Origin of the sequence: Aeromonas sp. 601027 (genome assembly GCF_049174455.1) — a bacterium.
GTDB lineage: Bacteria > Pseudomonadota > Gammaproteobacteria > Enterobacterales > Aeromonadaceae > Aeromonas > Aeromonas veronii_A.
The window spans coordinates 171,747-228,281 of sequence record NZ_JAAKTN010000002.1; the positions used below are offsets into that span (position 1 = coordinate 171,747).

Consider the following 56,535-nt stretch of genomic DNA (forward strand, 5'->3'; position numbering starts at 1 on the left):
AGGAGATCGAGCAGGGGATGCAACAGGAGGCCCTCGCCACTCTGGAGCAGATCCGTTTTCGCGATGGCGAGGTGCCGTCGGGCATAGTGCTGCACCGCAACGAGTGGCATCAGGGGGTGGTGGGGCTGGTGGCCTCCAAGGTGAAGGAGAAGTACTACCGCCCGGTCATTGCCTTTGCCGAGAGCAGCGAGACCGAGCTCAAGGGCTCCGGCCGCTCCATCCCCGGCGTGCACCTGCGCGATGCACTGGAACTGCTCGATACCCGCCATCCGGGGCTGATGGGCAAGTTTGGCGGCCACGCCATGGCGGCGGGGCTGACCCTGCCCAAGGCCAACATCGAGGCGTTCGGTCGGGCCTTTGAGGCAGTCATCAGCGAGCTGGTGACACCGGAGCTCTTGACCGGGGTGCTGCTCACCGATGGCGAGCTGCTGCCGGACGAGCTCACTCTCGAGCTGGCAGAGCTGATTCGCGCCTCCGGCCCCTGGGGTCAGGCCTTCCCCGAGCCGCTGTTTGACGGCGAATTCGTGCTGGTGCAGCAGCGGCTGGTGGGGGAGAAGCACCTCAAGATGATGCTGACAACCGATTCTGGTCACGCGGTGGATGCCATCGCCTTCGGCGTCGATCTCAAGCGCTGGCCCGATGCCTCGGTGAAGCGGGTGCGGCTTGTCTACCGGCTCGATGTCAACGAGTGGCGCGGCAACCGCAGCGTGCAGCTGCTGGTGGAGCATCTGGAGGCAGCCGGTCTCTGAGCTGGGAGCATCGCTGCTTTATCGCAGATAGCGCCAACAAAAACGGCCACCCTCGGGTGGCCGTTTTTGTTGGCAGATCTCTGGAAAAGGGCGTTGACCTGTCTATAGCTTTACAGTTTAAGCTCGTCTCTATCGGGTCACCTGAGGGCCCGCACCGTGAGTGATTGCCATGAAAATATCCGAACTGGCCCGCCGCTGCGGCCTCGCCCGCTCCACCCTGCTCTATTACGAGAAGCTGGGGGTGATTACCGGTACCCGGGCTGCCAACGGCTATCGCCACTATGACGAGGGGGATCTGCAGCGACTGCAGATGGTTCAGGCCCTGCAGGCAGGTGGCCTCAGCCTCAAGCAGTGCCTCGCCTGTCTGGCTGGCGAGATAGATCAGGCGGCATTGCTGGCCCGGGTCAGGGAGCTGGATGAGGAGCTGGCGCGGATGCAGCGCGCCCGGGATCTGTTGGCGGATCTGGCAGGGCTGCGCCCGCGCTCCGGTGAGGAATTCAAGGCCTGGCAGCTGCAACTGCAGCGCGAGGCACCGGAGGCCTACTTCGCTTGGGTGATGAAACAGGGTTTTAGCGAGAAAGATCGCTACCACTTGCAATGGTTGAGCAAAGACATGAATGAACATGAGCGTTACATCAAGGACTTTATCCAGCTGCTGGATGGCATGAGTTACTGGGGGCCGGGGGATCGCGCCTTCACTCAGCAGCAGTTTGCCGCCTTGCCCATCCGGCCGCGCCGTATCCTCGACATGGGCTGCGGGCGCGGTGCCTCGACCATGGCGCTGGCTCAGGTGACTGATGCCGCCATTGTGGCCATCGATCTGGAAGAGGAGGCGCTGGCCGCCGTGGCGCACTCCGCCCGTGCTGCGGGCTTTGAGCATGTCTCCACCCTCTGCGCCAACATGGCGGCACTGCCGGACGATCTGGTCCCGGCCGACCTCATCTGGGCAGAGGGGAGCGCTTACGTGATGGGGGTTGCCAATGCACTGAAGGCGTGGCGTCCACTGCTCGCGAGCCCACAGGCTTGCATCGTGCTCAGTGATGTGGTCTGGCTGACCGATAACCCGCCAGAGGCGGCGTTGGCATTCTGGCAGCAGGATTATCCCGCCATGCAGACGCTGGCGGGCCTGCTTGAGACGGTACAAGCGGCAGGCTACCGCTGCCTGTCACACACCCCCTTGCCGATGAGCGCCTGGAACAACTATCTGGCCCCTATCGAGGTCAATCTGGTGCGCTATCGAGACGAGCTGGGGGAGAGTGCCGCCTGGCAGGACTTGAGCCGGGAAGTGGCCATCCACCGCCAATATCTGGGTAGTTACGGCTATGTGATCTGCTGCCTGCAGGCGATGTGAAGAGGATGGCTATTGCCATTGAGGGTGAGCCAGGGACCGGACGGGGGAGCAGATGCTCCCCCATTTGTTTGGGTTTTTAAATGCTCAGTTCAGTGATAATTGAGTGTTTAGTGCTGATTTGAATGATTAATTGAATATCAAAATCCAATAAAGCGATTGCTTGTGATATATTTATCCCCGCATTCCTGTCATCCCTGAAGGAGCTCGAACCTTGCCTCTTGCCAGTCGCTTCACCCCAAGCCGCATACAGCACGGTGCAATGGCCTTTGCCATCGCCTGCATTCTGTGGCTCGCTGCTTTTGCCGCAGCTGGGCTGAGCGCCGTTTCGCAGGGGCCATCTGCCGGGGCGATGGCGGGGATGGCACTGCAAGACCCGCTCAACCAGCGTCTCGTCGACACGGTCGGCTTGCTGCCGGGCAACCAGTGGCGCCACGGGGTCGAGCAGGGGCGGCGGTTGGCGAAAGAGCGGGACGGCCATCTCTATCAGATGCTGCTGGCCTGGTTCCAGCACGACATCCTCGGCCTGCTCTGTGGCCTGCTGTTCTTTGTGCCGCTGATCTATGTCAGACAAGCTTGTGGCCACGTTGGCTATCTGCATAAACGGCAACTCTGCGGCCACCATCTGCAATATCGTTTCTGTCAAGGCGACTAGCTCACCCGGCTGGCGGACGCTCATCCACATTTTCACACGGCTTTTAACGCTACCGATTGACTGACGGGGCAGGCTGACACCTGCAGCCTGCGCTCTATCGTCCGGAGTTGCGTCCGCGCTTTCTGTTGTGTCGTCCATGCTGCTGGCCATCGGCCAGAGGCAGACTTTCTCTTTGCGCAAACACCTGGTGAGCACACCCTATGGACTACTACCTCAACCTGTTTATTCACTCAATCTTTGTCGAGAACCTCGCCCTGGCCTTCTTTCTGGGGATGTGCACCTTTCTTGCCGTCTCGAAGAACATCAACACTGCCTTTGGCCTTGGCATGACGATCCTGGTGGTGATGGTGATCGCCATTCCCCTCAACAACTTGATTTACCGCCATATCTTGCGGGCAGGCAGCACCTTTTTCGGGGAATTCGATCTGGGATTTCTCGATTACATCATCTACATCGGGGTGTTGGCGGCGCTGGTGCAGGTGATGGAGATGGTGCTCGACAAGTACGTTCCGGCGCTCTATCAGGCGCTCGGCATCTATCTGCCGCTGTTGACGGTGCACTGCGCCATCTTTGGCGGGGTGATGTTTATGGCGCAGCGGGATTACGATTTTGTCGAGTCGCTGGTCTACAGCGCAGGCTCGGGGCTTGGCTGGCTGCTGGCCATTGTCGCCATGGCCGGGCTGCGCCAGAAACTGAAGTACGCCGATGTTCCCGAGGGGCTGCGGGGCATTGGTATCACCTTTATCGTGGCGGGGCTGATGTCCCTCGGCTTTATGTCCTTCTCAGGCATATCGCTTTGATTGGAGATGAAAAAAACGAGGCGCCTGCGGGCGCCTCGTTGTTTATCGGGGGTTGCGGGTGGTCATTACAGTTCGCGGGCCCAGGGGTGAGCCTTGGGGCGCAGCGCCAGCGCCAGACCCAGCAGCAGTACGGTCAGACCGTAGAGAGGCCAGCTGCCAAAGCGCAGGTAGGGGGTCTCGCCGTGGGCGGGACGCACTTCGCTACGCAGCACGCCCGCTTCAAACTGCGGGATCTGGCCGATAATGCTGCCGTCAATCTCGGTGACGATAGTGATACCGGTGTTGGTGTCCCGCAGCAGCGGACGAGCCAGCTCCAGCGCGCGCATCCGGGCGATCTCCATATGCTGCCACGGACCGATGCTGGTGCCGAACCAGGCATCGTTGGAGACGGTCAGCAGGAAGTCGGTATCGGCATTGACGTTGCGGCGCACCTCCTCCGGGAAGATGATCTCGTAGCAGATGGCTGCGGCAAACTTGAGCCCCTTGGCGATCAGGTTGGGCTGCACTTCGTCACCCCGGCTGAAGGAGGACATAGGCAGGTTGAAGAAGGGGGCGATGGGGCGCAGCAGATCTTCAAACGGCACGAACTCGCCGATGGGCAGCAGGTGGTACTTGTTGTAGCGGTTGGAGTGGTTGTAGAAGTAGGACTCCTTGCCATCCGCATCCTGCACCCCCATGCCGAGCACGGTATTGTAGAAGCGCTGTTGCTGCTCGTCGTAGTGAATAATCCCAGCCAGCAGGCCGGTATCGTTCACCTTCATCGCCTTGTCCAGATTCTCCAGATAGGGGCCCATCGCCTTCTCGATGGCCGGGATCGCCGACTCCGGCCAGATGATGATGTCGGCATCCTGATTCTCGCGGCTCAAGTCCTGATAGGTGCGCACCGTGGGGGCCAGCGCCTCCGGATCCCACTTGAGGGACTGGGCGATATTGCCCTGCACCAGTGCCACCTTGACCGGTTCGCCACGGGTCACCCAGTTGAGTTGCATCAGGCCGTGAGCACCGGCAACCAGCAGGGCGGGCACCGCCAGCCAGAGCGGGGAGCGGGATTTCCACACCTGCCAGATGGCGGAGGCAGAGAGCAACAGGGCGAGGGTGATGCCCTGCACCCCAAGGATTGGGGCGAAGCCCCTGAGCGGGCCGTCGATCTGGCTGTAGCCAAACCAGAGCCAGGGGAAGCCGGTCATTACCCAGCCACGCAGCCAGTCCGCCAGCAGCCAGAGTGCCGGGAAGGCGAGCAGCCAGCGGCTCCAGTGACGGCCGCCAAAGAAGCGGGCGAAAACCCAGCAGGCGAGCGTCGGGTAGAGCGCCAGATAGGCGGAGAGCCCGGCCAGCAGTACGAAGGCCATCGGCAGCGGGATGCCGCCAAATTCAGTCATGCTGACGTGGATCCACCACAGGCCAGGTAAAAAGAGTCCCATGGCATAGCCAAAGCCACGCCAGGCGGCCTGCTTTGGCGTGGCTTTGTCCAGCAGGGCGTAGAGGCCCAGCAGGGAGGGGATCACCAGCGGCCAGTAGCCAAAGGGAGAGAAAGCCAATATAGCGATGGCACCACTGGCCAATGCACTGAGGCTTAACAGGATTTTGGACGTAACGGGGGATAATCTCACGGGCGATGGTGCTCGTCTTGGTCTGCAACTGGGTCGAATGGCCGGTATCTTAACCTGTAAGCGGGGCAACGGCGAGCCTCGATGCCGGTGGCAGAGAGCACAACGCCCCGAGGTCGGGGCGTTGTTTCACACATTGAGCGGATCTGCTTATTGCGGCTCGGATTGCGCCGCCGCGTGGTGCTCGGGGATCTTCACCTGCAACTGCTGCAGACGACGCCGGTCGGCATGCATCACCTTGAACAGGTAGCCGTCCAGCTCGATCTCCTCGCCCTTCTTGGGCAGGTGGCTGAAGGCGTGCATCACCAGACCACCCACAGTATCCACCTCTTCATCGCTGAACTGGGTGCCGAAGAAGTCGTTGAAATCCTCGATCTCGGTAAGGGCACTAACCGAGAAGACCCGTTTGCTGATGCGGCGGATCTCGTCCGGCTCATCCTCGATGTCATCGAATTCGTCATCTATCTCGCCGACGATAAGCTCGAGAATGTCTTCGATGGTCACCAGACCGGAGACGCCACCAAATTCGTCGACCACGATGGCCATGTGGTAGCGCTCTTCACGGAACTCCTTGAGCAGACGGTCAACCCGTTTGCTTTCAGGCACGATCACCGTGGGGCGCAAGATTTTCTCGAGCTGCAGCGGCTCGCTGGCGTGATGGCCGCCAAACCCGAAGGGGAGCAGATCCTTGGCGAGCAGAATGCCCTCCACATGATCCTTGTCCTCGTTGATCACCGGGAAGCGGGAGTGGCCGGACTCGATGATCACCGGCAGGATTGCATCCACCGGCTGGGACTTCTCGATGGTCACCATCTGGGAGCGGGGGATCATGATATCGCGCACGCGAAGATCGGCGATCTCCAGCACCCCCTCGATCATGTCCTTGGTGTCCTGATCGATGAGGTCGCGCTCTTCGGCATCGGCTATCACGTCTACCAAATCATTGCGGTCTTTTGGCTCGCCCTGGAAGAGTTGGCTGAGTTTGTCGAGCCAGGTTTTCTTCGGCGAGCCGGTACTAGGGTGATCGTCGGTCATTTTCTCTCTTGGTTACTCGTATGAACACACTTGAAATAGTTCGGGTTATATAAGGATGGCCATCTGCTGTTTCAAGACGATGACCATCCGGTTCTTTACTCTTCGTCGTTCAGATAAGGATCGGCAAAACCTAGCTCCTGCATGATGTCGCGTTCCAGCTGCTCCATCTCTTCGGCTTCCTCATCCTCGATATGGTCATAACCTAGCAGATGCAGACTGCCGTGCACAACCATGTGGGCCCAGTGGGCCATCAGGGGCTTGCCCTGCTCCTCGGCCTCGCGCTCTACCACCTGACGGCAGATCACCAGATCGCCGAGCAGCGGCAGCTCCAGACCGGGTGGCGCCTCGAACGGGAAGGAGAGCACGTTGGTGGGCTTGTCCTTGCCGCGATAGGTGAGATTGAGCTCGTTGCTCTCCGCCTCATCGACGATACGCACCGTCACTTCTGCCTCCTGCTGGAAGCCGAGAATGGTGCCGTCGAGCCAGCCTTGCAGCTGGGCTTCGGTGGGCAGGCCGTCAGTGCTGGCACTGGCCAGCTGCAGATCCAGGGTTACGCTCATTGCTCACTCTCTTTGCTGGCGTTTGTTTGGCCGGCCACCTTCTCGGCTGCCTGTTTGGCGTCGAACGCCTCATAGGCCTGCACGATGCGGGCCACCACCGGGTGGCGCACCACGTCTTTGGATTCGAAGAAGTTGAACGACAGACCATCGACCCCTGGCAGCACTTCCAGCGCGTGGCGCAGGCCGGATTTGGCGTTGCGCGGCAGATCTACCTGGGTGATGTCACCGGTGACCACAGCCTTGGAGTTGAAGCCGATCCGGGTCAGGAACATCTTCATCTGCTCGGTGGTGGTGTTCTGGGCCTCATCGAGAATGATAAAGGCGTCATTGAGGGTTCTTCCGCGCATATAGGCGAGCGGCGCCACTTCGATGATGTTGCGCTCCATCAGCTTCTCGACCCGCTCAAAGCCCAGCATCTCGAACAGGGCGTCGTAGAGCGGGCGCAGGTAAGGATCCACCTTCTGGGAGAGATCTCCGGGCAGGAAGCCCAGTTTCTCACCCGCTTCCACCGCCGGACGGGTCAGCAGAATGCGGCGGATCTCCTGACGCTCCAGCGCATCCACGGCTGCCGCGACCGCCAGATAGGTCTTGCCGGTACCGGCCGGGCCGATGCCGAAGCAGATGTCGTGGCGCACGATATTGGCGATGTACTGGGCCTGATTTGGGCTGCGTGGTTTGATGAGACCGCGCTTGGTCTTGACCGTCACCTCCTTGCCATAGGAGATGCTAGGCGCCGGTTCGTCATCCTGCTCCAGCACCCGCGACTCCTGAATGGCCAGATGGACCATATCGGGAGTGATATCGGTCACCTTGCCACCCTTGAGGGGCTGGGTTTCCACATAGAGGTGCTTGAGGATGACGGCGGCGGCATCCAGCTGGGCCGGTTTGCCCACCAACTGGAAGTGGCTGTCACGGTAGCTGATCTCGACGCCGAGGCGGCGCTCCAGCTGCTTGATGTTGTCATCGAAGGGGCCGCACAGGCTGGCAAGGCGCTGGTTGTCGGCGGGCTCCAGATGCAGATTCAGGGTCGAGATGTGTCGGCTCAAAATATCCTCGTCTCAAGGCGCTCCCCATCCGCCGGGCGAATGGGGAGGAGGGGATTAATGGGGAGTGAAGGCGGCCACGCCCAGCTCGTCCGGTACGTTATCCGGGCGACGGGCCAGGATTTCGCTCGGTGCGGTGGCGATCCGCAGGTTCATCTCGCTCTCGCCGCGGATGAACTTGCCGCGCAGGGAGTTGGGACGCACCTCGGTGATCTCCACGTCGGCAAAGCCGCCGATCAGGGTGTGCTGGCCTTCGAAGTTGACCACCCGGTTGTTCTCGGTGCGACCGCACAGCTGCATCGGATCGAGCTTGGAGGGCCCTTCCACCAGGATGCGCTGGGTGGTGCCCAGCATGGCGCGGCCAATCTGCATCGCCTGGTTGTTGATGACGTGCTGCAGGCGGGCCAGACGGGCTTTCTTCACTTCCATGTCGACATCGTCGGGCATGTCGGCGGCCGGGGTGCCCGGGCGCGGACTGAAGATGAAGCTGAAGCTCATGTCGAAACCCACATCCTCGATCAGCTTCATGGTGGCCTCGAAATCCTCATCGGTTTCGTTCGGGAAGCCAACGATGAAATCGGAGCTGATGGTGATGTCGGGACGGGCGGCACGCAGGCGACGGATCTTGGATTTGTACTCCAGGATGGTGTGCGGGCGCTTCATCATGGTCAGAATACGGTCGGAGCCGCTCTGCACCGGCAGGTGCAGGAAGCTGACCACTTCCGGGGTGTCTTTGTAGACTTCGATGATGTCGTCGGTGAACTCGATCGGGTGGCTGGTGGTGTAGCGAATGCGATCGATACCGTCGATGGCGGCCACCAGACGCAGCAGCTCGGCGAAGGTGCAGATGCCGCCATCAAAGGTCGGGCCGCGGTAAGCGTTGACGTTCTGACCGAGCAGGTTCACTTCGCGCACGCCCTGCTGGGCGAGCTGGGCGATTTCGTAGAGCACGTCGTCCAGCGGTCGGCTCACCTCTTCACCGCGGGTGTAGGGCACCACGCAGTAAGTACAGTATTTGGAGCAGCCTTCCATGATGGAGACGAACGCGGTAGCCCCTTCGGCGCGCGGTTCGGGCAGGCTGTCGAATTTTTCGATCTCGGGGAAGGCGATATCAACCTGGGCACCACGGCCCTCTTGCACTTCCTTGATCATGGCGGGCAGGCGATGCAAGGTCTGCGGGCCGAACACGATATCCACATAGGGAGCGCGCTGGCGAATCGCATCGCCCTCCTGAGAGGCAACGCAGCCACCCACGCCGATCACCAGACCGGGCTTTTTGGCCTTGAGCTTTTTCCAGCGTCCCAGCTGGTGGAACACCTTCTCCTGCGCTTTTTCGCGGATGGAGCAGGTATTGAGCAGCAAGACATCTGCCTCTTCGGGCTCTTCGGTAAGCGTGTAGCCATTGCTGGCATCCAACAGGTCGGCCATTTTGGACGAGTCATACTCGTTCATCTGGCAACCCCAGGTTTTAATGTGAAGTTTCTTGCTCATTGCTTCTCTTGACTTGTTTTGAAATCGGCATGGTCAAAGGACCGCGCATTTTACTCCGCAATCTGGATACTGCCTAGCTAATATCCAGCTGGCAATGGTGCTCACCCGATACCTGTTGCCAGCAAGCTCAATAAGCTTTCTCCTTGATTTGACGCAGCAATTCCCCGTTTGTCTCACTGTTTATCAGCCGCCCTTGCGCTATCATGCAGCCATCCGGTTCACGTCCGGGCGCTGTCGCCGGACGCACCCTTTCAGGAATAAATGTATGGAACAGTGTGATATCGCCATCGTCGGCGCCGGCATGGTGGGCGCCGCCACCGCCTGTCTGCTGGCGGCTCAGGGCCTCTCGGTGCGGGTCATCGAGACCCAACTGCCGGAGCATTACGCGCCGGAGCAGCCGCTGGATCTGCGGGTCTCTGCCATCAGTCAGGCCTCGGTGGCGCTGCTGGAGCAGGCCGGTGCCTGGCACCATCTGCAGCAGATGCGGCTCTGCCCCTACCGCCGACTGGAGACCTGGGAGCTGGACGGTTTTGCCACCCGCTTCAATTCCGCCGATCTCGGTCTGCCCCAGCTTGGCTACATCATCGAAAACCGGTTGGTGCAGCTCGCCCTGCTCAAGCGGATGGAAGATTTTCCCACCATCCAGACCCACACCCCGGCGGCTGTGACCAGCCTGCGCCAGAGTGCAGATGAAGCTGTGCTGACTCTGGACGACGGCACCGAGCTGGCGGCCCGCTGGGTGCTGGCTTGCGACGGCGCCGAATCCCACACCCGCAAGCTGGCGGGTATCGGCGTATCGCGCTTCGAGTACCGCCAGCACTGCATGCTGATCAATATCGGCACTGACTTTGCGCAGGAAGATATCACCTGGCAGCAGTTCACCCCGAGTGGCCCGCGCGCCTTCCTGCCGCTGCCCGGTCAGCACGGCTCCCTGGTGTGGTATGACAGCCCGGCCCGTATCCGGGCGCTGGCGGCCATGAGCAACGAAGGGCTTGCCGCCGAAGTGCGCCGCCACTTCCCGAGTCGGCTCGGCGGGTTCACCGTCACCGGCAAGGGGAGCTTCCCGCTGGTGCGCCGCCACGCCAACGACTATCACGCTGGTCGGGTGGTGCTGCTTGGCGATGCTGCCCACACCATTAACCCGCTGGCGGGGCAGGGGGTCAACCTCGGCTTCAAGGATGTGGCCTGCTGGGCTGATCTGCTACAAGGAGCTGGCGCCGACTGGCATCAACTGGCGTTGGCTGAGCGTTACGAGCGGCGCCGTCGCCCTGACAACCTGCTGATGCAGTCGGGGATGGATCTCTTCTACGGGGTGTTCAGCAACGAGATTGGCCCCCTCAAGCTGGCCCGCAATCTGGCCCTCAATCTGGCGGACAAGGCAGGCCCGTTCAAGGAGATGGCGCTGCGCTATGCACTGGGGCTGGTTTGACAGGTCGGAATCAGATAACACGGGCTGAATGCGCGAAGGAGCAAAGGTGATGAACAAGGCACTGCTGGTGATCGATTTTATCAACGACATCGCCCACCCCGACGGGCGCATCGCCGCCTCCGCAGCCCATGTGCTGGAGCAGGATGCTGTTGCGCATGCCAATCAGGCGCTGGCCCATGCCCGTGCCAACGGCTGGCTGGTAGTGCTGATCAAGGTGGGCTTTGACGGCGGCTATCAGCTGCAGCCCAAGAGGTCTCCCATGTTTGGTCGCGCTCACCAGTTGGGGGCGCTCTCTTTGGCTGACAGCGGCACCGACTTTCATCCTGATCTGGATGTGCAGCCCGGCGATCTGGTGCTGGCCAAGCCCAGAGTAAGTCCATTCTATGGTACTGCGCTGGAACCTGCCCTGCGGGCCAACCACATCGACCACCTCTATCTGTGCGGGGTGAGCACCAGCTGGGCCATTCAGGCGGCAGCGCGGGATGGTCACGATCGCGACTACGCCATCACCATTCTGGAGGATGCCTGCGCCGCCGCAGATGCCACCGAGCATCACACCTCGCTGCGCATGCTGGGTCGCATCGCCGAGATCATCAAGGTGTCCCAGCTGGCTTGATCCTTAACGCAGGCTGCGCCCGATCACCGTTTTGAGATTGACTCAGCGGCTCCCTGTCGGGCCGCAGCGCTTTTGGGCAACATGATTGTCGGGCAAGATAGTGCTCACATGGATAACAACAAGGATGGACAGATGCGTTATCAGGGACGGATCGCGAGCTGGAACGAGGCGCGCGGCTTTGGATTTATTACGCCGGAGCAAAATGGCGCCGAGCAGGCAATCAATGGAGCACGCAGTGCAGGGCTGTTTGTGCACGTTACGGCGCTGCAATCAGATGGCCGCGTGCCCGAGCCGGGGGAGCGTGTCACCTATCTGATCGGCAGTGGCCAGGATGGCAAACCGAGGGCGTTACAGGTCTTTTTCCCCGATCGCCCGCTCACGTTGGCGGATGCCGTGCCTTCGGCCGAATCATCAGCAGCAAGATCGGCCGTATCATCAGCGGCGCCATCATTTCGGGCGGCAAGTCAGCCGCCACGACCTACCTTGACCAGAGAGAGAAGTAACCCCTATCGACGTCGCAAGAGCAGCTGGAGTGGCAAATTGATCCCTCTGCTGGTGCTCGTCGGCCTCTTTTCCATCTATTCCCGTTTCTCGGCCGAGTCGATGGCGCCATTGCCGGTCTCCTCTTTCAATCAGGAGGAGGTCAGCACGCCACAGGCAACGACCTTTATTCGCCAGTGTGATGGTCGGCAACATTGCTCCCAGATGACCTCCTGTGAGGAGGCAACCTGGTTTTTACAAAACTGCCCTGGTACCAAGATGGATGGGGAAGGAGATGGCATCCCCTGTGAAGATCAGTGGTGTGTTAATTGAAATGCTTTGATTCACAAAGGCCCGATTAATTCATCTCGATTGCTGAGCGCTATCTTCTCCTGGTTCCGTCTGCGGGAGTTTTTGGCTGGGTCAGCGATCGATTGTGGCTGGGTGCGGTGCGGGATGGGGATCGAGGACCAGCTGCACGAAGCGATCGCGGATCGGGTCGGCAAAGGCGGGGTTCCACACCAGACTTATCTCCCACTCGGAACAGGGGCCAAAGAGGGGATAGAGGGTGACGTCCGGGCCCGCGATAAAGCTGACGCTGTGCGGCAGGATGGCATTACCTATGCCTGCCGCAACCAATGCCACCAGAGTCTGAATATCCTCTGCCTCTTGAACCATGCCGGTCAGCCGGTTGGCGCCGAGAAACCCGGCGATCTGCCGGGTTAGGCCGGGACAACGGTAGCCCACCATCTGCAACAGGGGTTGACTAGTCAGTGCCTGCTGGACGTCAAACGATGACGGATCTGGCTGGGTCATCCGGGTTGGCACCGCCAGTACCAGCCGGTCGGTCAGCAGCCGATGCTCCTGCAACAGCGGAGTCTCTGGCCGACGCATAAAACCAAGTTGCAACTGGCCGGAGAGCAGCTGCTCCTGCTGGATCGCGGAGGGCATATCCTGCAGATGGACCATCACGTCCGTGACCTGCTGTTTGAAGCGGGCCACCAGCGCAGGGGCCAGCGCGAAACTCGACAGGCCAAACCCAATCTTGAGCCGACCGGCCACGCCACTCGCCACTGCCAGCGCGTGACGTTCAAACTCCCTGCCGTGTTTGACCAGTGCGCTTGCCTGAGTGAGCAGCTGGGCGCCGAGCGCCGTCAGCTCGGCACCATGGCGGCCCCGCTTGAACAGGGTGCAGCCCAGCGTCTGCTCCAGCCCCTGGATCTGCTTGGTGAGGGCCGGTTGGGTAATGAAGAGGCGATTGGCCGCTTCCCGGTAGTTGGCGGTCTCGGCCAGCGTCACAAACGCCTGCAGTTGCCTCAAGTCGAATTTCATTCCAATTGGTTATCCAAAGTGGCGATTTATTGATTATAAATTATCTAATCGCCTTGTTCTAATGGCTCGGCAAGGGGGGAATCGCCCTCCTCTGAACCGGAACAAGGAGCCATATCATGTCTACCCAACGTTATCTGTTTTTGATCAAGGGCAAGCTGGTGCTGGCTCAGCCGTTGGCGGCCCCGGAGACTGGGGAGCTGCTCGCCAGCCTGTTGCAACAGGGGTTTGTGGTCGGCCCCTTGCAAGTGTGGGCTGGCAGTGCCGAGCAGGCGCTCGCCTGTTATGAGCGTGCCGCCCAGCAGCAGGCCTTTGCCGATGCGCTCTCTGGCTCTCTGCCCGAGCTGGCCGGGGTGCCTGTATGAGTGTCTGTATGAGTGCTGGCATGAACACGATCACCCTGTCGGTATCCGCCCTGCTGCTCGATATGATGGCACCCTGGTCTGCTCGATAGGCGATGTGGAGAAGGTGTGGCGGCTCTGGTGTCAGCATCATCAGCTTGCCCCCGAGCCGGTACTGGCGATGTGCCACGGTATGCGCTCACGTGAGGTGATCCGGGCGTTGGCCCCGCAGCTGGATGTGGAGCTGGAAGCGGCGCGGCTCGACGAGCTGGAGATGCTGCATACCGGCGGAGACGCCATCGCTGGGGCTGGCGAGTTGCTGCACTGTTTGCCGCCAGAGCTTTGGGCCATCGTGACCTCCGCCAGTGAGCGGGTTGCCCGTCACCGCCTGAATTGTGCCGGTTTGCCGCTGCCGGCCGTGCTGGTGGGGGCCGAAGCTGTGGTCAATGGCAAACCCGATCCCGAGCCCTATCTGCTGGGCGCTGTACGGCTTGGCGTGCCACCCGCTCGCTGTCTGGTATTTGAGGATGCCCCGGCCGGTATCGAGAGTGCCCTGCGTGCAGGTTGCACTGTGGTGCAGGTAGGGGGCGATGCGCCGCTCAATCCGGCGGTGGTGGCGGTGATCCGCGACTGGCGCGAGGTGAGAGTGGTGTCAGGGAAAGGCGAGTCCTTGCTGGTGATGCTGTCGATGCAGGGCGCCAACCAAGAATGACGGCACGAGAGCTTTGGGAGTTGAATTAGGGGGCTGAGCCTGATGGCTGGCGGTCAGTTACTCAGGCGTATGTGGCTCTTGGTCGCAAAAGTTATAGACGATCCCCACCGATTATCTTCCGGGCGCTTACCTGTAGTGGGTTCACTTTCAACCGGAGGTAAAAAACCGTCTGCAGGCGACCGGATTGATCGCCTGCAGATGGAGCTGGTTTAGCTGAACAGCAGGTAGGAGAGGGTCATGCAGCAGATGATGCCCGAGATGATGGGCACCGAGGTGCGCTTGATGATCTCGATGGGATTGCTGCCGGTGATCGAGGCGATGACGATGATCACCGCGGCGACCGGCGACATGGATCGGATCAGGTTGGCAGTGAGCTGCATCGGCAGGGCCACCGCGACACTGTTGACGCCGACCTTCTCAGTGATCTCGGGAATGATGTTGATAAAGGAGTAGAAGACTGCCAGCCCACTGCCGCTGATAAAGCCGATCAGCGCCGCCGTACCGGAGAAGAAGAACATCAAGATGGAGCCGACGCCGTCGATGTGTTTCACGCTATCGACCAGGGTATCTATGATGCCGATGGCTTTCAGTCCCTCCACCAGCATGCTGGCCGCTACTATGAGCGAGACTACCTGAGCCAGACCCGTCCCCATGCCGGTGAAGAAGATGGCGAACTCCTTGCTGGTCTCCTTGATATTGCCTTTGCGCAGCAGCTCCACCCCTATGGTGAGCAGCAGGCAGACGAAGGTGATCTCCACCAGCCCGAGGGATATATGGGTGAAACAGATGCCGAACAGCAGCACCAGCACCAGTGGTAGCACCGGGAAGAGGCCGTAGTAGGCGGGTGGCAAGCCGGTGGGCACGGCGAGCGACTCCTCTTTTTCCTCCAGTCCGCCGCGTGCCTGCTGCCGCTTGTCCATCGCCTTCTGCCAGAAGTAGTGCACCACTGCCATCAACGCCAGTGTCGGCAGCGAGATGGGGGCGTGGTAGGAGACGATGTACTCCACCAGCGGGATGCCCAGCTTCTGGGCGGCCAGCACGTTATCGGCCCCCAGCGGGCTGGGCATGATGGTGGCAGTGGTGGCAATGACGGCCCCCGCGGTGAGGGAGGACATGTTCGATGCCTTCAGTACCGGATAGAGGGTCGCCATCAGCAACACCGCCAGACTGGCAGCGCTTGGCACCACCAGCGAGAGCAGGTTGCCCAGGAGGAAAATCACCGGCACCAGCAGGTAGGGAGAGCGGATGCGGCTCAAGGGGCGGGTCAGCAGCATGACGGTGACGTCGTTGGCGCCGATGTGGCTCATGTAGCTGGAGAAGCCGAACAGCACCATGATGGTGAGGCCGACATTGCCCATCTGGCTGATGAAGATCTGCTTGATCTGGACGAAGGGATCAAGCCAGCTGAGGCCGCTGCTCTGCGCCGCAGGCAGCAGCGGGTGGCCCAGTCCGACGGCGGCAAACATCAGCAGCAGTCCGGCGCCAAACAGCACTATCTTGGCATCGTAGTTTTTGGCGATGAGATAGCCGCAGATGACCAGGATCAGGGTGCTGACAATTATTTCCAGCATGTTTCCAACACTCTCTTCTTGATGTGAATGGGCCAGCGAGCTGGCGGTTCGGGATCAGATGGCGCGGGCAAGGGTCTCCATGCACCAGGCCCTGAATCCGGGCACGTCGATATCGAGACACACCTCGGCGTTGGGCGGGCGTTTGAGCCGGTTGTTGATATCCACCGAGGTGGTGCCGAGGGTGTGCTCACCCCGGGTCTCGATGGCCACATGGCAGGCCCGGGTGATAAAGAGATCGGGGCGCACCAGATAGGCAATGGCGCAGAGATCGTGCATCTTGAGCCCGGTCTGCATACTGCCGCCGCGATAGTGGCCGAACAGGGCGTGGAGCATGGCGCCGGTGCGGTTGAGGGCGGGCAGCGCCGCAATCATCTCGCCGGTCAGGGTGGCCCGGCTGGTGATATCGAGTCCGCACATCACGATGGGCAGACCGCTGCTGAAGACGATGTGAGCCGCCTCCGGATCCACGTAGATATTGAACTCGGCATTGGGGGTGTGGTTGCCCCGACCGGCCGAGCCGCCCATCAACACGATCCGCGCGATCTTCTCCCGACACTCGGGGTGCAGGGTGAGCAGCAGGGCGATATTGGTCAGCGGCCCGATGGGCACCAGCGTCATGGATTGTTCGCTGGCGAGCAGGGTGGCCTTCATGGCTTCGACGGCATGCTCCGGTATCGGCTGTTGCCCGGGTTCGGCAAACTCGTAACCATCGAGGCCGGAGTGGCCGTGGATATGGCTGGCATTGTCGAGGGGGCGCACGAGGGGCTGGCTGGCCCCCTGTGCCACCGGCACCTCTTGGCCGAAAAAGTGCAGCAGGCGCAGGGCGTTGCGGGTGGTCTTGCTGACATCGACGTTGCCGGCGACCGTGGTGATGAGCGCCAGCTCGATCCCGGGGTGAAACAGGGCGGCGGCGATGGCAACGGCATCGTCGATGCCGGGGTCGGTATCCAGAATAATGGCGACAGGGTTCACGCTGTTCTCCTCGAGGTTAATCGGCTTGGCTGGCATCGTGGGGCCAGCAGCAGATAAAGGGGTCGACAATCTCGCGGGTCAGGCCATCGGTGAGGCCGAGATCGGTCAGATGGGGCCCCGCATTGCAGGCAAGGCAGGTTCCCTCGATGGCCTTGAAGACACGGTAGGGGGGCTCCCACTCCACCACCTTGCCGCTCACTTCGCGCAGAGCGTGGAAGCTGGCGGCCAGCTCGCTGGCCGGCAGGTCGGAGAGCATGCCGGCGATGGGCATGGCAACGTGGGCCAGCACCTCACCCTGCTGGACGACCGCCATGCCGCCCCCGCTGGTGATCAGAGTGTTGGCGGCCAGCATCATCTCTTGCGGGTCGCGCCCCAGCACCACCAGATTGTGGGAGTCGTGGGAGTAGCTGGTGGCGATGGCCCCTTGCAGCTCGCCCCACCCCTCCAGCAGCGCCAGCCGGGTGCCCGCCTGATGGCGGCCATGGCGGTGTTGCACCGAGATGAGGCTAAATCCCGCAGGCACGATGACCCGACCATCCCGAACCTCAACCTCGGTTTCACTCCACTGGGTGAAGCGAGCCCCCTTGATGGTCTTGAAGCGGGCCCGACCCGCAGTCAGCCCGGGTACCCGGATGATGAACTCCTCCTGCGTGCGCAGGGGGATCTGCATGGTATCGCGCGGCGCCTGACAACCGGCGACATGCTCGGAGGGTTTGAGAATGGCGCCATGGCGGGCGACCCGCTGACCACCGCTGTAGACCCAGAGCGGGTTGAGATCGGTGAGGTTGTCGAACACCACCAGGTCGGCGCAGCGGCCGGCAGCAACCAGCCCCAGATCGTTGCGCTGCAGCCGGATGGCGGCATTGAGGGTGGCCATCCGCAGCACGTCGGGCACCGCCAGCCCCAGCTCTGCCAGCAGCTTGACCAGCGCAATCATGCCCCCTTTCTCCAGCAGCATGTCGGGCGGCACATCGTCGGTACAGAGGGTGATTTGGGAGGAGAGGTGGGGCAGCTGTTTCAGCGCAGCGACGATCTCCGGCAGCAGGTAGGGGTGGGAGCCGCGCAGCTGGAGGGTGAGCCCGGCCCGCAGCTTCTCCAGCGCATCGGCAGCCGAGGTGAGTTCGTGATCCGAGCTGACCCCGGCGGCCAGATAGGCTTGCAGCCGGTGACCAGTGAGGCCCCGGGCATGTCCCTCAATCAGGGCATTGCGCTGCAAACCGGCGTGCAGGATGCCGGTCATCCGCTCGCTGCCGCCCAGCACCCCCTGCATGTCCATCACCTCGGCGATCCCCGCCACCTCTGGCCACTCCAGCATGGTGGCCATCTCAGGGCCGTGGAAGTCGGCGCCCGACATCTCGAGACCCGGCGTCGAGGGAACGCTGGAGGGGGCGGCGCAGATGACCCGCAGCGGCAGATTGCGGCTGGCGTCGATGGCATAGCGTACCCCCGCCAGCCCGAGCACATTGGCCAGCTCGTGGGGATCCCAGAAGATGGTGGTGGTGCCCTGCGCGACCACCACATCGGCGTAGCGCTCCGGCGTCAGGTGGGAGCTCTCCACATGGACATGGCTGTCGATAAGACCGGGCGAGAGATAGGCGCCGGCCAGATCGTGGGTCTCGCGTGCCTGCTGGAAGGTGCCGACCGGATGGACGCTGGCGATCAGCGGGCCGACCAACCCCACGTCGACGGGGCGGATCTCGCCGGTCACCATGTCGATCAGGTTGGCGTTGGTCAGCAGCAGATCGAAGGGGGCTTCGCCGAGGGCTGCCTGCACGGCGCGGCGGCGCAAGTTGAGGGATGCATCTTGTTCACACATGAAGGAGATGGCCTGACAAGGGGAATAATGGGCCCACTTTAAGGAGGGGATTGGCCCGTGCATAGCGCAAAGAATTTATAACTGGATAAGAAAGGGTTATGCTGCTGCAAACGTTTTTCTCCGGTTGTCGATTTCATGTCCGAACCCTGGCGCCGTCTGCCTGCGCTCTCTCTCAAGCAGATCCAGTATTTTGTCACGCTGGCCCAGCTGCGCCACTTCACCGAAACGGCCAATCAGATGGCCATCAGCCAGCCCGCCCTGAGCAGTGCCCTGCGCCAGATTGAATCTGTGCTTGGCGGTAAACTGTTTCACCGTACCGCGCAGGCGGTTACCCTGACCGAACAGGGGGAGGCGATCCTGCCCCACGCCAAAGGGCTGCTCAATGTAGCCCACGCCGCTTTTTCCGATATGCAGCAGGTGATGGTCGAAGGGGGCGATGGCACCCTGCGCATCGGTCTGATCCCGTCGGCCTGCACCCTGATGTTTCCGCTGGCGGCCGCCCGTCTGCAGCAGCAATTTCCGGGCTTGCGGGTCGAGTTTCAGGATCACACCAACGACGGTCTGTTGCAGGCGCTGGCCGAGGGGGCTCTGGATGCGGGAATTGGCGTGCTGGATGGCGAGTTGCCCGACTCGCTGGAGGTGACGCCGCTGCTGGACGATGCGCTGGTGGCGGTGATCAACCAGCAGGATCCGCTGGCAGGGGAAGAGGCCATCAGCTGGCATGAGCTGACCCGCCGCGACATCGCCCTTTTTGCCAGAGGCAACGTCAGCCGGCAGGTCAACGGACTGGCCCAGAGCCAGTTGCCCGGGCTCAAGCCCAGATACACCACAGATTATGTCGAGACGCTTTACGGCTTGGTGCGCTCAGGGTTGGCAGTTGCTATCCTGCCCGGACTCTATGCCGCGAACCTGCGCGATCCCCAGCTGAAAGTCGTGGCGCTGCACGAGCCAGTGCTGAGTCGAACCCTGGCGCTGATGTGGGCGAAAGGACTCTCCCGATCAACTCGCATCGACGAAGGGCGAGCCCTGCTGCGCGCCACCATTATCGAACAGCTAAGTAGTCAGCACGGCTGAGGCTGGCACGAGGTGAAGGTGGAACCTGGAGAGACATCCCTGCTGGTGACGCTGCCCGCCTGAGCTGTGGTGCGAGTGCGTGACGACCGCAGATTGCGGTATGAACCATCGCTATCCGAACTCTTGATGTCGCAATAAAAACGCCCCCGAGATGCGGGGGCGTTTTGCTATCTGGCCGTTATTTGAAAACGCGGAAACGGGTGGCATCGTCGATGAAGGTCTTGTCGCCGGCCGGTTGCTGGATGCTGCCAAAGGGCATCTGGGCACGCAGCAGCCAGCTGGCTGGCAGGTTCCACTCCTTGCGTACCGCCTCGTCGATGAGGGGGTTGTAGTGTTGCAGGGAGGCGCCGATCTTCTCCTGGGCCAGGGTGGTCCAGACCGCAAACTGGGCGATGCCGGTGGCATGTTCCGACCAGATGGGGAAGTTGTCTGCATAGAGGGCAAACTTTTGCTGCAGATCCTTGATGACCTCGGTGTCTTCGAAGAACAGCACAGTGCCGAAACCTGCGCGGAAGCTGCCATCCACCTTGGCCTCACTCTGGGCGTAGGCCTCCGGCGGCACGATCTTTTTCAGCTCGGCTTTGACGATATCCCACAGCTTATGGTGCTGGGCGCCAAACAGGATGACGGCGCGGGAGCTCTGGGAATTGAAGGAGGAGGGGCTGTGCCTGATGGCATCCTGGATCAGGGCCGTCAGTTGTTCCGGTGTATGGGACACCTGGCTGCCCAGGGCATAGATGGTACGACGTGCTTTGATCTGTTCGATAAACGGACTGCTCATAACATCTCCTTGTTCTGCTTGGCGTTGCAGCCGGTGATGGACGGTGTGTCCAGCGCCGGCCGCGTCAGGTATAGACTATAACACCCGCAATGCAGAGCGGGGTTAACCCGGGGTAACTAGCGTTTTTCCTGTCAGTTGATATTCGTTTGCGAACCTTGATGTTTTGTTAGTATTGGAAATGTCATTAAAGGGGCGTTGAAGTGATATTAATCAATGATTCACTCTCCTTTCTCTCGCACAATCCCGCTATGTTTTCCCCTGTTCGGATGTCATGTGAGCCGCTCGTATCTCAACAAGCGTTACTATGTGCTGGCCCCCCTCTCCGCACTGCTTGGCTTGTTGATCCTGATCGTGACTATCATCATGGCCATTGCCAGCTATCTGCGGGATATCGACATGACGGTATCCGGCTTCGGTCACATGGCTTCCTCCGTTGAGGCGTCCTTGATCCACGAGATGGTGAAGGTCAATGAGCGGCAACTGGCAGTGCTGGAGGGCTCCCTAGACAAGGAGAAGATAGCCCGCGGCGAGCCGGCCGACTCTCCCATCTGGGCTATTGCCCATCAGATCAAGCCCGGCAACCACTATATCTACTTTTACAACCTGAAAACGGATCGCATCGACAGTTACCCGGAGTGGCTCGCGCCCCCAGGTTATAAGGCAGCGCTGCGCCCCTGGTATCAGGTGACCGCCATGCCGGGCGACGAGCCCGTCTGGTTTGGCCCCTACCCTGAATACAATACTCAGGAGCTGATTCTCAGCCTGATCAAACGGGTGAGGGACGAGCAGGGGCAGTTGCTGGGTCTGCTGATGGTTGACATGTCATTCGACTCGCTGCAGCAGGCGCTGCAGCGCACGGTCGGTAGTAATCAGGCGGCACTCTATCTGACCTTGCGTGACACTGATCAGCTGGTAGTGGGCAGCAATATGGATCTGCTGGCGACCAACACCATCAAGCAGCATCAGAGTCAGCAGTGGCTCGGCCTGGATGTGCTGTGGCATGGGACTTATATCAAGCGTGAGCTGGCGGATATTGGTTGGGATCTCAACATCTATCTGCCGCCAGTACTGTTTCGTGACAGCCTCTACGATGCGTTGCAGATGGTGGTTTTTCCACTGCTCTCTCTGTTTGCCATCTGGTGTTGCAGCCTGAGTCTGCTGGTGCGGATCTTCCGCCAGGAGCAGGAGCTGGTGTCGGGCTCATTGACCGGCATCGTGCGCGATCTGGAGCGTTCAGCGCCTGTCAGTGAGCCCAAGACCTGGTTCGTGCGGCGTAGCCTGAACGAGATCGATCAGGTCAGGGCCAGTTTTCTCAAGGGGCAGGATGCGCTGTTGCGGGATCCCCTGACCGGTATCATGAACCGACGAGCCTTCGAGCAGCACAAGGCGGCACTGGAGCAGAGGGGGGCGTGCTTCTGGCTGCTGCTGTTTGATGTCGATCACTTCAAGGGGATCAACGACAGCCAGGGCCATGCCTTCGGCGATCAGGTGCTGTGTCGGGTGGCCAACTGTCTTGCTGATGTGCTGGGGGTGAGTACGGTTTACCGGATAGGTGGGGATGAATTTGCCGCTCTGCTGCAACAGCCACAGGATGAGTTGGCGGAGAAACTCGGTTGTCTGCTTGAACTGGTGCGTCAGCAACAGTGGCGTGAACACCATGGGCCGATCACCCTGAGTGCCGGCGGCGCCTGCCATTCTCCTGCCGCCGGCCCTATCTTCGAGCGGGCTGATGCTGCCCTCTACCGCAGCAAGGAGGCTGGCCGGAACTGCTGGCATCTGGCTGAAGGGGTGGCAGGGGCCCTTGACTGACAGCTTTTGTCCCAGCGCGCTGACTATTCGACAGGACGCGGCTGCCAGGTTATCGGTCACTTTGTCGTGACTGTCTGGTTCAATGTTAATTTTCACGTTTTAATTCAATAGGTTGATTCTACTCTTCCTGTGTTGGCTGTGACTGTACTGCCATTGACTGTCGCATCCCTGTTTTCTGCTGGCTGGCGAACCTGATAGCTCTTTGTATAGTGCTGCTGATTATTAATCAGGTTTGACAGGAGTATCCATGGATATGAGTACGCGTGGCATCGGTGCTCTGGCTCTGTTGGGGGCGTCATTGCTGGGCAGCACTGCGGCCCACGGTTCGGAAACTCTCAACACCATTCTCGGTGGTGGCGCAGGCGGGGTGGCGGGCACCATGATCGGCAAGGAGTTGGGGGGAGATACCGGTGCGCTGGTAGGTGCGGCCATTGGCGGCGCAGCCGGTGGTGCGGCGACGGCCAACAAGGGCAACAAGAATGAAGCGGCCCTTGGCGGCGCGGTGGGGGCGCTGGGCGGTGCCGCCATCGGAAAGAGTGTCGGTGGTGATACCGGCCAGCTGATCGGCGCCGGGGTTGGTGGGGCGAGTGGCTCGGCCATCGGTGCCAAGACTGGCGATGGCCACCAGAGTCAGGAGCGCTATTACGATGATGACGATGATCATCACCATCACAAGCACCACAAGAAGTACAAAAAGCATAAGAAGCACAGATGGCACGACGACAATTGATGCGTGTGCAGTGAGTGCGGAAGATGCAAAACGGGGCCTGTTGGTCCCGTTTTGCATGGTGTGGTCACTCGATTTTGCGGTTACTCGCTTGTGCGGTTACACCAGCCGGTGCTGACGGCGACCGGCGGCAAAGGCGTTGATGTTGTCGATCAGCTGATCGGCGAGACGCTGCATAGACTCCTCGCTGGCCCAGGCCACATGGGGGGTCAGAATGAAGTGAGGGTATTGCAGCGCCTTCATCAGGGGATGGTCGGGAGGCGGAGGTTCGACGCTCGCTACATCGAAACCGGCACCGCCGAGGCGGCCATTGGCCAGCGCTTGCAGCAGCGCCTCCTCATCCACCAGTCCGCCACGGCCGACGTTGATCAGCAGGGCTCCCGGTTTCATCAGATCCAGCTCCCGCTCGCCAATGAGGTTGCGGGTGTAGGGGGTGAGCGGGCAGTGCAGGCTGATGACGTCCGAGCTTTGCAGCAACTCGTCGAGGGGGAGGCGATCCTCGTCGTGGCTGGTGCCGACCTGGCTCTGGGCGTAACGCACTGTCATCCCCATCCCCTTGGCCCGCTCGCCGAGCGCCTGACCGAGCGTTCCTTTGCCGATGATGCCAAGCTGCTTGCCGTGCAGATCCATGATGTTGTGGTCGAAAAAGCAGAACTGGCCGCTCTGTTGCCAGCGCCCCTCCAGCAGCGACTGGCGCCAGCAGAAGAGGTTGCGCGACAGTGCCAGCATCAGCGCCATGGCGTGCTCCGGCACCGAGGGGCCCGAATAGTTGCGGATATTGCACACCCCGACGTTGGCGGCGTGGCACGCCTCCAGATCCACGTTGTCGCTGCCGGTGGCGGCGAGCGCGATGAGTTTGAGCTCCGGTAGCTGGGCCAGCTCGGCGGCGCCGATCCGTACTTTGTTGATGATGGCAATACTGGCATCTTTCAGCCGCTCGACTACCTGTTCCGGGGCCGTGCTGGGATAACTCTGCCAGTGGTGGGGGAAGTCGGGATGACGCAGGGTGATGCCCGCATCCAGGGTATCGCTGTCGAGAAATACGATTTGCTGCATGGTCCTTCCTGCCATTTTTCCGGTGTCGAGGGATCATGATGCCAAACAGGATACAGTCATTGCCAGCTCGCCGCTGTGTCATGGCTGGGCTTTATCCGGCAGATGTGAGCTTGCGCGCTTTATTGCGCCACGCTAGCGGCCGGTTTAGAGCCAGCCCAGATGGTTGAGCCAGCCCTGAATGCGGGTGGGGGTCTCCTCCAGCTCCATCAGGGCGTAGGGGCGATAGTTGAGCTTGTTGCTGCGCCGGCTCTCGCTTTTGCGGGCCTCGGCGGCCAGCAGTGGCCAGCGACCGCCATCCTCCTGATAGAGGTCCAGGGTGGGGATGGCCGCCTGAGCCACCTGTTTGGCCAGGGTCTGGTTGCTCTGCTGATTGGGGAAGAAGCCATCGAGCAGCACCAGCGCGTCGGGGGCGGGCAACTGTTCGCTGGCGATGAGATTGGCAGTCCAGGCGGCGCCGGTACCTTGCGCCAGGATCAGCTTGAAGCCCCCCTCCTGCAGCTTGGCATCGGCCAGCTTGCTGATCCGCTCGGCAAACTGCTTGCGAAACTCATCGCTGTTTTTCGCTTTTTTCTCGGCGGCTGGGTCCAGTTCGGTCTGCTGGGGGGAGGGCAGCAGCAGCAGGGTATCAAAGCCCAGCCGGCTGAGAGCGCGAGTCAGTTGCCAGAGTTGGCCGCTGCGCTGCCAGTCGGGCAGTAAAATGGCGAGCCCCAGATAGTTTTCACTGTCGTGTTTGGCGAACAGCACCGTCTGCTTGTCGATCTGGGTAGCATCGGGCAACCCTTTCCAGTCGCTGGCTTGCCAGTGGTCGAGGGGCATAGGTTCGGCAACGGGGGGGGCGACCTCGCTCGCCTCTGCCCCATGGCCAGCCAGCAAGGTCAATAACAGCAGTGATAAGGATAATCTGGCCATAGTGTGCTCCCCCGGTTATCTGGGTTAGCGGCGGCGGCGGGATTTTCTGAAGGCGGGCGGTGTGATGGCAACTCGGAGGCAATAAAAAAGCGAGCCGGTGGCTCGCTTTTTTGTAATCAATTCAAAGCGGTCAATTAGTTGACGCGACGCTTGAATTCGCCGGTGCGGGTATCGATTTCGATCTTGTCACCGATCTCTACGAAAGCGGCAACAGCCAGCTCGTAGGTAGTGCCTTTCAGACGGGCAGGCTTGGTCACTTTACCGGAGGTGTCGCCACGGGCAGCCGGCTCGGTGTACTCAACTTCACGCACGATGGTGGTCGGCAGTTCTACGGAGATGGCTTTCTCGTTGTAGAAAGTCACTTCGCAGATGTCTTCCATGCCGTCTACCAGGTAGTTCAGCACGTCACCCAGGTTGTCTTTCTCTACGTCGTACTGGTTGTACTCGGTGTCCATAAAGACATACAGGGGGTCGGAGAAGTAGGAGTAGGTGCACTCTTTACGTTCCAGCTGAACAACGTCCAGCTTGTCGTCGGCCTTGAAGACGGTCTCGGTAGCGCTGCCGTTCAGCAGGCCCTTCAGCTTCATTTTGACCACGGCGGAGTTACGGCCGGATTTGTTGAATTCAGCCTTCTGAACCACCATCGGCTCGGTGCCGATCATGACTACGTTACCAGCGCGGATTTCCTGTGCGGTTTTCATGTAAAAAATTCCTGTTCGTGAAACGGACGGATAAAAACTGCCAGATTATATACGGCTTTCTAAAAATTTCACCAACCGTGTGACGAGATCCCCATCCCGGAGCAACTTCTGTGACCAGCTTCGCCCATGTTGCTGCCAAATGGCGCTATATCGTGGCCATTGGGTCCAAAGTTCGCGGCAATCTTCACCACGGTTGAGAGCCAGATTAAAGCGGCGCAGCCATTGGCCGCACTCGGCGGGTAGATCGGATAAGTAGTGGTCAAGGAACTGCTCCAGCTTGACCAGATGGGCCTCCTCCTCCTGTTGGTAGATGTGCCAGAGGAAAGGACGAGCCGCCCACTGGGCCCGCACGAAGGAGTCCTCCCCGCGTACCAGATTGAGATCGCAGCTCCACAGCAGTCGATCGTAGCCAGCCTGATCGGTCATCGGCAGCAGCTTGATGGTGAGGTTGCCCGAGTGGAGTAGGTCCCCCGCGTTGGCTGCAGGGATGGCATCAGTCAGACCGGCACCGGTGAGCACATCGTTGAGAGAGCGCCCCAGCGGCAGCAGCAGGGTGACGGGCGTGGCGTTCTGGCACCAGCTCTCGACCAGACTCTTCAGCGCATCGCTCTCGTAGGTAAAGAGGCTGACCCGCAGCTCGTGCTCTTGTTTTGGCGGCAAACCGAGGCTGGCCCAGTAGGCGGTAAGTCCCGCCTCATCTTGCTGCCACTGTTCCCGTTCGGTGATGAGGTCGCGTTCGCACAAAAGGCCGCCGGTTTTAGCGGTAAAGCCCGGGAAGAAGAAGTATTTATTGAGGCTTTGATTGCCAACCCGCTGGGGCGAGGCGAGACCGTGGCAATCCTCGACCCAGCTCTCCGCCGAGAGGTACTCCAGATTAATCCAGCAGGGGGGCTTGGGTTGGCTCGCCATCAGTTCGGCCATTCGTTCAATGAAGGGGGCGGGCAGCTCGCAGGCAAAGGCCTCGATCACCACCTTGGCCGGGGTCATGTCGCTCGGCAGGGTCTCATGCCAGTGCTGGATATAGATGCCATCGACCCACTGGCCATCCTGCGCCGGGTCGAGACCTGGACAGATGCGGGCGAAACTTGCCAGGTCATCCACCCAGAGCCGCACCTGAACCTCATTGCCATGTGCCGCAATATTCCCCTCCCGTTTTAGCTGGCGGGCTAGTCGCCAGGTGACGCCGATGTCGCCGAAGTTGTCGACGACGCAGCAGAAGATGTCCCAGTCAAACGGGGGCAGGGGAGTTGTCATGGCTCGGGATCCCGGATGCAAAAAAACCGGTGCGCAGGATAGCACACCGGTTGACTGGCTTCTAACCGTCAGCGCGTGACGGCGGTCTGTGGCTGGTTACTCTTTGCCGTAGACGTTGTTCTCTTGCTCACGCACCCGGATAAAGGTAGTCCGTTTTGTCAGCTCTTTCAGCTGGCTGGCGCCCACGTAGGTACAGGTGGAGCGCACGCCGCCCAGAATGTCGCGCACGGCGTTCTCGACCGGGCCGCGGTAGGGCAGCAGCACGGTTTTACCCTCGGAGGCGCGGTACTCGGCGACGCCGCCGGCGTGCTTGTCCATGGCGCTGGAGGAGCTCATGCCGTAGAACTTCATGAAGGGTTCGCCGTCTACATCGACGATCTCGCCACCGCACTCCTCGTGGGCTGCCAGCATGCCGCCCAGCATGACGAAGTCGGCGCCGCCGCCGAAGGCTTTGGCTACGTCGCCCGGGCAGGTACAGCCGCCGTCACCGACGATCTGGCCGCCGAGGCCGTGGGCCGCATCTGCACACTCGATGATGGCGGAGAGCTGCGGATAACCGACACCGGTCTTGACGCGAGTGGTGCAGACAGAGCCCGGGCCGATGCCAACCTTGACGATGTCGGCGCCGGAGAGGATCAGCTCTTCGACCATCTCGCCGGTCACCACGTTGCCCGCCAGAATGACGTGGTTGGGGCAGGCTTCACGAATTTTGCGTACGAACTCAACGAAGTGTTCGGAGTAGCCGTTGGCCACGTCGACACAGATGAAGCGCAGCGCTTCGGACATGGCGAGGATTTGGCGGGTCTTGGCGAAATCTTCAGCCGAGGTGCCGGTGGAGACCATCACATGGCCCAGCAGCGCCGGGTCGGTCTCGTTGACGAAAGCTTGCCACTGCTCAAGGCTGTAGTGCTTGTGTACCGCTGTCATCATCTCGAAACCGGCCAGCGTGCGCGCCATGGCGAAGCTGCCAACGGTATCCATGTTGGCGGCGATAACGGGTACGCCTTGCCATTGGGTCTGAGTGTGTTTGAAGGTGAACTGACGGGTCAGGCTTACTTGGGAACGGCTCTTGAGAGTAGAGCGCTTGGGGCGGAACAGGACATCCTTGAAACCGAGCTTCAAGTCTTCTTCGATACGCATTACAAATTCCTTATTGAGCCTTGTTGAAAGTCACTTTTGCAGTGGCAAATTTTCGGCAGGCGCAAAAAAACCGGTGGTTTTCAGGCCCTCCGGTTTACAACAGTGTAGGCAAAAATCCCTTCAGAACAAGACTGATAATTTGTAAATCCTTGTGGTAGCCTTTGGCGTCACAACCTGAGGTTAACCACCAGTTTCATCCAGCACCGTTCGGTGCCTTGCTCTCCTTCGATATTCCCGCCCGCTTGGGCCGCCGTTCGGCCACTCTTTGTCGTCTCTCTCCTGACCCGCCAGATATTATCCAAGTAGCTGAAATAAATCGGATTGACCCACAATGGGACTGTGGTAGATCTGGGCGCAGGGTTGACAAGGCAGGGCAGTAAAATGGGCAAGATGATGGTGGGGATCACCCTGATGCTGGCAATGTGTGGCAGTGCGCTGGCAGAGACCCCGACCAGCTATGGCTGGATCGAGAAGGGACTTATTTTGCCCACCGGCGTGGCGGTAAAGATGAAACTCGACACCGGGGCGCTCACCTCTTCCCTCGATGCACGCTCCATCACCAGATTCAAACGGGATGGCAAGCCCTGGGTGCGCTTTATGCTGGTGGTGACCGATGCCGACAGCGGCAAACTGGTCAAACAACAGTTCGAACGGAGGGTCGAGCGCAGCGTGACGGTGCGCGGGGCGGGCGGTATGGAGCAGCGGCCAACGGTGACCATGTCCATCTGTCTGGGGGACAAGGTGTATGAGGAGTGGTTTACCCTGCGGGATCGCAGCAAGATGATCTATCCGGTGCTGCTGGGCCGCCGCCTGCTGGCCGAGCTGGGCCCGGTGGATGCCAGTCGAACCTTTACCGTGCAGCCAGATTGTCATTGAAAGTAAAGAGCCCGCATCGCGGGCTCTTTACTTATCGCTTATCTTGCCGGCGGGAGCGGGAGTAACACGCTCACCTCCAGTCCCCCTTCCGGTCGGTTGTGGACATCGAGGTCGGCGCCGTGCAGCTGGGCGATGCGCGAAACGATGGCCATGCCGAGACCCACGCCATCCCCCTGCTGGGGATTGACCCGAAAGAAGCGTTCATACAGCCGGGGCAAGGCGCTGGCGGGAATGCCGGGGCCGTTGTCACTTACATCCACCCTCACCCGGTTGCCCTCTCGCTGAACCCGCACCCTGATCTCGCCCTCCGGCTGGGTGTAGCGCAGCGCATTGTCGATCAGGTTGCTGAACAGCAGTTCAAGCAGGGTGGCCTGCCCCATCACCAGCAGTGGCAATTCACACTCCAGCGACAGCTGCTGATCTTTTTTGAGGGCGATGGGAGCCAGCGTCGCCAGGGTGCCTTGCAGCAGGTGGCCCACCTCCAGTTCGGTTAATATCAGCCCCTGCTGGTTGTCGATACGGGCCTGGGTCAGCAGTTGGCGGATCAGCCGATCGCTGCGGTCGAGGGCCTGCAGCATCTTGTGCAGGGATTGCTGGCGGCCCACTTCATCTTCGGCAGCCAGGGCATTTTCACTGTGGATCCGCAGCACCGCCAGCGGGGTGCGCAGCTCGTGGGCCGCCTCGTTGGTGAACTGCTTCTCCCGCTCTATGGTCTCAGCCAGCGCCTGCATCAGCCGGTTGATCTCGTTGGTGAGGGGGGTCAGCTCCTGCGCGCTTATCTTGAGGCTGAGGGGGCTCAGGTTGGCGGGGTGACGTTCGCTGATGGCCTGGGCCAGCTGACGAAGGGGGGCTAGCCCGCGGGTGATGAGCCACCAGAGCAGGGCCAGCAGGAAGGGCAGGGTCAGCAGCAGCGGCAGCATGGTGAGGGTGGCCATCTTGCTGGCCAGTTCGCTGCGCTCGTCGTCCCGCTCGGCCACCACCAGCCAGGTCTGCTCCTGCTGGTTGTAGAGAGTGAAGGTGCGCCACTGGTGATTATCTTTTTCGACCGTGTCGAAGCCGATGGCCAGGGTGACCAGCGGCTGCTCCGGGGCGCTGGGGGCGCGCAGTAGCAGGCCGCCTTTTTCATCGAGCAGCTGGAAGTAGAGATTGCGTTCGAACTCGTGGCCGTAGGGGGTGATCTCCCGATCCTCGCCGGTCAGGTTGAGGCTGGGGTCTTTTTGCCACTCATCGGGGTTCTGTGCCTCCCACTCCTGATAGACGGTGCCGTTGGCGGGCAACTGCCCCTGCTGGGCCATATAGCGGGCCAGCAGCTGATTGGTGATGCGGGCCGACTGGGCGAGGCGGGCATCAAACAGCTCCTCCATCTCGTGGCTCGCCTCCATGTAACCGATAAAGGCACTGATGGTGAGACTCAGGCTCACCAGCGTCAGGATACCGGTGAGTAGAAAGCGGCGAATGGAGCGGGGGCGTTTCATCGTGCGGGTGTCCGGCTTGGCTGTTCAAGCTGGGGAATGATGTAGCCGACCCCGCGAATATTGCGGATGAGGTCGCTGTAGAACTTCTTGCGCAGATGGTGGATATGCACCTCTACCGCGTTGCTCTCGGCGCCTTCATCCCAGCCGTATAGGCTCTGTTGCAGCTGATCCTTGCTCAGCACCCGGCCGCTCTGGCTGATCAGCTCCTGCAGCAACTTGTATTCGTGGGGGGTGAGTTTGACCACCTCCCCCTGATAGGTGACCTGCTGGGATTCGGGATAGATAAGGATATCGCCATACTCCAGCACTGCTTGAGCCTGCCCCTTGCTGCGGCGAACCAGGGCGCGCAGGCGGGCGTTGAGCTCCTGCAGGGCGAAGGGCTTGACCATGTAGTCGTCGGAGCCGGCATCGAGGCCGACCACCCGATCGTCCAGCGCATCGCGGGCGGTGAGGATCAGCACAGGCAGCTGGTGTCCTTCACGTCGCAACTTGCGCAGCAGGCTGAGGCCATCGATGTCGGGCAGATTGAGATCGAGGATCAGGGCGGCGAACTCGTCGCTCTTGAGGGCTGCCAGAGCGGGCAACCCCTGTTGCAGCCAGTCCACCGTGTAGCCGCTATGGCGCAGTGCATCCTGCATACCATCCCCCAGCATCACATCATCTTCCACCAGCAGGATCCGCATTCTTTTCTCCCTGTTTGTTGGGTGTGGCGATCTGGCTCAGCGCCAGGGCGTGCCGTGGCATAAACAACCCTGCCCACCAGTATGCAAGCTGGTGGGCAGAGTTTAAATAGTTCTTTGATCCATCAGGGTTTTATAGCTTGGCCAGCCGATCGCGGATCTCCATTCTGCGCCCTTCGTCGGCCACTTCGCGACCCGGGCGGGCTGGGGCGACCAGCGCCTTGTCGAGATAGGTTTTGGCCTCGGCTTTGCGACCCTGATCCAGCAGGAAGTCGCCATAGAAGAAGTTGGGGTCGATGCCATCCGGATTGATGGCCAGCGCCTGCTTGAGCAGCTGCTCTGCCTTTTCGTCATCGCCAAAACCGACCGGCCAGCCGGGCACCTGATAGTAGAGGGAGCCCAGGCTGGTATAGGCGGAGCCGTCCAGCGCCTTGGGATCCTGTTTGAGTGCCAGCTCCAGCTTGGCTTTGGCCTCTTTCACCAGACCCAGTGCCCCCAGCCCCCCTTTGGCCCCCGCCCAGGTGCTCTTGACGATGGCCGACCAGATCAGCAGATCGGCGCGAAAAGGCTCCTTGGCGCTGGCCGCTTCGGCCTGGGTGCTCAGGGTTTCGAGGCAGCTCTCTTTCGCCTTGCCGGTCTGTTGATACTGGCAGACGGCCCACTGTTGCTGGATGGGGACGAGGGCATCACCCGCGGCCATGACCGAGGAGGACCCCAGCAGGATGGCGATGGCACAAGAGGTCACTGATTGACGGAAAAAGTTCATATTAATGCTCCTTCTTGGTCGGGATCGGGCGGGACAAGTCTGGTTGTGGCGCACTGTTGGCGCCGGCATCAGTCGTCCCTGGCTGAAGATGACGGGCATAACGTTTGATGATCGGTAGCTGTCTGGCCAGCGCCTTGTCGACGATGCCGGGCAGCAGGGCATTGAGCCGCACGAACAGTTTTTCCGGCCAGCCGAGCCAGCTGCGGCGGGTTTCGTTGCACAGGGCGATGACCGCCTCTTCGGCCACCTCCTGCGGGCTGTCGGTCTGGGTGCCGAGCGCTGCATTCATCTCGTAAGCCGCTTCGGAATTGAGTTTGGTGCGGGTGGCGCGGGGGGCAAAATGCAGCACCTTGATGCCACTCCCCTCCAGCTCTCGTCCCAGCGCTTCGCTAAAGCCGCGCAGGGCAAATTTGCTGGCGCAGTAGACGCTGTAACCGGGGTAGCCGATGCTGCCCAGGCTCGAGCCCATGTTCATGATGATCCCCGGCTTGCGCATGGTTGGCAGCAGGGCACGGGTGAGCTGGATGGGCGCCTCGATATTGAGCAGCAGTTGGCGCTCCACCTGCTCGAAGCTCTGATCTTCCAGCCAGGCAAACTGGTTGCAGCCAGCGTTGTTGATCAGGATGTCGATCCCGTCCTCCAGCGCCGGGTGTTGCAACAGCTTGGCCCGCTCCTGCGCAGAGCCGAGGTCGGCGAGCACCACCTGATGGCGCTCGGGATGGGGCAGTGACTTGCACAGCCGCTCCAGTGCCGGGCCGCGACGACCGTGCAGCAGCAGGTGTGCCCCCTGGGCCGCCAGCTCCTGCGCCAGCTCTTCACCTATGCCACCGCTGGCGCCGGTGAGCAGCACGAGTTTCCCTTCAAGGTTCATGGTATGGATTCCCTTTTTGCTGTCTGCTGCCGACTTACGGTGTGGCGGTGAGGTTGTAGAGCATCTCGCCATAGAGGCGGTAGACCACCTTGGCCCCGTGGATGATGGCGGCCTGATCCGCCGGACTCTCGACCCGATCCATCAAGGATTCAAAGAATTTGAGGTGCTCCTGATCCAGGGCGCCGTGGGAGCTCAGGTAACTCATCGCCTGGGGTGGCAGGCCGAGGCCCTTTTTCAGCTGGTCGGCGACGGTGAGGGCGATGGCGACGCTGGTGCCTTCCAGTACCTGCACCATGCCGAAGAAGCCCATGGGGTTGCCGCGCTGGATCTGGTCGTAGAGGAAGGCGACCATCAGCTCGATGGGCAGCCCGGGCTGGCCGTGGCGCACCGCCTCGGCATCACCGCCACAGGCGCGGATATCGTTGAGGATCCACTCCTGATGGCCATACTCCTCGTCGATGTACTCGGCAATGGCCCCGCGCACCCACTCGTACTCCTGACCCAGCTTGCCGCCGGTTGCCATCAGCAGCGGAACTGTGTGGCGCACGTGGTAGTAAGCCTGCGCCAGAAAGGCGAGATAGGTGTCACGGCTGATATCGCCACGGCGGCAGGCTTCGATGATGGGGGCGTTGAACAGATGTTCACGCTCACTGGCAGTGGCTTGTTGCAGAGTCTGATAGAAGCTCATGACGATTCTCCTGTAAGGCATTGGCTGATTTGCCGGAAAAAGTGTTGGTAAATCTCGTTGCGACGTGGGCGCCCGTTGGCGGTCAGCAGGCCGGGATGTTGATCCAGTGCCACCGGTAACCAGTGGTGCAGCCGGGCATAATCGGGCAGTCGCTGGTTCAGACCGGCGATCTGGCGGGGCAGATCCGCCTCTTTCCCCGGCAAGGGCTGGATCAGCGCCACGTTGGCAGGCTGACCGTCGCCAAAGACCACGATGCGGGCGATGGCGGGGCAGAGCTGGGCCTCGGCCTCCACCCACTCTGGTGAGAAGTTGCGGCCAAAGGCGGTGATCTGGACATTCTTCTTGCGCCCGGTGATATGGAGGTAGCCCTCATCATCCAGATGACCCAGATCGCCGGTGGCAATCTGTTCGGGAGTCGGTTCGTTGCTGCCGAGATAGCCCAGCATGGCGCTGCCGCTCACCATAATTTCGCCGTCGCTGGCGATAGTGACCTGACAGTGGGGCAGGGGGCAGCCGACGCTGCCGGGCTTGTCAGCATCCAGGCTGTTGAGCGCCACCACGGAGCCGCACTCCGAGAGGCCATATCCCTCATACACCGGCAGGCCGAGCTGGCGGGCATGTTTGATCAGGTCGGGAGCCACCTTGCCGCCACCGACGGCAATAAAGCGCAGGCTCTTGAGCTGCTGGGCCAGCGTCGGGGTGCTGGTGCAGAGCGCCAGCAGCAGGCGCAGCAGTTCGGGCACCAGCACCAGACTGTGGGTCGACCAGCGCAGCAGCGCCTCCCCCAGCATGGCTGGATTGAGCGAACTGGAGCCGGTGAAACCGAGCTCCCCGAGGGACGGTATGCGGCTGCAGGCGCCGGTCAGCAGCGGCACATAAAGGCCGGTGATGTTCTCAAGCAGGGTCGCCAGCGGCAGCAGGGTCAGGTGTTTTTCCACCTTGGCTGACGCGACTCGCTCGGCCAGCGCATGGCTCACCGCCATCATCTGGGTCAGTGACAGGCAGACACCCTTGGGCTGGCCCGTGGTGCCGGAGGTGTAGGTGATCTTGGCGGTGCCCTTGGGCAGCGCCGGTCGATTGGTCGGGGTATGGCGCCAGAGCGGCAGCTCGCCGGTGATCAGCGAGATCGGCTCGGCGGCATGCCACCCCTGATGATGTGGGCCCACCAGCGCATCGGCGCCGCTGCTCTCCAGCAACCAGGCCTGCTGGGCCTGACTGAAGAAGTGGGGCACCGGAATGACCACGATACCAGCGCGGGTGCAGGCGAGATCCAGCAGCGCCCAGGGCAGGCCGTTGTCCAGTTGCAGCGCCAGACGGCTGATGTCGAGCTGTTGCAGCTGGCTTGTAAGACGCTGGATCTGCTGCCACAGGGTCTGGTAGTCGAGCCGCTGCTGGCTGCTCAGCAGCGCTGGGGATTGCGGATCCTCGTGGGCATGTTTGGCGATGGCGTCGAACAGGCTCATTGGGCGCACCTTTTTTGATGGGTCTGGTTATCACTGCTCTTGCTGGTCTCGTCAAACAGGGTCGGCATGGGGGCCAGCAGATTGAGCAGCAGGCTGCGCTGGGCCAGCACCTCGCGCCCCTGATTGATGTCACCCACCATCACCTTGGGTTGGCAGCGGTAGTACTCACCCCAGGCATCGGCGTCGGCCCCCACCTGATGGGCCTGGGCGGGGGCCAGCTCCACCGGGTTGAGTTGCAGGCGGGCAAAGCTGTTGCGCAGCTTGGCCGTGCCGGTAAAGACCACGTAGTCGAGGGCGTTTTCACACAGCAGGCGACACAGTGCCGCGAACATCAGGCGGGCATTGCCCGGTTCGCTGCAGGCCAGATTGCCCACTTCGATAATGCGGTTGCGTACCGGATAGACCCCGAGGCGGGTATTGATGGCGGCCTCGATGGGTTGCTCCAGATACTGTTCCAGATAGAGAGGCCCCTCACTGGCATGATTGAGACCACAGGCACCGACCAGCGTCCCGTCCGCCCGATAGAGCCCCAGCAGACAGGGGAGAAAATGGGGGATGCGGGCGTTGAACTCGAGGGTGTAGGCGGCCTGGATATAGGTTTGCAGCGCCATGACCTGCTGCGGGGACTTGGCTAGCAACAATCGGTAGGGGGCCTGGATCTCGATGGTCATGGGTGACTCCTTCTCTTGCGATGGTTTGAGAGTAAAAGGGCAAACTTAAGAAACCCTTAAGGAGCAAAAAAAGTTGTCAGCGAGCCTGCGGGCAGGCAATCTGCGCCGCTGTTATCCAACAGGAAGCCCCCCAAGAGGAACCGTCATGTCATCCACCGTCAGCTGCCCCCTGTGTGCCAGCCATCGCAGTTATCCCCTGCCGGTGGCGGGCAAACGCTATCATCGCTGCCTCGCGTGCGAGCTGGTCTGGCTGGATGAGGCGGATCATCTGGATGAGGCGGCGGAGAAGGCGGTCTATGACGGTCACGACAACCAGGTTGATGATCCCCGTTATCGCACGTTTCTGATGCGGGCATTTGGCGAGGTACTGAGTCGGGTGCCAACTCCTGCCTGCGGCCTCGATTTTGGCTGTGGCCCGGGCCCGGCGCTGGTGGCGATGGGGCGTGAGGCGGGTTACCAGATGGCGGGGTATGACAAGTTCTACGCCGACTTTCCCGAGTTGCTGACGCGTCAGTATGACTTCATCACCAGTACCGAGGTGATCGAGCATATTGCCGAGCCGCGCACGGTGCTGGCGCAGTTGTGGGATTGCCTCAAGCCCGGCGGCCTGCTGGTGCTGCAGACCCAGCGGGTGCTCAGTGACGAGCGGTTTAAAAACTGGCGCTATCGCCACGACCCGACCCACATCGTCTTCTTTGCCGAGGCATCGTTTCAGGTGCTGGCCGCCAGCTGGCAGGCCGAACTCAGCTTCCCCCACGCCGATGTGGCGGTATTGCAAAAAGGCACGCCCTGAGGCGTCCCTTCGTCTGTTACTCGTCGGGTTCGCCCGGCGCTACTCCTTGTAGCCCTTGTCCTGCCACTGGTAGTACATCAGGGCAGATTTGACGCCGATTGACTTGAACGGCTCTGGCGGTAGCCACATCGGCAGACTCTGCTCCGCGTGGTTGAACCAGGGGTGCTCCTTGCCCTGATAGAGGCTGGCCACGATGTCGCCAAACAGGAAGGAGAGGTTGATGCCGTGGCCGTTGTAGCCGAGGGCGTAGTAGATGTTCTTGTGCTCCCCCATTACCCCCACCGCTTCGGTGTTGTCGCCGGTCATGCCGAGTACCCCGTCCCATACCTGCTCAAATTTGATCCCCTTGAGGGCCGGATAGAGGGTCACCAGCTCGGTCATCATCATCTCGCTGACCCGGTTGAGATCGCCCTTGTAGTTGAGGCCATCGTTGAAGACGTACTCGGCATTGCCACCACCGATGACGATGCGGTTATCCGGGGTTAACACCAGATGGAACAGGATGTTGCGGGTGTCGTAGTAGGGTACCCGGCTCTGCCATTGGATGGCGGATAGCTGTTTTTTGGTGAGCGGCTCGGTGACGGCGCTCTGGGCGTGCACCGGAAAGACCCGTCCGCTGAAGTAGCCAAGCTTGGAAGTATAGCCGTTGGTCGCCAGCACTATGCTGTCGGCGGTCACCTTGTACTTGTCGGCCACATTGAGCTCGATCTGCTTGCCCTCCTTGATCCCCATTACCGGGCTCTGCTCGTAGATGGTGACGCCCGCCTGCTCCACCGCCTTGCGCAGGGCATTGACCAGTTTCATGGCGTGTACCTGACCGCCATTGGGGTCGTAGACCACCCCCACGTAGCGGTCGGTGCCCAGTTTCTCTTCGGTGGTATCGGCGTTCCAGTACTGGAGCGGGATGCCGAGGCGATTGGCGGTTTTCACATAGTCGCGGTACTCGGCGATATCCTCCTCATCGAGGATCGCCTCCACATAGCCATCGAGCTTGAGGTCAGCCTCGACGCCGGTTGATGCGACCAGCGCCTGCAGCTTGCGCATGCTGGCGACGGTGAGGTCGTAGTGGCGCTTGCTCGCTTCCCCCTCTTCATAGAGATCCATCACCTCGGAGCCCGGCAACACCATGCCGCCGTTGCGGCCCGAGGCGCCACTGCCCACCTGCTTGGCTTCGAAGATGGCGATCTTGAGCGACGGATTGGCCTTGGCCAGATGCCAGGCGCTGGAGAGTCCGCTGTAGCCGCCACCTATGATGGCGATATCCACCTTCATGTCTTGCGCCAGCGGGGCACTCTCCTCTGCCGGTTTCTCCTTGAACCAGTAGCTGGTGTTGGGCTCAAAGTCGCTCATCTTGGGGCCGCAGGCGGCGAGGAAAAAACAGCTGATGCACATGGTCAACGCTCGTTGGCAAAGGGTGGTCGGATTCATCTTCTACTCCGGTTACAGATAAAAAATATCAAATTATTTCATCGGGTTGGGCGGTGTTGACCCTGCGACCTATGTCTCGCAGCCGGGCCAGCTGATCGGCAAGACCGGGCCCCTCATCCAGGCTGGTGACAAAGTTCCAGAGGTAGGTCATCACAGCATAGACATGGCCTGCCGAGACCTAGGGCTGGGCCATCAGCATGGTGATGGCCAGCAGGAACAGCAGGGAGGCGCTGATGCCGACCGCCAGAAAGGCGAGTGCCTCCCGATCCGAAATCCGGATACGGAGCCAGGCCAGCGCGCGGTAGTGGCGGGCGAGGCTGGCTGACTGGGCATGGGTGACCAGCTTGACCTCGTGTTCCAGCCGATCGTTGAGCCGCTCGTGCAGCAGCTGGTTCTTGCGCGAAAAGCCGGGCAGCAGCAGGCCGAATAGCAGCAATACCCCCATGCAGGCGATGCCGACCCAGAACTCGATCACCATCAGCATCACGGCCGCCCCGATGATGGAGATCAGGCTGGTGGCCAGGATCGGGATATGTTTCTCGAAGAAGTCGACAAACTCCCGCGCCAGGGTGACCCGCGCCACTATGGTGGATTGCCCCTCCTGCTGCTGGCGCTGGGTCAGGATCACCGGCACCGCCAGTGCCGCATAGATATGGGTAAAGGTGCGGGTATCGACCGCCCGGCGCAGGGCACCGATGAGCCAGAACAGCAGCACGATCAGGGCGTAGCTTGAAGCCTGCCACCACTGGCCCTTGACGATGGCATCGATGGCAAAGCCGGCGAACAGGGGATAAACCACCAGCAGGATGTTTTCGAGGGCCACCAGCGAGAAGGTGCCCGCCAGCTTGAGGGGATTGGCCCGTGCAATCGCCCCCAACGAACGACCGGCCGAGTGTGGCAACGGCGTGGCCTGCTCGTCGCAACTGGCTGCCGAAGTGGTTGGTGTTGTCATGGGTTATCTCCTAAGATGTCGGAAACGCTAAGTTTGAGCGAGTGCTCAAATTTTGTTTGAGCGACCGCTCAAAGTCAAGCAGATCGATTGATATCGCAGGAGGTCAGATGGCACGCCCATCAGCAGAACAGCGCAAAGAGATGATCATCGAGGCCGTATTGGCCCTGTTTCGAGAGAAGGGGATGGCGGCATCGTCAACCCGTGATATTGCCGAGCGCACCGGTCTGGCGCGCAGCCACGTCTACCACTACTTCAAGGATTGGAAGGAGCTCTGCCTCTGCGCCGTGGAGCGTTTCACCAGTCAGGAGATAGCCGAGCAGCGGGAGTGGCTGTTGCCGCTGCCGGCCCGCGAAGCGTTGCCGCTCTTTGTGCGGGACAACCTGCCGACCAGTCAGGATGCCTCCTGGGCCATCTACCTCGATGCCTGGAACGAGTCACTGCGCGACCCTGTGTTTGCCGAGAGCTACCGCAAAATCATTCTGGCGTGGCGCGAGGTGCTGGAGCAGATCCTGCAAAAGGGGATCGACAGCGGCGAGTTTGTAGCGGGCGATGCCCGGCGACTGGCGCGCCAGATCACCTCGCTCATCAACGGCTATGCCGATGACCTTATTCTGGAGCCGACCCCCGAGACGGTCGAGGCCACTTATCAAGAGATCATGCTGGTGGTCAATCAGCTGGTCTTGCACCCGACCCACTCATAGCGGCGCAGGCACACAAGGGCGGGGAGGCATGCCAGCGTGGTGCCTCCTCCGGTTTTGTTGGCCATCCGCCGGGCGCGCGATGGTCAGATACCAGGGAGCGGTTGTTGATGTCGATTACCCATTTATCACTGCAAGATGCCCGTCATCTGCAACTGGCGGCGCAGGGGCTGCTGGCCCCCCGTCGCAGCAAGGCGACCCCGGCCGATCTGCTGGCCACCATTCGCCGCATGGCGCTGCTGCAGATCGATACCATCTCGGTGGTGGCCCGCAGCCCCTATCTGGTGCTTTTTAGCCGCCTTGGCCAGTATGAACCGCGTTGGCTGGAGCAGCTGTTGGCTGACGGCGAGATCTTCGAATATTGGGCCCACGAGGCCTGCTTTGTGCCCCGCGAGGATTACCGGCTGCTGCGCCACCGGATGCTCGACCCCGCCGCCATGGGCTGGAAGTTTTCGGCCAACTGGCTCGCCACCCATCAGCAGGAGATTGGCCAGCTTATCGAGCGCATTCGCCAGCACGGCCCGGTACGGGCGGCTGATTTTGAGCGCAAAGAGGGGAAGGGCAATGGCTGGTGGGACTGGAAGCCGGAGAAACGCCATCTGGAGGTGCTCTTTACCACTGGTCAGCTGATGGTACGGGAGCGGCGCAACTTTCAGCGGGTCTATGATCTCGCCGAACGGGTGCTCCCCGAGTGGAGCGACCAGCGGGATCTGCCGAGCGTCGAGCAGGCCCAACGGGATATGGTGCGCGCCAGCTGCCGGGCGCTGGGGCTGGTCAAAACCGGCTGGGTTGCGGACTACTACCGGCTGCGGCGCGGCAAATATGACGCCTTGCTCCATCAGCTGGCGGACGAGGGGGAACTGCTGCCGGTACGGGTAGACGGGTGGCAGCACGGCGCTTTTGTGCACGCCTCGCTGGCCGATGAGCTGGCAAGGGCGCAGGCGGGCACCCTCAAGGCAACCCATACCACCGCCTTGTCGCCGTTCGACCCGCTGGTGTGGGATCGCAAGCGGGCCAAGGATCTGTTCAACTTCGACTATCGCATCGAGTGCTACACCCCTGCCCCCAAGCGCCAATACGGCTACTTCGTGTTGCCCTTGCTGCATCGTGGCAAGCTGGTGGGCAGAATGGATGCCAAGGCTCATCGCCAGCAGGGGATCTTCGAGATCAAGAGCCTCTATCTGGAAGCCGGGGTGAGAGTGACCCGCACGCTTGCACAGGATCTGGCGAAAGCCCTGCAAAAGCTGGCTGGCTGGCACCAGACACCGCAGCTCCGTTATGGTGCCATTCCGGCCAATTTGCTGGCGTTGTGGCATGAAAGCTCCCCTGCAAAGTGAGCAAAATCCCTTCTGGGCTAAGCTGCAAGAGGGATCAACAGTCCGGGAGCGGGAGATGAAACGAGTGGCAACATGGTGGGCGGGATTGGCGATGGCCATCTTGTCCCCCGCGCTATGGGGGCAAGAGCCGCCAGTGAAGATCTGTCTGGGGGAGGGCAACGAGTGGGCCCCCTTTACCTACTGGGAGCGCAAGGACGGGGTGCCCGATACCAGCCGCCTGACCGGTTCGGCGACAACGCTGGTGCTCGATGCCCTGCAACAGAGCGGGCTCTCGCACCAGATCCGCTATCTGCCCTGGGCGCGGGTGCAGCAGGAGCTGGCGGATTATCGCCAGAATGGTCTGTGCGAGCTGACTTGGGATGCCAGCTACAAGCCGGAGCGGGCCGAGTTTGCCTTCTACAGCGTTCCCCTCTACTACACCCACCTCGGTTTCTTCTATCTCAAGCGCCGCTACCCCGAACCGCCGGATCTGCAGACGGTCAATCGCTCCCGGGTATGCGGGGTGATTGGCTACAACTACACCCCCTACAGGCTTGCGCAGGAGCCACGCCGGGTCAAGCAGTTGCAGCAGGCGCTCGATATGCTGGAGCGGGATCGCTGCGACTTTGTGCCGAGCGAAATCGAACCTCTGGTGGCAGGCATCAGCCTTGGCATCTACCGCAGCGAGAGCGGGTTGCTCAATCTCGCTCTGCCCAGCCGCAAGGGATTCTATCTGCTGGTGAGCAAGGGCTCCCCCCGCGGTCACCAGCTGGTGAACATCCTCAATCAGTCGCTGGTGGTATTTCAGGAAGGGGGGCATACGGATGAGGTGATGCGCCGCTTCTTGCCGCCGATGGAGTAATAGCGAAGGGGGGCTGTCATTCTGGGGGGCTGATACACAGAGGGCCAGCCGGTGCAAACCGGCTGGCCCTTTTTTACGTGAGAGGCTGTCAGGCCGCCAGACGGGTCAGTACCTTCACCAGCAGCTCGATGCGCGGGGCAATGCTGGCCAGATCCAGATACTCCTCGTCACTGTGGAAACCGGCACCGATGGGGCCCAGACCATCCAGAGTGGGGATGCCGAGGGCGGCGGTCAGGTTGGCATCGGAGCCGCCACCTACCTCCTGCCAGCTGATTGGCAGTCCCAGTTCGGCGCCACACTCTTCCACCAGCTGCATCAGCGCCTGAGTACCCTCTGACGGCACCATGGCCGGTTTGTGGGCCTCGCGGGTCAGCTGGATGGTGACACCATCCAGATGCGGCCGCTCGGCCAGGGTCAGCAGATGATCGTCGATCTGGTGGTACTCCTGATTGTCCCAGAAACGGACGTCTACCACAGCGCTGGCATGGGCCGGCACTATGTTGGCGCCATTGCCCCCCTCGACAATGCCGATGTTGAGGGTGGTGCCGCTCTCGAAGTTGGTCAGGGCGTTGATGGCCAGGATCCAGTGGCCCAGCTCGGTGATGGCGCTGCGCCCCTTCTGTGGTTCGTTGCCCGCGTGAGCAGCCTTGCCGGTGAAGTCGATGCGATAACGGGCCATCCCCTTGCGCGCCTTGACCAGCGAGCCATCGGCGCGGGCCGCTTCGGCCACCAGCACCTGTTTTGCCTGTTTGGCCACCGTTGCCAGCCAGTCGCTGGAGTGGAGGGAGCCGATCTCCTCATCCGGGTTCATGCAGACGCAGATGCTCAGGCGATCGCGCACCTCGCGGGGCAGTTCACGCAGGGCATAGACGATGTTGAGCAGGCCGGATTTCATGTCGGAGACACCGGGGCCGTAAGCGCGCTCACCATCGATGCTCATCGGGCGGGCAGCGGCGGTACCGAGGGGGAAGACGGTATCCATATGGCCGATCAGCATTACATCGATCTGCGCCGCATCAGGCTGGTTGCGGATCTCCAGTCCCACCCCGGCTGCGCCACAGTCGACCCGCTTGATCTGCCAGCCGCCCATCGCCTCATATTTGGCAGCCATCAGGTCGGCCACTGCCGCAATGCCCGGCTGGTGCAGGGATCCGCAATCCAGATTGATCAGCGGGGCCAGTTCGGTCAGGTATTGATCCAGAGAAAAAGTCATTGCTTGCTCCACTATCAGGTTCGGGTCAGAGAAGGATGTTCATCACCAGCATGGCGCCGAAGGCGTTGAGTACCGAGATGGCGACCATGATGGGGATGTAACGCCCTTCGGTACCGATGCAGCCGAGGATGCGGCCCATGTACTGCACCTGGGAGCCCATCAGGTAGATGGCTGGCGCCAGAATGGCGATGTGGGTGCCGTTGAGGATCCCCTGATCGAACAGGGTGATGACCACACCGACTGCACCGCCCATCGACATCCAGGCGCCGATCAGCACGGCTGCCGCCTCACCGGGCAACCCGAAGATGGCCATGACGGGGGAGAAAATGGCGCCCATGGCATCCAGCGCGCCGGTGATCTGCAGCGCCTTGATGATGACAAAGGCCATCAGTACGTTGGGAACGGTGGAGGTGGTGGCGATGACCCAGCCCTTCTTGGCCCCTTCGACGAAGATATCGGTGACGATGGGTTTCTTGATGTTGGCCTGGCTCATTTGGCTTGCTCCTGAGTGTTGAGGGTCTGCTGGGTGTTGTTATCGGTCTGCTTGCCTTCGCTCATATTGAGGTAGACCCGAAACAGGTTGGCCCCGACAAATTTGAAGGCGAACATCACGATGACAGCCAGACCGATGGAGGAGCTGACCGCCGGGCTGCCATCTGCCAGTGTCAGGGTGAACAGCACGGCGCCGGAGGAGAAGAAGTTGACGATGGTGGCACCAGCGGAGAACTGGAACATGGTGAATACGTCGGTTTCACGCTTGGTGATGAGCCCTTCATCCTTGAGCTGACGGGTCATGGCGGCACCGGCATCGGTACTCTGCAGGGAGGCGATAAGGGCGAGGCCGGTGTTGCCCGGGATCCCCATCAGCGGACGCAGCAGCGGGGTCAGCAACTTGCGGGCCGCTTCCAGCGCGCCGTAGTGCTCCAGCACATTGATCATGCCGAGGGCAAACATCACGGTGGGGATCAGGGTCAGGGCGAACAGAAAGCCATCTCGCGCCCCGTTGCCCCCCTTGCCGCGCATGTCGGTCATGGCGGTCTTGATACCGTCACCATTCTCGCTGACGCTCTGGACCATGGTACCGAACGAACCGTTCAGCGTGGTGAAATCGAATACCCCGTACCACTCGCCGGATTGCAACAGTCCGGAGAAGAAGACCACGGCGAAGGCCAGTGCCAGGTAACTGCCTAGGCTCACCGAGCGTGTTTTGTCTGTCATTAGCTAGCTCCATATGAATAATTATTTAATCTGAATAATTATAATTGATATGAATGTCACTAAATTGATGGTGGTCAAAATGGTTTGCTACAAATGACGAATGTATTGGGGTTATGTGACTATGATCGCCATATGCTTGGACGATAATCTGGTTTTTATCGAATTGTTTGAGTGAATAAAAAGCAGGGGCGGGATAGCGGGGCAATAAAAAACCGGGCACGAGGCCCGGTTTGGTCAATCAGTCAGATGTGATTACTGGAGTACCAGTACCATCAGCAGGCCGACGGTAATGGCAGATACCAGGAAGGCAAAGCCATAGAACACATAGTGGTGCAGCTTGGTGGTGTGGATCCCCAGATCGTGCAGACCGTGGTAGATACGGTGCATACCGTGCCAGACTGGCAGGGCGATGATCACCAGCAGGATGCAGGCACCCCACCAGGAGCTGGCGAACGCGTGCACGCGGTCATAGCTCATGGTTTCCACGTCCATGATGCCCATGGGCACCAGCAGACCGGTGATGAGGACAATGACCGGCAGCAGCATGGCAACGACCATGCCACCCGCACCAAACAGACCCCAGTAAATTGGCTCGTCAGAACGTCTCATTGTTTTCTCCTCAGGCCACGATGATCAGGACAAGCAGGGATACCACAGCCAGCGCCACATACTGGGCGATGACGATCGGTTTCTCCGGCACCAGGTCTTCACCACGGAAGATACGCATGGCTTTCGGCGCCAGAGCGAACCAGGTCTTGGCATGGAACAGGCAGGCTGCCAGCGCAATCACGTGGAACAGGATGGCGATCGGGCTTTGCAGGGATTCCAGCCAGCCATTGAACGCTTCCTGACCCTGTACCAGACGCATCAGACCCCACATCAGCACAACAGCGTAGATGGAGACGAAGATACTGGTGCCTTCGCGGATCATGTAACCGGTGTAGAAGGCGTTCTTCAGCCACCAGTCTTTCTTCATTTCGCGGACGTAAGGTTTACGTTTGCTTTCAGTGTTGTTCATGGTCTCAATCCTGCTCTCAATCTGGCTTGAACATGGCGATCATGTAGTCCTTGGCACTCTCTACCTTGCCAAGCTGGATGGCCGCTGCCGGATCGACGCCCTTCGGGCACACTTCGGAGCAGTAGCCCACGAAGGTACAGCCCCAGACGCCCTCGTCCTGGCTGATGATGCGCATACGCTCTTTGGCGCCGGCATCACGGTTGTCGACGTTGTAGCGATAGGCCAGAGCCAGTGCCGCCGGACCGGTGAACTTCTTGTTGATGCCGTACTGCGGGCAGGCCGCGTAGCAGAGACCACAGTTGATGCACTGGGAGAACTGCTTGTACTTCGCCATCTCTGCCGGAGTCTGGATGTACTCGCCATCGCACAGGTTGCGCGGCTCGCTCGGGATGATGTAGGGCTTGATGCTCTCCAGCTTCTCGATGAAATCGGACATGTCGACCACCAGGTCGCGCTCGATCGGGAAGTTGTTGAGCGGCTCGATGGTCATCTTGCCCGGCAGATAGTCGCGCAGGAACGCCTTGCAACCCAGCTTGGGAACACCGTTGACCATCATGCCGCAGGAGCCGCAGATCGCCATCCGGCAGGACCAGCGGAAGCTCAGGGTAGAGTCCAGGTGATCCTTGATGTACTGCAGCGCATCCAGCAGAGACATCTCTCTCTGGTAAGGCACCTGGAAGGTCTGCATCCAGGGCTCGTTATCCTGCTCCGGACGGTAGCGCAGGATTTCAATTTCAATCATCTCAGCCATTCTTCTTAGCCTCGTCTTGTTTCTCACCCTCGGAGCCGTACACGCGTTTTGCCGGCTGGGACTTAGTGATCTTCACATCGGAGTAATCGATGGAGGGCGTTTCGCCATTTTGGTAGAACGAGAGCGTGTGCTTGAGGAAGTTCACGTCATCACGCTCTTCGTAACCATCCAGACGCTGGTGGGAACCGCGGGACTCTTTACGATTGATGGCGGAGTGAGCCATGGCTTCAGCCACGTCCAGCATGTAGCCCAGTTCGATGGCGTACAGCAGATCGGTGTTGAAGACAGAGGACTTGTCGTTGATCTTGACCTTTTTGTAACGGGCTTTCAGCTCGTTGATCTTGTCGATGGTACCCTGCATCAGCTCTTCGGTACGGTAGATACCGACACCGGCTTCCATGGACATGCCCAACTCGTTGCGAATATCTGCCGGATTCTCGGTACCGTCTATGTCCATCAGGGAGAGGTGCTGCTTGATGAGCGCCTCGGCCTTGGCGGCCAGCGCTTCGGTATTGCCATGCTTCTGAGTCTTGGCAAATTCACCTGCCTGCTCACCGGCCAGCTTGCCGAATACCACGATCTCGGACAGGGAGTTGGAACCCAGACGGTTGGCACCGTGCAGACCGACGGAGGCACATTCGCCCGCTGCGTAGAGGCCGGGCAGACGGGTGGCACACTTGTTGTCAGTCTCGATACCACCCATGGTGTAGTGGGCAGTCGGACGTACCGGGATAGGCTCTTTGGCCGGATCCACGTTGACGTAGGCTTTGGCCAGTTCGCAGATGAACGGCAGACGCTCTTTCAGGTACTTCTCGCCAAGGTGACGCAGGTCGAGGTGAACCACATCTCCCATCGGGCCCTGAATGACGCGGCCTTTCTGCTGCTCTTGCCAGAATGCCTGGGAAACGCGGTCGCGCGGACCCAGTTCCATGTATTTGCTCTTCGGCTGGCCGATCGGCGTTTCCGGGCCCAAGCCGTAGTCTTGCAGGTAGCGGTAGCCATCCTTGTTCAGCAGAACGCCACCCTCACCACGACAACCTTCGGTCATCAGGATGCCGGTGCCCGGCAGACCGGTCGGGTGATACTGGACAAACTCCATATCACGCAGCGGTACGCCGTGACGGTAGGCCAGTGCCATGCCGTCGCCGGTGACGATGCCACCGTTGGTGTTGTAGCGATAGACACGGCCAGCACCGCCGGTTGCCACGATCACGGATTTGGCCTGGATGAAGCGGGTGATACCGTTCTGGATGTCGAAGGTCAGTACGCCCTGAACGCGGCCGTCGTCCACGATCAGATCAAGACAGAAATGCTCGTCGAAGCGCTTGATGCTCGGGTATTTGACGGAGGTCTGGAACAGGGTGTGCAGAATATGGAAACCGGACTTGTCTGCGGCGAACCAGGTACGGGGAACCTTCATGCCACCAAACGGACGCACGTTGGCTTTGCCATCCGGCTTGCGGCTCCAGGGGCAACCCCAGTGCTCCAGCTGGATCATCTCTTTGGTTGCGTTGTTGACGAAGTATTCCACTACGTCCTGCTCGCACAGCCAGTCACCACCGGAGACGGTGTCGTTGAAGTGGTTTTCGAGGGAGTCGTCATCACGGACGACACCGGCGGCGCCGCCTTCGGCAGCAACCGTGTGGCTGCGCATCGGGTAAACCTTGGAAATCAGGGCGATGTCCAGGTCTGGCTGTGATTCGGCTATAGCGATAGCGGCGCGTAAGCCGGTACCGCCAGCACCGATGATGGCCACATCGGTCTTGATAATATCCACATCTGCCTCCTTAGGGATAGATTTGCTGGGCACGATTTTGCTCTATGAAAAAAATTCAGGCTTGATGCAAGTCAAACTGCTAGGTTTTATTCCCTTTTTATTGGTTATTTTTCTATAAAACACCCAAATCCCTGGATGAAAATGTCGTTATTATCGTCATTTTTTGGTGTTACTGAGCAGTTGAACACCTAGCTACGAGTACTTTAACTTCTGGATTGTACGTAGTTTTCTTTCAATAAAATGCGAATCACCTCTCTTTTTAGGTACTCGCGAAAAAAATTTTAAGTTTTTTATTGTAATTTTTTAATGAGAATTATTGGCATTTATCTATTCGGATAGAAATAGGTAATCCGAAATGCTGCGGTGACCACGGCGGTGATCTGATAATTCCAGACGAATCACAAGGATTTCAAGGCGGGGTATTTGGCGGGTGATGTGAGATTACTCACTGAAAATTAAGCGCTATTTAGAAAAATAAAAGGGGCCTGTACGGCCCCTTTTGCTCATCCTCAAATGCGGAACATACCGACCTGATTGCTCAGTTCACCCGAAATATTTTTAAGTTGTTCAGAGAGATGGCGTGAGCTGTCTGCATCCACTGCCAGTTCGTCCGAGACATCTTTCACCGCCTGAATGTTGCGGCTTACCTCGTCGGTGACGGCCCGCTGCTCTTCCGCCGCGCTGGAGATCTGGGTCGCCATGTCGGAGATCTGGTTGATCGAGGTGGTGATCTGTTCCAGCGCGTGGGTGGCGTTGTTGGCGTCATCCACGCTGTTCTGGGCCAGCAGCTGGCCTTCGTGCATGGTGCTGACCGCTCCCTGGGTATTGCGCTGCAGGGTCTCGATCATGCTGCGGATCTCGACGGTGGAGCTATGGGTACGCTGTGACAGCACCCGCACTTCGTCTGCCACCACAGCGAAACCCCGGCCCTGTTCACCGGCACGTGCCGCTTCGATGGCGGCGTTGAGTGCCAGCAGGTTGGTCTGCTCGGCGATGCCCTGAATGGTGGAGAGGATGGTGTTGATCTCCTGAGCGTTTTTCTCCAGTTCCTGAATGATGTTGGAGGCCTGTTCCACCTGGGTGGCCAGATCGGTGATAGAGCGCTGGTTGCGGGCGATCACCTGCTTGCCATGCTCGCAACTGCTGGAGGAGCTGCGGGCCGCTTCGGCGGTCTGCTCGGCGTTGCTGGCGACCTCGACCGCGGTGGCCGACATCTCGTGTACTGCAGTAGCGATCTGGGAGATTTCGTTTTGCTGACGTGCCAGCCCCTGATTCGCCTTCTCCGCCATGCTGTGGGAGGATTTGGCCTGCTGATTAAGCTGGGTCGAGGAGTTGGAGATATCCTGCACCATCACATGGATCCGGTCGATGAAGGTGTTGACGTGCTTGGCAACTGCGCCCACCTCGTCTTCCCGCTCTATCTTGATGCGGCGGGTCAGATCACCGTTGCCGCGTGAGAGATCGGCAATCGCTTCGCCCAGGGTTTTCAGGGGGGCCAGCGAACCATTGATGGCGACATAGGAGAAGCCAGCCACGATCAGTATGGTGATAAGCCCCTGGATGAGGGAGGAGGTGACCATGCTGCGCACCGACTGATAGGCGGTCTCCTCATCCACCATCATGCCGTAATACCAGTTGGTATTGGGGATTGCGTTGAAGTCAAAGACCTCTTTCTTGCCACTGATTACCAGCTCGTTGATTGCGCCGTCATGGGCGATCTGGTTGATATAGGAAGCAGTCAATTCAGGGGCCAGGGCGGTGGCAGATTTGAGACTCAACGAGGCATCAGGGTGGGCGATGATGGTGCCATTACTGTCTACCAAAATGGCGTAGGTGCCCTCGGTGGTGACGGCCAGAATATCCGAGATGAGGGCGCTTATGGATACGTCACCGGCGATGACTCCCTGAGTGTTGCCGCGCTGGAACGGCTCGGCAATGGTGACAATCAGTTGTCCGGTAGAGATATCCGCATAAGGGGCAGTGATGACCAGTTTGCCAGCTGCCATTGCATCCTTGTACCAGGGGCGTTGACGGGGGTCATAACCGGCAGGGAGGTTGGTGGGCTTGCTCTGGATCATCTTGCCATCGGCAGTACCGGCATAGACCAGGTCGAATCCACCTGCATTCATGGATTGGGCCAGATGGCTGATGGGTTCATCCTCTTTGGTGAAAGCCTCCTTGGTGGTGCTGACGATGGCGATACGGGAGTCAACCCAGCGGGAGATCCCCTTGACGTTGGCCATGGAGCTTTCGTCGATGATATTCCAGACCAGTCGCTGGGTCTCGCTGCGCAGTTGCGAGGTGTTGTACCAGACCTGTATCCCGGTGATCACCAGAATGATGACCCCGATAGCCAGGACCAGCTTGTTTTTAATCGATAAGTTCATAGTTACATCCTTGTGAGCGTCAGTCTGAGTGTGTGGAAACTGGTTATTGTTATGTGCCTGTTCTTATCGGCTGAAGTTGAACTCTTTGTATCCCGATCAGCTATTTAAAGTTAGTGCCTAAATCAGAGCTTATCCATATGTGTATCCTTGTCAGGTGGCTACAGGAAACGATCTGGACGATTGGTGAAGATTCCATCGACCCCCATGCTAGAGAGCGTTTCATAATCTTCTGGATAATCAACGGTATAAACCAGAACTTTGAGCCCCCGGCGATGGGCATCATCGACCAGCGCGGCGTCGATGAAATCAACATCGCAATTGATGGACCAGGCCCCCAGCTCGTCGGCAAACTGCGCCAGGTTGAGCGGCAGGTTAGCGGTCAGGGCACCGAGCCGGATATCGGGCCGCAAGGCGGCAAATCGGGCCAGCTCCGGGTGATGGAAGGAAGAAACCACCCACTGCCCGGGAGTAAAGCCCAGCTCGGCCTCTGCCCGTCGGGTCAGGTCTGCCACCGCATCGGCGCTATGGGCCCCCTTGAGCTCGATATGCAGCTCGCAGCGTCCGGCGATGATCTCCATCACCTGCCACAGGGTCGGGAGCACCTCTCCCTCACCGGCATCGAGCTGCTCCAGATAGGAGCGGGATTGCTCGGTCAGCACCCCCTTGCCATTGGTGCAGCGCTCCAGCCGCCGGTCGTGGAAGACCCACAACTCGCCATCGGCCGCCTGCACGTCGATCTCGATGGCTGATGCTCCCAGCTCCAGCGCTTTGGCCATCGCCTTGAGAGTGTTTTCGGGGGCCAGGCCGCTGGCGCCACGGTGGGCAATAATCTGCATGTTCTGCTCCTTTCAACTGGCGGATCAGCCGCGGCTCAGGTGAATGTCGATCTGTTGATGGGGCAAGGTAAGTCCCTGCTGTTGCATCTTCTCCAGCACCAGCGAGTGAACCTCGTGGGTGATGGGCATCCGGTGATCCATGTTGTTGACGTAGAGGCGGATCTCGTAGATCAGTGCCGAGTCGGTGAATTCGATCAGGAAGACCTCGGGCGTCGGCGTCTCCAATACCAGGGTCGATGCCTGGATGGACTCCTCCAGAATGCGCTGCACCAGTTTCGGATCCCGGGTCAGGCCAATCCGGATCCGCAGTTTGACCCGGGTGATGGCATCGGAGAGCGACCAGTTGATGAACTGTTCGGTAATAAAGGCCTTGTTGGGCACGATGATCTCCTTGCGATCCCAATCCACTATGGTGGTTGCCCGGGTTTTGATCTTGGTGACGGTGCCGGTGAGATCGCGAATGGTGACGGTGTCACCGAGCCGGATCGGCTTCTCGAACAGGATGATGAGGCCGGAGACAAAGTTGGCGAAGATCTCCTGCAGACCGAAACCCAGCCCTACCGAGAGAGCGGCTACCAGCCACTGGGTCTTCGACCAGTCGATACCGAGCATGGAGAAACCGGTGAGGGCGCCAACGAGGATCACCAGATACTTGCTGATCGTGGTGAGTGCAAAGCCGGTTCCGGGAGAGAGGCTGAGGTGCTGAAGCAGGGTCAGCTCCATCAGCCCCGGCAGGTTGCGGGCGGTCACTACGGTCAGGATGAAGACGAAGGCGGTCAGCATCAGATCCTGCAGGGTGATGGCGGAGAGCTGCTCGATGCCACCAATCTTGCTGCTCACCTGCCATACCTCGATATTGCTGAGGAAGCTGAATGCTGAGTTGAGATCCGACCATTGCACTACCACCAGCATGGTGAAGCCGAGCATCAGCAGGGTGCGCACCAGCCCCAGCGACTGGGCGCTGATGGTGTCGAGGTCCAGCTCAGTCTCTTCCACCACATCGGGGATCTCCGAACTTAGCTCCTCCTGATTGTCGTCACGGCCGCGCTGGGCCAGCATCTCGGCCCGCTTGCTCTTGGCACGCTCGAAGGCAAGGCGGCGGCGCTGGATCAGCATCCAGCGTCTGGCCAGATAGTAGACCAGCAGGCAGCCCAGCCCCATCAGCAGGCTCAGCTCCAGCTGGCGCAGCAGGGTGCGCGAGGTATAGAAGTAGCCAAACAGGGCGCCGATCACTGCCAGCAGCGGCGCCAGCATCAGGCTGTTCCAGATGAAGTGGTGCAGCAGATGGGGCTTGGTCATGTCGGTCTGGCCCCAGGTGAGCGGCAATCGCTCCCGGTTGAGACGGGCAAAGAAGAGCAGCAGCCAGAGTGCACCGATCATGAAGGCCATCCGGCCGAGGGAGTCGTAGAAGGCGTGCTCCTGATAGCTGTTGGCCATCCCTTGCACAAAGAAACTCGGGATCAGCACCAGCAGCAGGGTGCGAAACTGCCCCCACACCTTTTGCACCTGTTCCCGGGGCCAGCGGAAGTGGTGGATCAAAATCCCCCTCTCCAGTGTCAGATGGCGGGCCATCACCAACGCCAGCAGCAGAAACCAGATCTCGCCAAGGCCGCGCGCCACCGCCACCGCAAACGGGTATTGCCAGGCCCCTTCGAGCAGGCCGCGCACCATCAACACCATGGCGGGCAAGGGGAGGGCGGCAAGCAGGGAGCGCAGCAGCAAGCGGCTGGTGAGGCTGAATTTGTCCTGGGTTACCTTGCCGATCCGCGGCGCAATATGGTCGCAATAGAGGCTCAGATGACGGGCCAGTTTGAACCAGCTCCAGGCCAGCACCAGCAGACCAATACCGGCCAGCGTGAGGCTCAGCGGGCTGTTTTCGGCGATGGCGTAGGGCAGTTGCAACCAGTTGTCCGGGTTGAAGGCCAGGGTTAGCGCGGCAGGAATACCGAGCATCACCTGTGGGGTAAAGGGGCGCACATCCGGCATCCAGAACAGGTGGCTGGCACTGATCTCCCGGATCTCGTCGATCTTGCTGTTCTGACGGCTGTAGAGCAGTTTGAGGCGGGTCTGCTCCTGAATGAGGGTGTCGGAGGCGTCGTTGAGCCGGGTCAGCAGTTGGCGCCGGGCCTTGAGCAGGTTGTCGAGCACCGCTTGCTGTGGCCGATCGAGCGTCACCTCCTCTTCGGCCATCAGCTTATCGCGCAGCTGGCGGGTATCCTTGAGCCCATCCTGCTCGCTCTCGTACTGGTACTTGGCCATGCGGGCGCTGACGATGGCGGACTCCAGCTTGTCGAGGGGAAACTGGGGGGGCAGGTCGGAGAGTTTGCTGCGCAGGTTCTCGCCGTAGGCATTACTGATCTGCAGCCACTCCAGCTGTTCGCGTACCGAGTTGACCAGCTCATTCAATTCAAACAGATTCTTGTCGACGCTGCGCTGCTCGTCCTGCACCCGCTCAATTTGATCTTCCAGTGTGCCGAGCTGGATGGAGAGCGCCTGATTCTGCTGTTGCTGCTCCAGCAGCAGCGGCATGTCGGTGGTGAGCTGTTTGCGCAGCCGTTCGCTCTCCTCCAGCGCCTGCTCGGTCTTCTCCCGCCGCAGCTGGTTCTGCTGGGTCAGCAGGCTGGCTTGCCACTCATCCTCGTCGGCGATGGCCAGATTGAGCTCCTGCAGTTTCAGCTTGCCGAGATCGTTGCGCTGCTGGGCCGAGAGCTGCTCCAGCTCCAGCATCTGGATCCGGTCGGAGAGGCTCTGCTCTTTCATTCTGGTCAGCAGCAGCTGTGCCTCCTGCTGGCGATCCGATTCGCTGCTGAAGCTCAGTCGCTCCAGCTGGCTGCGGGTCAGTTGCAGCTGTTTGCGCAGATCATCCACCCGCAGGTGATACTCCTGCCCGGTACTCTCTAGCTGGTTGAGGCTATCCATCACCCCCTGCCGCTCCTTGCGCAGGTTGAGCTGGCGATTGCTGCTCAGGCCTATGGCCTGGCGCAGCGCCTCCTCCTTGAGGCTCGCCAGCGGCGGGCGAGCGGCGGGCTGATAGTTGTGCAGGCTCTCCTTGAGCCGTGCCGACTCCTTGGGGTAATCGATAAGGATCTGCTGATAGGCTTTGCTCTGCTCTCGGTAACGCTCGGCCTCTCTGGCAAATTGCAGCGCCTGCTGGTAGCTCTCCCGCAGCTTCTGGTTTTCCGGGGTATCGCTCTTGGGCACGCTCTGCAACAGGGATTCGGCCTGGGCAATGGCATCGTCGGCGCGCACGGTTGGCGGCAACAAGAGAAGGGAGAGCAGCAAGAAGGTGAGCAGGCGTTGCAACATGAGGCTCGTTTCCGTTCAGAAGAGGTGGCCCTAGCCTAAAACAGGGCAGGGAGGCGGGTAAAGCAGTCTATATTAATGATTCATAACACAAATAACAGGAAGTCGTGCTGCCGTTTCGCTATGATCCTGGCCGCTTTCTCTCCACCGAGTCGAATATGTCAGCTGTTGATCTGGGCACAGCCCCGCTATCTCGCCTTTTCTGGCGTTACGTAACCCCGACCGTGGCGGCCATGCTGATCACCGGCATCTATGTCACCATCGATGGCATCTTCGTTGGCCATGTGCTGGGTCAGGATGGCATGGCCGGTCTGATGCTGGCTTATCCCATCTGCGCCGTGCTCTATGCGGTGGGGGCGCTGATCGGCATGGGGGCCTCGTCGCTGGTCTCCTTCTATCTGGGGCAGGGCAACCCGGCCAAAGCCCGCCACATCGTCGGCAATGCGCTGGTGATGGTGTTGCTGGCCTCGGCACTGCTCAGTTTTATCGGGATCCGCTATGGCGAGCCCATGCTGGCCTGGATGGGGGCGGAGGGGGAGATCTTCACCGCCGGGCTCTCCTACCTGCAGGCCTACGCCTGGCTGGGCGTCTTTGCGGTGCTGTCGATGGCGTTCAGCTCGCTGCTGCGCAACGATGGCCGCCCTGGCTTTGTCACCCTCATCATGGTAGTCGGGGGCCTGCTCAACGTGCTGCTCGACTATCTGCTGATGGTGGTGTTTCCGTTTGGACTGGCCGGGGTGGCGACCGCCACTATGCTCTCTCTGGCGGTGACGGGCCTCGCCTGCCTGTGGCACTTCTTCACACCGCGCAGCCAACTGCGGATAAGCTGGGACACCTTGCGCCCCGAGCTTCGGCTGATGGGCGAGACGGTGCGCCTCGGGGTCTCCAGTTTTCTAATGTACCTCTATCTCTCGGTAGTGCTGGCGCTGCACAACAAGGCGTTGCTGGCGGTTGGCACTTCGCTGCATGTGGCGGCCTACGGGGTGATCAGTTACACCGAGGCCTTCTTCTATCTGGTGTTCGAGGGGATCGCCATGGGTATCCAGCCCATCGCCAGCTTTAACGCGGGCGCCGGTCACTGGCGGCGGGTGCTGCGGATCCGCAATCTGGCACTCGGAGTGACGTTGGGGATCGCCCTGTGCGCCATGTTCCCGCTATATCTGTGGCCGGAGGCGGCGGTCTATCTGTTTGCCGGGGACAACGCTACCTTGCTGCCGGTGGCGAGCCTCGGGATCTGGCTCTACTTCTGGGGGCTGCCGATGGAGGGCTTGCTGCTGGTGGGGGCCACCTACTTCCAGGCCATCAATCGGGCCCGCATCGCCTCCCTGCTCACCGGTGGCAAGCTGGTGCTGATCGGCGGTTTCTTGTGGGGATTCTCGACCCTGTGGGGCGTGCCCGGGGTCTGGCTGGCATTGCCAACGTGCAGCTCATTGCTGGTGTTGGTGATGTGGCGGGCGATGCATCGGGAGTCCGGCGCCCACGCACTGGCCGAATAGGTAATCAGGTTCGACGTGCAGATAGCAGACAGGCAGCCATGGGCTGCCTGTTTTGTTAGAGGATGTTTTGTTAACGGGCTCTGCCGATTCAGGGCTTGAAGGCACCGATAAAGATGGCGGGATCGACCCGGGTGTCGTTGAGGCTGACGTTCCAGTGCATATGGGGGCCGGTAGCGCGGCCGGTCGAACCGACTCGTCCGACGATGCCGCCACGCGGCATGCTCTGACCGAGCTTCACATCGATCTTTGACATGTGGCAGAACATGCTGATGAGCCCCTGACCGTGGTCGACAAAGACGGTATTGCCATTGAAGAAGTAGTTGCCGATCAGGATCACCTTGCCGGCGGCGGGGGACTTGATCGGGGTGCCGGCGCCCACTGCGAAGTCGAGGCCGGAGTGGGGATTGCGCTCCTCGCCATTGAAGAAACGACGCAGGCCAAACGGGCTGGATAGGGGGCCGTTGACCGGCTTGTCGAACATCAGGTTGCTCGGCTGGTTGGGGCTGAAGGTCTGGTAAGCCCGGGTCTGCTCCGCCAGCTCGCGGTTGATACGTGTCATATCCTCGGCGAGCGGATTGACCTGACGGCTGTTCTTGAGCTTGATGTGCTGCTCGCGGTAGTGCTTGGGGGTCACGGTGAAGCCGAGAGTACGGCCATCACCTGTGGTCAGTTGCTGGGCGCCGGGCGTGCTTTTCAGAGAGATGCCGACGATGGCGATCCACTGGTTGTCTTCGCGCACTACCAGCACGGGTTTGTCATGATAGCGGGCCGTGGGGGCAGTGGGTGACGCGCCAAGAGGGATCACCGCAACGCCACCCGGCACCGGATGGTTGAGCAGGCGACTGATAAAACCCTCGGCCAGGGCTGACTGGCTGGTCAGTAACAACAACAGACAACAAACAACTCTCATGACGATACCACTCGATGTTAAAACGCCCGGGATGGCGGGATGACAACCCCTTGTCCGGCATTCGTCGATCACTAAAGGGTGA

53 protein-coding genes (1 of these 53 cut by a window edge) are annotated in these 56,535 nt (G+C 60.5%); 18 read left to right on the forward strand and 35 right to left on the reverse strand.

Features of this window, described 5'->3' with window-relative positions:
* The 4 genes from recJ to nqrE form a co-directional block, all read left to right on the forward strand.
* Positions 1-749, forward strand: partial view of a single-stranded-DNA-specific exonuclease RecJ gene (gene recJ, locus G5193_RS04585; RefSeq protein ID WP_216978180.1) — the end only. 982 nt of this gene lie to the left of the window's left edge; 749 of the gene's 1,731 nt are visible here — the last part of the coding sequence; its start codon lies beyond the left edge, outside the window; the stop codon is at positions 747-749.
* Between the two features lie 169 nt (positions 750-918).
* Positions 919-2,100: a MerR family transcriptional regulator gene (locus G5193_RS04590; protein WP_421205128.1), complete on the forward strand. Its 1,182-nt coding sequence runs from the start codon at positions 919-921 to the stop codon at positions 2,098-2,100.
* A 211-nt stretch (positions 2,101-2,311) separates the two neighbouring features.
* Positions 2,312-2,752 (forward strand): hypothetical protein, encoded by a 441-nt coding sequence (locus tag G5193_RS04595; protein ID WP_421205130.1) that lies wholly within the window; start codon positions 2,312-2,314, stop codon positions 2,750-2,752.
* Positions 2,753-2,952: 200 nt separating this feature from the next.
* The gene (gene nqrE, locus G5193_RS04600) at positions 2,953-3,552 is read left to right on the forward strand and encodes an NADH:ubiquinone reductase (Na(+)-transporting) subunit E (protein WP_043822505.1); all 600 of its coding nucleotides are present in this window, start codon (positions 2,953-2,955) and stop codon (positions 3,550-3,552) included.
* A 65-nt stretch (positions 3,553-3,617) separates the two neighbouring features.
* Here the strand turns inward: nqrE and lnt are convergent, their stop codons facing one another.
* From lnt to miaB, 5 genes are all read right to left on the reverse strand, one after another.
* Positions 3,618-5,162, reverse strand: coding sequence for an apolipoprotein N-acyltransferase (gene lnt / locus G5193_RS04605; protein WP_421205132.1), 1,545 nt, complete (start codon positions 5,160-5,162; stop codon positions 3,618-3,620).
* A 147-nt stretch (positions 5,163-5,309) separates the two neighbouring features.
* Positions 5,310-6,194: a CNNM family magnesium/cobalt transport protein CorC gene (gene corC, locus G5193_RS04610; protein WP_203118663.1), complete on the reverse strand. Its 885-nt coding sequence runs from the start codon at positions 6,192-6,194 to the stop codon at positions 5,310-5,312.
* Between the two features lie 95 nt (positions 6,195-6,289).
* Positions 6,290-6,754, reverse strand: coding sequence for an rRNA maturation RNase YbeY (ybeY, locus tag G5193_RS04615; RefSeq protein WP_058058877.1), 465 nt, complete (start codon positions 6,752-6,754; stop codon positions 6,290-6,292).
* Entirely contained in the window at positions 6,751-7,800 is a 1,050-nt protein-coding gene (locus G5193_RS04620; RefSeq protein ID WP_421205135.1) for a PhoH family protein, read from the reverse strand. The genes ybeY and G5193_RS04620 overlap by 4 nt, the downstream gene beginning before the upstream one ends.
* Before the next feature lie 54 nt (positions 7,801-7,854).
* Positions 7,855-9,288 carry a tRNA (N6-isopentenyl adenosine(37)-C2)-methylthiotransferase MiaB gene (gene miaB / locus G5193_RS04625; protein WP_184232846.1) on the reverse strand — a complete coding sequence of 478 codons (1,434 nt, stop codon included), beginning with the start codon at positions 9,286-9,288 and terminating at the stop codon, positions 7,855-7,857.
* A gap of 265 nt (positions 9,289-9,553) precedes the next feature.
* Here miaB and G5193_RS04630 point away from each other — a divergent pair, with 265 nt between their 5' ends.
* The 3 genes from G5193_RS04630 (at position 9,554) to G5193_RS04640 (ending at position 12,146) form a co-directional block, all read left to right on the forward strand.
* On the forward strand, positions 9,554-10,717 hold the full coding sequence (locus G5193_RS04630) for an FAD-dependent oxidoreductase (RefSeq protein ID WP_421205137.1): 1,164 nt from the start codon (positions 9,554-9,556) through the stop codon (positions 10,715-10,717).
* 49 nt (positions 10,718-10,766) lie between these two features.
* Positions 10,767-11,333 (forward strand): cysteine hydrolase family protein, encoded by a 567-nt coding sequence (locus G5193_RS04635; protein WP_421205139.1) that lies wholly within the window; start codon positions 10,767-10,769, stop codon positions 11,331-11,333.
* A 132-nt stretch (positions 11,334-11,465) separates the two neighbouring features.
* On the forward strand, positions 11,466-12,146 hold the full coding sequence (locus tag G5193_RS04640; RefSeq protein ID WP_421205254.1) for an excalibur calcium-binding domain-containing protein: 681 nt from the start codon (positions 11,466-11,468) through the stop codon (positions 12,144-12,146).
* A gap of 90 nt (positions 12,147-12,236) precedes the next feature.
* On the opposite strand, the gene G5193_RS04645 is transcribed toward G5193_RS04640, so the two are convergent.
* Positions 12,237-13,145, reverse strand: coding sequence for a LysR family transcriptional regulator (locus G5193_RS04645; protein WP_216953030.1), 909 nt, complete (start codon positions 13,143-13,145; stop codon positions 12,237-12,239).
* Positions 13,146-13,261: 116 nt separating this feature from the next.
* Between G5193_RS04645 and G5193_RS04650 the strand changes: the two genes are divergently transcribed.
* Positions 13,262-13,507, forward strand: coding sequence for a hypothetical protein (locus G5193_RS04650; protein WP_139463531.1), 246 nt, complete (start codon positions 13,262-13,264; stop codon positions 13,505-13,507).
* The gene (locus tag G5193_RS04655; RefSeq protein ID WP_421205142.1) at positions 13,461-14,195 is read left to right on the forward strand and encodes an HAD-IA family hydrolase; all 735 of its coding nucleotides are present in this window, start codon (positions 13,461-13,463) and stop codon (positions 14,193-14,195) included. The genes G5193_RS04650 and G5193_RS04655 overlap by 47 nt, the downstream gene beginning before the upstream one ends.
* A 209-nt stretch (positions 14,196-14,404) precedes the next feature.
* On the opposite strand, the gene dcuC is transcribed toward G5193_RS04655, so the two are convergent.
* The 3 genes from dcuC to G5193_RS04670 are packed head-to-tail and all read right to left on the reverse strand — an operon-like array spanning position 14,405 to position 18,554.
* Positions 14,405-15,766, reverse strand: coding sequence for a C4-dicarboxylate transporter DcuC (dcuC, locus tag G5193_RS04660; RefSeq protein ID WP_042029811.1), 1,362 nt, complete (start codon positions 15,764-15,766; stop codon positions 14,405-14,407).
* 54 nt (positions 15,767-15,820) lie between these two features.
* Positions 15,821-16,738, reverse strand: coding sequence for a ribonucleoside hydrolase RihC (gene rihC / locus G5193_RS04665; protein WP_421205143.1), 918 nt, complete (start codon positions 16,736-16,738; stop codon positions 15,821-15,823).
* Positions 16,739-16,754: 16 nt separating this feature from the next.
* Positions 16,755-18,554 carry an adenine deaminase gene (locus G5193_RS04670; RefSeq protein ID WP_421205145.1) on the reverse strand — a complete coding sequence of 600 codons (1,800 nt, stop codon included), beginning with the start codon at positions 18,552-18,554 and terminating at the stop codon, positions 16,755-16,757.
* 135 nt (positions 18,555-18,689) lie between these two features.
* Here G5193_RS04670 and G5193_RS04675 point away from each other — a divergent pair, with 135 nt between their 5' ends.
* Complete coding sequence (locus tag G5193_RS04675; RefSeq protein ID WP_216953035.1) at positions 18,690-19,628, forward strand: LysR family transcriptional regulator; 939 nt, start codon at positions 18,690-18,692, stop codon at positions 19,626-19,628.
* 178 nt (positions 19,629-19,806) lie between these two features.
* Here the strand turns inward: G5193_RS04675 and G5193_RS04680 are convergent, their stop codons facing one another.
* Positions 19,807-20,409: a nitroreductase family protein gene (locus G5193_RS04680; RefSeq protein ID WP_421205147.1), complete on the reverse strand. Its 603-nt coding sequence runs from the start codon at positions 20,407-20,409 to the stop codon at positions 19,807-19,809.
* 273 nt (positions 20,410-20,682) lie between these two features.
* Between G5193_RS04680 and G5193_RS04685 the strand changes: the two genes are divergently transcribed.
* Entirely contained in the window at positions 20,683-22,218 is a 1,536-nt protein-coding gene (locus G5193_RS04685; protein ID WP_421205149.1) for a diguanylate cyclase domain-containing protein, read from the forward strand.
* A 247-nt stretch (positions 22,219-22,465) separates the two neighbouring features.
* Complete coding sequence (locus tag G5193_RS04690; RefSeq protein ID WP_164536239.1) at positions 22,466-22,948, forward strand: YMGG-like glycine zipper-containing protein; 483 nt, start codon at positions 22,466-22,468, stop codon at positions 22,946-22,948.
* 96 nt (positions 22,949-23,044) lie between these two features.
* Here the strand turns inward: G5193_RS04690 and G5193_RS04695 are convergent, their stop codons facing one another.
* The 5 genes from G5193_RS04695 to G5193_RS04715 form a co-directional block, all read right to left on the reverse strand.
* Positions 23,045-24,001: a D-2-hydroxyacid dehydrogenase gene (locus tag G5193_RS04695; protein ID WP_164536240.1), complete on the reverse strand. Its 957-nt coding sequence runs from the start codon at positions 23,999-24,001 to the stop codon at positions 23,045-23,047.
* A 144-nt stretch (positions 24,002-24,145) separates the two neighbouring features.
* Positions 24,146-24,910 carry a DUF3530 family protein gene (locus G5193_RS04700; protein WP_164536241.1) on the reverse strand — a complete coding sequence of 255 codons (765 nt, stop codon included), beginning with the start codon at positions 24,908-24,910 and terminating at the stop codon, positions 24,146-24,148.
* 134 nt (positions 24,911-25,044) lie between these two features.
* Positions 25,045-25,611 carry an elongation factor P gene (efp, locus tag G5193_RS04705; RefSeq protein WP_005362323.1) on the reverse strand — a complete coding sequence of 189 codons (567 nt, stop codon included), beginning with the start codon at positions 25,609-25,611 and terminating at the stop codon, positions 25,045-25,047.
* Between the two features lie 45 nt (positions 25,612-25,656).
* Positions 25,657-26,865 carry an elongation factor P maturation arginine rhamnosyltransferase EarP gene (earP, locus tag G5193_RS04710; RefSeq protein WP_421205151.1) on the reverse strand — a complete coding sequence of 403 codons (1,209 nt, stop codon included), beginning with the start codon at positions 26,863-26,865 and terminating at the stop codon, positions 25,657-25,659.
* A gap of 96 nt (positions 26,866-26,961) precedes the next feature.
* Positions 26,962-28,005, reverse strand: a complete 1,044-nt coding sequence (locus tag G5193_RS04715) for a GMP reductase (RefSeq protein ID WP_005348017.1) — start codon at positions 28,003-28,005, stop codon at positions 26,962-26,964.
* A gap of 381 nt (positions 28,006-28,386) precedes the next feature.
* Here G5193_RS04715 and G5193_RS04720 point away from each other — a divergent pair, with 381 nt between their 5' ends.
* Positions 28,387-28,881, forward strand: a complete 495-nt coding sequence (locus tag G5193_RS04720; protein WP_421205153.1) for an ATP-dependent zinc protease — start codon at positions 28,387-28,389, stop codon at positions 28,879-28,881.
* Between the two features lie 38 nt (positions 28,882-28,919).
* Here the strand turns inward: G5193_RS04720 and G5193_RS04725 are convergent, their stop codons facing one another.
* The 7 genes from G5193_RS04725 to G5193_RS04755 all read right to left on the reverse strand — a co-directional run bounded on the left by G5193_RS04725 (position 28,920) and on the right by G5193_RS04755 (position 35,495).
* The gene (locus G5193_RS04725; RefSeq protein ID WP_421205154.1) at positions 28,920-30,356 is read right to left on the reverse strand and encodes an ATP-binding protein; all 1,437 of its coding nucleotides are present in this window, start codon (positions 30,354-30,356) and stop codon (positions 28,920-28,922) included.
* Positions 30,353-31,039 carry a response regulator gene (locus tag G5193_RS04730; protein ID WP_236325156.1) on the reverse strand — a complete coding sequence of 229 codons (687 nt, stop codon included), beginning with the start codon at positions 31,037-31,039 and terminating at the stop codon, positions 30,353-30,355. Before G5193_RS04730 ends, G5193_RS04725 begins: the two co-directional genes overlap by 4 nt.
* A 130-nt stretch (positions 31,040-31,169) precedes the next feature.
* Positions 31,170-31,802 carry a tetratricopeptide repeat protein gene (locus G5193_RS04735; protein ID WP_421202795.1) on the reverse strand — a complete coding sequence of 211 codons (633 nt, stop codon included), beginning with the start codon at positions 31,800-31,802 and terminating at the stop codon, positions 31,170-31,172.
* Between the two features lies 1 nt (position 31,803).
* Entirely contained in the window at positions 31,804-32,673 is an 870-nt protein-coding gene (locus G5193_RS04740; protein ID WP_270817691.1) for an SDR family oxidoreductase, read from the reverse strand.
* Between the two features lie 34 nt (positions 32,674-32,707).
* Complete coding sequence (locus G5193_RS04745; RefSeq protein ID WP_005362310.1) at positions 32,708-33,361, reverse strand: TenA family transcriptional regulator; 654 nt, start codon at positions 33,359-33,361, stop codon at positions 32,708-32,710.
* Positions 33,358-34,824 carry an AMP-dependent synthetase/ligase gene (locus G5193_RS04750; protein WP_421205157.1) on the reverse strand — a complete coding sequence of 489 codons (1,467 nt, stop codon included), beginning with the start codon at positions 34,822-34,824 and terminating at the stop codon, positions 33,358-33,360. Before G5193_RS04750 ends, G5193_RS04745 begins: the two co-directional genes overlap by 4 nt.
* Positions 34,821-35,495: a thermostable hemolysin gene (locus G5193_RS04755; protein WP_421205158.1), complete on the reverse strand. Its 675-nt coding sequence runs from the start codon at positions 35,493-35,495 to the stop codon at positions 34,821-34,823. The genes G5193_RS04750 and G5193_RS04755 overlap by 4 nt, the downstream gene beginning before the upstream one ends.
* 145 nt (positions 35,496-35,640) lie before the next feature.
* Between G5193_RS04755 and G5193_RS04760 the strand changes: the two genes are divergently transcribed.
* Positions 35,641-36,288, forward strand: a complete 648-nt coding sequence (locus G5193_RS04760; protein ID WP_421205160.1) for a class I SAM-dependent methyltransferase — start codon at positions 35,641-35,643, stop codon at positions 36,286-36,288.
* 39 nt (positions 36,289-36,327) lie between these two features.
* Here the strand turns inward: G5193_RS04760 and G5193_RS04765 are convergent, their stop codons facing one another.
* Together G5193_RS04765 and G5193_RS04770 are read right to left on the reverse strand one after the other, a co-directional pair.
* A complete protein-coding gene (locus G5193_RS04765) occupies positions 36,328-37,716 on the reverse strand; it encodes an NAD(P)/FAD-dependent oxidoreductase (protein WP_421205161.1) in 1,389 nt (462 codons plus the stop codon).
* Positions 37,717-37,894: 178 nt separating this feature from the next.
* Entirely contained in the window at positions 37,895-38,668 is a 774-nt protein-coding gene (locus G5193_RS04770) for an ABC transporter six-transmembrane domain-containing protein (RefSeq protein ID WP_421205163.1), read from the reverse strand.
* 107 nt (positions 38,669-38,775) lie between these two features.
* On the opposite strand from G5193_RS04770, the gene G5193_RS04775 reads away from it, so the two are divergent.
* The 3 genes from G5193_RS04775 (at position 38,776) to G5193_RS04785 (ending at position 41,544) form a co-directional block, all read left to right on the forward strand.
* The gene (locus G5193_RS04775; RefSeq protein ID WP_421205165.1) at positions 38,776-39,369 is read left to right on the forward strand and encodes a TetR/AcrR family transcriptional regulator; all 594 of its coding nucleotides are present in this window, start codon (positions 38,776-38,778) and stop codon (positions 39,367-39,369) included.
* 107 nt (positions 39,370-39,476) lie between these two features.
* On the forward strand, positions 39,477-40,703 hold the full coding sequence (locus G5193_RS04780; protein ID WP_421205167.1) for a winged helix-turn-helix domain-containing protein: 1,227 nt from the start codon (positions 39,477-39,479) through the stop codon (positions 40,701-40,703).
* Positions 40,704-40,794: 91 nt separating this feature from the next.
* Positions 40,795-41,544 carry a substrate-binding periplasmic protein gene (locus G5193_RS04785; RefSeq protein WP_421205255.1) on the forward strand — a complete coding sequence of 250 codons (750 nt, stop codon included), beginning with the start codon at positions 40,795-40,797 and terminating at the stop codon, positions 41,542-41,544.
* Positions 41,545-41,632: 88 nt separating this feature from the next.
* On the opposite strand, the gene G5193_RS04790 is transcribed toward G5193_RS04785, so the two are convergent.
* The 10 genes from G5193_RS04790 to mscM all read right to left on the reverse strand — a co-directional run bounded on the left by G5193_RS04790 (position 41,633) and on the right by mscM (position 54,050).
* The gene (locus G5193_RS04790; RefSeq protein ID WP_128835120.1) at positions 41,633-42,757 is read right to left on the reverse strand and encodes a M20 family metallopeptidase; all 1,125 of its coding nucleotides are present in this window, start codon (positions 42,755-42,757) and stop codon (positions 41,633-41,635) included.
* Between the two features lie 25 nt (positions 42,758-42,782).
* The gene (locus G5193_RS04795; RefSeq protein ID WP_005335063.1) at positions 42,783-43,250 is read right to left on the reverse strand and encodes a YjiG family protein; all 468 of its coding nucleotides are present in this window, start codon (positions 43,248-43,250) and stop codon (positions 42,783-42,785) included.
* Positions 43,247-43,975: a nucleoside recognition domain-containing protein gene (locus tag G5193_RS04800; protein WP_158109835.1), complete on the reverse strand. Its 729-nt coding sequence runs from the start codon at positions 43,973-43,975 to the stop codon at positions 43,247-43,249. The genes G5193_RS04795 and G5193_RS04800 overlap by 4 nt, the downstream gene beginning before the upstream one ends.
* 252 nt (positions 43,976-44,227) lie before the next feature.
* Positions 44,228-44,584, reverse strand: a complete 357-nt coding sequence (frdD, locus tag G5193_RS04805) for a fumarate reductase subunit FrdD (protein ID WP_040066869.1) — start codon at positions 44,582-44,584, stop codon at positions 44,228-44,230.
* A 10-nt stretch (positions 44,585-44,594) separates the two neighbouring features.
* A complete protein-coding gene (locus tag G5193_RS04810) occupies positions 44,595-44,993 on the reverse strand; it encodes a fumarate reductase (protein WP_033112664.1) in 399 nt (132 codons plus the stop codon).
* Positions 44,994-45,009: 16 nt separating this feature from the next.
* Positions 45,010-45,744, reverse strand: a complete 735-nt coding sequence (locus tag G5193_RS04815; protein WP_005347973.1) for a succinate dehydrogenase/fumarate reductase iron-sulfur subunit — start codon at positions 45,742-45,744, stop codon at positions 45,010-45,012.
* A complete protein-coding gene (frdA, locus tag G5193_RS04820) occupies positions 45,737-47,521 on the reverse strand; it encodes a fumarate reductase (quinol) flavoprotein subunit (RefSeq protein WP_064340833.1) in 1,785 nt (594 codons plus the stop codon). The genes G5193_RS04815 and frdA overlap by 8 nt, the downstream gene beginning before the upstream one ends.
* A gap of 509 nt (positions 47,522-48,030) precedes the next feature.
* A complete protein-coding gene (locus tag G5193_RS04825; protein WP_421205170.1) occupies positions 48,031-49,908 on the reverse strand; it encodes a methyl-accepting chemotaxis protein in 1,878 nt (625 codons plus the stop codon).
* A 158-nt stretch (positions 49,909-50,066) separates the two neighbouring features.
* Positions 50,067-50,744, reverse strand: a complete 678-nt coding sequence (locus tag G5193_RS04830; RefSeq protein ID WP_421205172.1) for a glycerophosphodiester phosphodiesterase — start codon at positions 50,742-50,744, stop codon at positions 50,067-50,069.
* Positions 50,745-50,768: 24 nt separating this feature from the next.
* Entirely contained in the window at positions 50,769-54,050 is a 3,282-nt protein-coding gene (gene mscM, locus G5193_RS04835) for a miniconductance mechanosensitive channel MscM (RefSeq protein ID WP_421205174.1), read from the reverse strand.
* Between the two features lie 155 nt (positions 54,051-54,205).
* Between mscM and G5193_RS04840 the strand changes: the two genes are divergently transcribed.
* Entirely contained in the window at positions 54,206-55,543 is a 1,338-nt protein-coding gene (locus G5193_RS04840) for an MATE family efflux transporter (RefSeq protein WP_421205176.1), read from the forward strand.
* A gap of 88 nt (positions 55,544-55,631) precedes the next feature.
* On the opposite strand, the gene G5193_RS04845 is transcribed toward G5193_RS04840, so the two are convergent.
* Complete coding sequence (locus tag G5193_RS04845; RefSeq protein ID WP_421205178.1) at positions 55,632-56,453, reverse strand: peptidoglycan DD-metalloendopeptidase family protein; 822 nt, start codon at positions 56,451-56,453, stop codon at positions 55,632-55,634.
* Positions 56,454-56,535 lie beyond the last annotated feature (82 nt).

Coding starts and splice junctions, on each gene's coding strand:
- G5193_RS04815 (WP_005347973.1), bottom strand. CDS start 45,744: ATGGCTGAGATGATTGAAATTGAAATCCTGCGCTACCGTCCGGAGCAG.
- mscM (WP_421205174.1), bottom strand. CDS start 54,050: ATGTTGCAACGCCTGCTCACCTTCTTGCTGCTCTCCCTTCTCTTGTTG.
- G5193_RS04755 (WP_421205158.1), bottom strand. CDS start 35,495: ATGACCATCGAGATCCAGGCCCCCTACCGATTGTTGCTAGCCAAGTCC.
- G5193_RS04645 (WP_216953030.1), bottom strand. CDS start 13,145: ATGAAATTCGACTTGAGGCAACTGCAGGCGTTTGTGACGCTGGCCGAG.
- G5193_RS04775 (WP_421205165.1), top strand. CDS start 38,776: ATGGCACGCCCATCAGCAGAACAGCGCAAAGAGATGATCATCGAGGCC.
- G5193_RS04795 (WP_005335063.1), bottom strand. CDS start 43,250: ATGAGCCAGGCCAACATCAAGAAACCCATCGTCACCGATATCTTCGTC.
- G5193_RS04745 (WP_005362310.1), bottom strand. CDS start 33,361: ATGAGCTTCTATCAGACTCTGCAACAAGCCACTGCCAGTGAGCGTGAA.
- earP (WP_421205151.1), bottom strand. CDS start 26,865: ATGACAACTCCCCTGCCCCCGTTTGACTGGGACATCTTCTGCTGCGTC.
- G5193_RS04725 (WP_421205154.1), bottom strand. CDS start 30,356: ATGAAACGCCCCCGCTCCATTCGCCGCTTTCTACTCACCGGTATCCTG.
- G5193_RS04630 (WP_421205137.1), top strand. CDS start 9,554: ATGGAACAGTGTGATATCGCCATCGTCGGCGCCGGCATGGTGGGCGCC.
- G5193_RS04785 (WP_421205255.1), top strand. CDS start 40,795: ATGGCCATCTTGTCCCCCGCGCTATGGGGGCAAGAGCCGCCAGTGAAG.
- G5193_RS04715 (WP_005348017.1), bottom strand. CDS start 28,005: ATGCGTATCGAAGAAGACTTGAAGCTCGGTTTCAAGGATGTCCTGTTC.
- frdD (WP_040066869.1), bottom strand. CDS start 44,584: ATGAGACGTTCTGACGAGCCAATTTACTGGGGTCTGTTTGGTGCGGGT.
- efp (WP_005362323.1), bottom strand. CDS start 25,611: ATGAAAACCGCACAGGAAATCCGCGCTGGTAACGTAGTCATGATCGGC.
- G5193_RS04760 (WP_421205160.1), top strand. CDS start 35,641: ATGTCATCCACCGTCAGCTGCCCCCTGTGTGCCAGCCATCGCAGTTAT.
- G5193_RS04680 (WP_421205147.1), bottom strand. CDS start 20,409: ATGAGCAGTCCGTTTATCGAACAGATCAAAGCACGTCGTACCATCTAT.
- G5193_RS04825 (WP_421205170.1), bottom strand. CDS start 49,908: ATGAACTTATCGATTAAAAACAAGCTGGTCCTGGCTATCGGGGTCATC.
- G5193_RS04740 (WP_270817691.1), bottom strand. CDS start 32,673: ATGAACCTTGAAGGGAAACTCGTGCTGCTCACCGGCGCCAGCGGTGGC.
- G5193_RS04780 (WP_421205167.1), top strand. CDS start 39,477: ATGTCGATTACCCATTTATCACTGCAAGATGCCCGTCATCTGCAACTG.
- G5193_RS04735 (WP_421202795.1), bottom strand. CDS start 31,802: ATGAACTTTTTCCGTCAATCAGTGACCTCTTGTGCCATCGCCATCCTG.
- G5193_RS04675 (WP_216953035.1), top strand. CDS start 18,690: ATGTCCGAACCCTGGCGCCGTCTGCCTGCGCTCTCTCTCAAGCAGATC.
- G5193_RS04845 (WP_421205178.1), bottom strand. CDS start 56,453: ATGAGAGTTGTTTGTTGTCTGTTGTTGTTACTGACCAGCCAGTCAGCC.
- G5193_RS04640 (WP_421205254.1), top strand. CDS start 11,466: ATGCGTTATCAGGGACGGATCGCGAGCTGGAACGAGGCGCGCGGCTTT.
- G5193_RS04695 (WP_164536240.1), bottom strand. CDS start 24,001: ATGCAGCAAATCGTATTTCTCGACAGCGATACCCTGGATGCGGGCATC.
- dcuC (WP_042029811.1), bottom strand. CDS start 15,766: ATGCTGGAAATAATTGTCAGCACCCTGATCCTGGTCATCTGCGGCTAT.
- G5193_RS04800 (WP_158109835.1), bottom strand. CDS start 43,975: ATGACAGACAAAACACGCTCGGTGAGCCTAGGCAGTTACCTGGCACTG.
- G5193_RS04770 (WP_421205163.1), bottom strand. CDS start 38,668: ATGACAACACCAACCACTTCGGCAGCCAGTTGCGACGAGCAGGCCACG.
- G5193_RS04690 (WP_164536239.1), top strand. CDS start 22,466: ATGGATATGAGTACGCGTGGCATCGGTGCTCTGGCTCTGTTGGGGGCG.
- miaB (WP_184232846.1), bottom strand. CDS start 9,288: ATGAGCAAGAAACTTCACATTAAAACCTGGGGTTGCCAGATGAACGAG.
- corC (WP_203118663.1), bottom strand. CDS start 6,194: ATGACCGACGATCACCCTAGTACCGGCTCGCCGAAGAAAACCTGGCTC.
- G5193_RS04810 (WP_033112664.1), bottom strand. CDS start 44,993: ATGAACAACACTGAAAGCAAACGTAAACCTTACGTCCGCGAAATGAAG.
- G5193_RS04655 (WP_421205142.1), top strand. CDS start 13,461: ATGCGCTCTCTGGCTCTCTGCCCGAGCTGGCCGGGGTGCCTGTATGAG.
- G5193_RS04750 (WP_421205157.1), bottom strand. CDS start 34,824: ATGAGCCTGTTCGACGCCATCGCCAAACATGCCCACGAGGATCCGCAA.
- G5193_RS04670 (WP_421205145.1), bottom strand. CDS start 18,554: ATGTGTGAACAAGATGCATCCCTCAACTTGCGCCGCCGCGCCGTGCAG.
- G5193_RS04790 (WP_128835120.1), bottom strand. CDS start 42,757: ATGACTTTTTCTCTGGATCAATACCTGACCGAACTGGCCCCGCTGATC.
- G5193_RS04650 (WP_139463531.1), top strand. CDS start 13,262: ATGTCTACCCAACGTTATCTGTTTTTGATCAAGGGCAAGCTGGTGCTG.
- G5193_RS04700 (WP_164536241.1), bottom strand. CDS start 24,910: ATGGCCAGATTATCCTTATCACTGCTGTTATTGACCTTGCTGGCTGGC.
- ybeY (WP_058058877.1), bottom strand. CDS start 6,754: ATGAGCGTAACCCTGGATCTGCAGCTGGCCAGTGCCAGCACTGACGGC.
- G5193_RS04590 (WP_421205128.1), top strand. CDS start 919: ATGAAAATATCCGAACTGGCCCGCCGCTGCGGCCTCGCCCGCTCCACC.
- G5193_RS04840 (WP_421205176.1), top strand. CDS start 54,206: ATGTCAGCTGTTGATCTGGGCACAGCCCCGCTATCTCGCCTTTTCTGG.
- G5193_RS04720 (WP_421205153.1), top strand. CDS start 28,387: ATGGGCAAGATGATGGTGGGGATCACCCTGATGCTGGCAATGTGTGGC.
- G5193_RS04830 (WP_421205172.1), bottom strand. CDS start 50,744: ATGCAGATTATTGCCCACCGTGGCGCCAGCGGCCTGGCCCCCGAAAAC.
- nqrE (WP_043822505.1), top strand. CDS start 2,953: ATGGACTACTACCTCAACCTGTTTATTCACTCAATCTTTGTCGAGAAC.
- G5193_RS04765 (WP_421205161.1), bottom strand. CDS start 37,716: ATGAATCCGACCACCCTTTGCCAACGAGCGTTGACCATGTGCATCAGC.
- G5193_RS04730 (WP_236325156.1), bottom strand. CDS start 31,039: ATGCGGATCCTGCTGGTGGAAGATGATGTGATGCTGGGGGATGGTATG.
- G5193_RS04635 (WP_421205139.1), top strand. CDS start 10,767: ATGAACAAGGCACTGCTGGTGATCGATTTTATCAACGACATCGCCCAC.